General features: G+C 35.8%; 54 protein-coding genes and 1 pseudogene (2 of these 55 cut by a window edge). 12 read left to right on the forward strand and 43 right to left on the reverse strand.

Translation table 11 applies throughout. The annotated features are described in order from the left end of the window. A protein-coding gene (locus BM012_RS10130) for a bifunctional cytochrome P450/NADPH--P450 reductase (protein ID WP_061804220.1) crosses the window boundary here: on the forward strand, positions 1 to 201 show its 3' portion. It extends 2,982 nt beyond the left edge of the window; the window shows 201 of its 3,183 coding nt (coding positions 2,983-3,183); its start codon lies beyond the left edge, outside the window; its stop codon occupies positions 199 to 201. A gap of 299 nt (positions 202 to 500) precedes the next feature. Here the strand turns inward: BM012_RS10130 and BM012_RS10135 are convergent, their stop codons facing one another. Beyond that, the gene (locus tag BM012_RS10135; protein ID WP_061804219.1) at positions 501 to 1,877 is read right to left on the reverse strand and encodes an aminotransferase-like domain-containing protein; all 1,377 of its coding nucleotides are present in this window, start codon (positions 1,875 to 1,877) and stop codon (positions 501 to 503) included. Positions 1,878 to 2,038: 161 nt separating this feature from the next. Here BM012_RS10135 and BM012_RS10140 point away from each other — a divergent pair, with 161 nt between their 5' ends. From BM012_RS10140 to BM012_RS10150, 3 genes are all read left to right on the forward strand, one after another. Further along, positions 2,039 to 2,941, forward strand: coding sequence for a DMT family transporter (locus tag BM012_RS10140; RefSeq protein WP_061804218.1), 903 nt, complete (start codon positions 2,039 to 2,041; stop codon positions 2,939 to 2,941). A gap of 397 nt (positions 2,942 to 3,338) precedes the next feature. Beyond that, positions 3,339 to 3,623 carry a hypothetical protein gene (locus BM012_RS10145; RefSeq protein WP_061804217.1) on the forward strand — a complete coding sequence of 95 codons (285 nt, stop codon included), beginning with the start codon at positions 3,339 to 3,341 and terminating at the stop codon, positions 3,621 to 3,623. 369 nt (positions 3,624 to 3,992) lie between these two features. Further along, on the forward strand, positions 3,993 to 4,862 hold the full coding sequence (locus BM012_RS10150; protein ID WP_061804216.1) for a protein-glutamine gamma-glutamyltransferase: 870 nt from the start codon (positions 3,993 to 3,995) through the stop codon (positions 4,860 to 4,862). 304 nt (positions 4,863 to 5,166) lie between these two features. Here the strand turns inward: BM012_RS10150 and BM012_RS10155 are convergent, their stop codons facing one another. The 3 genes from BM012_RS10155 to BM012_RS26800 form a co-directional block, all read right to left on the reverse strand. Next, positions 5,167 to 5,640 carry a hypothetical protein gene (locus tag BM012_RS10155; protein WP_172460147.1) on the reverse strand — a complete coding sequence of 158 codons (474 nt, stop codon included), beginning with the start codon at positions 5,638 to 5,640 and terminating at the stop codon, positions 5,167 to 5,169. Between the two features lie 65 nt (positions 5,641 to 5,705). Further along, positions 5,706 to 6,155, reverse strand: a complete 450-nt coding sequence (locus BM012_RS26795) for a DUF3231 family protein (protein WP_268801476.1) — start codon at positions 6,153 to 6,155, stop codon at positions 5,706 to 5,708. A gap of 15 nt (positions 6,156 to 6,170) precedes the next feature. Next, positions 6,171 to 6,761, reverse strand: a complete 591-nt coding sequence (locus BM012_RS26800; protein ID WP_235606151.1) for a DUF3231 family protein — start codon at positions 6,759 to 6,761, stop codon at positions 6,171 to 6,173. A gap of 214 nt (positions 6,762 to 6,975) precedes the next feature. Between BM012_RS26800 and BM012_RS10165 the strand changes: the two genes are divergently transcribed. After that, positions 6,976 to 7,620 carry a cupin domain-containing protein gene (locus BM012_RS10165; RefSeq protein WP_061804215.1) on the forward strand — a complete coding sequence of 215 codons (645 nt, stop codon included), beginning with the start codon at positions 6,976 to 6,978 and terminating at the stop codon, positions 7,618 to 7,620. 59 nt (positions 7,621 to 7,679) lie between these two features. Here the strand turns inward: BM012_RS10165 and BM012_RS27180 are convergent, their stop codons facing one another. The 3 genes from BM012_RS27180 to BM012_RS10180 form a co-directional block, all read right to left on the reverse strand. Continuing rightward, positions 7,680 to 7,805 carry a DUF3658 domain-containing protein gene (locus BM012_RS27180; protein ID WP_082802579.1) on the reverse strand — a complete coding sequence of 42 codons (126 nt, stop codon included), beginning with the start codon at positions 7,803 to 7,805 and terminating at the stop codon, positions 7,680 to 7,682. Beyond that, positions 7,751 to 7,930, reverse strand: a complete 180-nt coding sequence (locus tag BM012_RS10175) for a hypothetical protein (RefSeq protein WP_061804214.1) — start codon at positions 7,928 to 7,930, stop codon at positions 7,751 to 7,753. The genes BM012_RS27180 and BM012_RS10175 overlap by 55 nt, the downstream gene beginning before the upstream one ends. Before the next feature lie 239 nt (positions 7,931 to 8,169). Continuing rightward, positions 8,170 to 9,045, reverse strand: a complete 876-nt coding sequence (locus BM012_RS10180; protein ID WP_061804213.1) for a LysR family transcriptional regulator — start codon at positions 9,043 to 9,045, stop codon at positions 8,170 to 8,172. A gap of 107 nt (positions 9,046 to 9,152) precedes the next feature. On the opposite strand from BM012_RS10180, the gene BM012_RS10185 reads away from it, so the two are divergent. Together BM012_RS10185 and BM012_RS10190 are read left to right on the forward strand one after the other, a co-directional pair. Beyond that, entirely contained in the window at positions 9,153 to 9,563 is a 411-nt protein-coding gene (locus BM012_RS10185; RefSeq protein WP_061804212.1) for a tautomerase family protein, read from the forward strand. A gap of 2 nt (positions 9,564 to 9,565) precedes the next feature. Beyond that, positions 9,566 to 9,877, forward strand: coding sequence for a carboxymuconolactone decarboxylase family protein (locus BM012_RS10190; protein WP_061804211.1), 312 nt, complete (start codon positions 9,566 to 9,568; stop codon positions 9,875 to 9,877). 219 nt (positions 9,878 to 10,096) lie between these two features. Here BM012_RS10190 and BM012_RS27185 read toward each other — a convergent pair whose 3' ends face one another. The 9 genes from BM012_RS27185 to acnA all read right to left on the reverse strand — a co-directional run bounded on the left by BM012_RS27185 (position 10,097) and on the right by acnA (position 20,965). Then, positions 10,097 to 10,963: a M23 family metallopeptidase gene (locus tag BM012_RS27185; RefSeq protein WP_321170001.1), complete on the reverse strand. Its 867-nt coding sequence runs from the start codon at positions 10,961 to 10,963 to the stop codon at positions 10,097 to 10,099. A 29-nt stretch (positions 10,964 to 10,992) separates the two neighbouring features. Further along, the gene (gene hxlB / locus BM012_RS10200; RefSeq protein WP_061804210.1) at positions 10,993 to 11,541 is read right to left on the reverse strand and encodes a 6-phospho-3-hexuloisomerase; all 549 of its coding nucleotides are present in this window, start codon (positions 11,539 to 11,541) and stop codon (positions 10,993 to 10,995) included. After that, positions 11,538 to 12,179 carry a 3-hexulose-6-phosphate synthase gene (gene hxlA, locus BM012_RS10205; protein ID WP_061804209.1) on the reverse strand — a complete coding sequence of 214 codons (642 nt, stop codon included), beginning with the start codon at positions 12,177 to 12,179 and terminating at the stop codon, positions 11,538 to 11,540. Before hxlA ends, hxlB begins: the two co-directional genes overlap by 4 nt. Before the next feature lie 116 nt (positions 12,180 to 12,295). Beyond that, positions 12,296 to 13,309 (reverse strand): LacI family DNA-binding transcriptional regulator, encoded by a 1,014-nt coding sequence (locus BM012_RS10210; RefSeq protein ID WP_061804208.1) that lies wholly within the window; start codon positions 13,307 to 13,309, stop codon positions 12,296 to 12,298. Positions 13,310 to 13,477: 168 nt separating this feature from the next. Next, entirely contained in the window at positions 13,478 to 14,758 is a 1,281-nt protein-coding gene (locus BM012_RS10215; protein WP_061804207.1) for an MFS transporter, read from the reverse strand. Between the two features lie 2 nt (positions 14,759 to 14,760). Continuing rightward, positions 14,761 to 15,720 carry a sugar kinase gene (locus BM012_RS10220; RefSeq protein ID WP_061804206.1) on the reverse strand — a complete coding sequence of 320 codons (960 nt, stop codon included), beginning with the start codon at positions 15,718 to 15,720 and terminating at the stop codon, positions 14,761 to 14,763. Further along, a complete protein-coding gene (locus BM012_RS10225) occupies positions 15,717 to 16,484 on the reverse strand; it encodes a sugar phosphate isomerase/epimerase family protein (RefSeq protein ID WP_061804205.1) in 768 nt (255 codons plus the stop codon). Before BM012_RS10225 ends, BM012_RS10220 begins: the two co-directional genes overlap by 4 nt. Before the next feature lie 254 nt (positions 16,485 to 16,738). After that, positions 16,739 to 18,037: a CitMHS family transporter gene (locus BM012_RS10230; RefSeq protein ID WP_061804204.1), complete on the reverse strand. Its 1,299-nt coding sequence runs from the start codon at positions 18,035 to 18,037 to the stop codon at positions 16,739 to 16,741. A 186-nt stretch (positions 18,038 to 18,223) separates the two neighbouring features. Further along, positions 18,224 to 20,965: an aconitate hydratase AcnA gene (gene acnA / locus BM012_RS10235; protein WP_061804203.1), complete on the reverse strand. Its 2,742-nt coding sequence runs from the start codon at positions 20,963 to 20,965 to the stop codon at positions 18,224 to 18,226. A 220-nt stretch (positions 20,966 to 21,185) separates the two neighbouring features. Here acnA and BM012_RS10240 point away from each other — a divergent pair, with 220 nt between their 5' ends. Further along, on the forward strand, positions 21,186 to 22,055 hold the full coding sequence (locus tag BM012_RS10240) for a LysR family transcriptional regulator (RefSeq protein WP_061804202.1): 870 nt from the start codon (positions 21,186 to 21,188) through the stop codon (positions 22,053 to 22,055). Between the two features lie 122 nt (positions 22,056 to 22,177). Here the strand turns inward: BM012_RS10240 and BM012_RS10245 are convergent, their stop codons facing one another. Further along, positions 22,178 to 22,792: an RraA family protein gene (locus BM012_RS10245; RefSeq protein WP_061804201.1), complete on the reverse strand. Its 615-nt coding sequence runs from the start codon at positions 22,790 to 22,792 to the stop codon at positions 22,178 to 22,180. Between the two features lie 602 nt (positions 22,793 to 23,394). On the opposite strand from BM012_RS10245, the gene cdaS reads away from it, so the two are divergent. The 3 genes from cdaS to BM012_RS10260 all read left to right on the forward strand — a co-directional run bounded on the left by cdaS (position 23,395) and on the right by BM012_RS10260 (position 27,098). Then, entirely contained in the window at positions 23,395 to 24,015 is a 621-nt protein-coding gene (cdaS, locus tag BM012_RS10250) for a sporulation-specific diadenylate cyclase CdaS (RefSeq protein ID WP_074842811.1), read from the forward strand. Positions 24,016 to 24,463: 448 nt separating this feature from the next. Beyond that, the gene (locus BM012_RS10255) at positions 24,464 to 25,840 is read left to right on the forward strand and encodes an aspartate aminotransferase family protein (RefSeq protein WP_061804200.1); all 1,377 of its coding nucleotides are present in this window, start codon (positions 24,464 to 24,466) and stop codon (positions 25,838 to 25,840) included. Between the two features lie 406 nt (positions 25,841 to 26,246). Beyond that, positions 26,247 to 27,098: a MurR/RpiR family transcriptional regulator gene (locus tag BM012_RS10260; RefSeq protein ID WP_061804199.1), complete on the forward strand. Its 852-nt coding sequence runs from the start codon at positions 26,247 to 26,249 to the stop codon at positions 27,096 to 27,098. Between the two features lie 278 nt (positions 27,099 to 27,376). Here BM012_RS10260 and BM012_RS26815 read toward each other — a convergent pair whose 3' ends face one another. From BM012_RS26815 to hutP, 11 genes are all read right to left on the reverse strand, one after another. Continuing rightward, the gene (locus BM012_RS26815) at positions 27,377 to 27,541 is read right to left on the reverse strand and encodes an aldehyde dehydrogenase family protein (RefSeq protein ID WP_235606150.1); all 165 of its coding nucleotides are present in this window, start codon (positions 27,539 to 27,541) and stop codon (positions 27,377 to 27,379) included. Further along, positions 27,538 to 27,681, reverse strand: a complete 144-nt coding sequence (locus BM012_RS26820) for a hypothetical protein (protein ID WP_235606149.1) — start codon at positions 27,679 to 27,681, stop codon at positions 27,538 to 27,540. The genes BM012_RS26815 and BM012_RS26820 overlap by 4 nt, the downstream gene beginning before the upstream one ends. Before the next feature lie 531 nt (positions 27,682 to 28,212). Continuing rightward, positions 28,213 to 28,917, reverse strand: a complete 705-nt coding sequence (locus BM012_RS10270) for a DUF421 domain-containing protein (RefSeq protein ID WP_061804198.1) — start codon at positions 28,915 to 28,917, stop codon at positions 28,213 to 28,215. Between the two features lie 441 nt (positions 28,918 to 29,358). Next, the gene (locus tag BM012_RS10275) at positions 29,359 to 30,690 is read right to left on the reverse strand and encodes an MFS transporter (RefSeq protein WP_061804197.1); all 1,332 of its coding nucleotides are present in this window, start codon (positions 30,688 to 30,690) and stop codon (positions 29,359 to 29,361) included. A 458-nt stretch (positions 30,691 to 31,148) separates the two neighbouring features. Further along, positions 31,149 to 32,120 (reverse strand): agmatinase family protein, encoded by a 972-nt coding sequence (locus BM012_RS10280; RefSeq protein WP_061804196.1) that lies wholly within the window; start codon positions 32,118 to 32,120, stop codon positions 31,149 to 31,151. A 1-nt stretch (position 32,121) separates the two neighbouring features. Continuing rightward, entirely contained in the window at positions 32,122 to 33,381 is a 1,260-nt protein-coding gene (gene hutI, locus BM012_RS10285) for an imidazolonepropionase (RefSeq protein ID WP_061804195.1), read from the reverse strand. Then, positions 33,381 to 35,057 (reverse strand): urocanate hydratase, encoded by a 1,677-nt coding sequence (gene hutU / locus BM012_RS10290; RefSeq protein ID WP_061804194.1) that lies wholly within the window; start codon positions 35,055 to 35,057, stop codon positions 33,381 to 33,383. The genes hutI and hutU overlap by 1 nt, the downstream gene beginning before the upstream one ends. A 190-nt stretch (positions 35,058 to 35,247) precedes the next feature. Then, complete coding sequence (locus tag BM012_RS10295) at positions 35,248 to 36,717, reverse strand: response regulator transcription factor (protein ID WP_061804193.1); 1,470 nt, start codon at positions 36,715 to 36,717, stop codon at positions 35,248 to 35,250. A gap of 560 nt (positions 36,718 to 37,277) precedes the next feature. Beyond that, positions 37,278 to 38,588: a Na+/H+ antiporter family protein gene (locus BM012_RS10300; protein WP_061804192.1), complete on the reverse strand. Its 1,311-nt coding sequence runs from the start codon at positions 38,586 to 38,588 to the stop codon at positions 37,278 to 37,280. A 229-nt stretch (positions 38,589 to 38,817) separates the two neighbouring features. Continuing rightward, entirely contained in the window at positions 38,818 to 40,353 is a 1,536-nt protein-coding gene (gene hutH / locus BM012_RS10305) for a histidine ammonia-lyase (RefSeq protein ID WP_061804191.1), read from the reverse strand. A 136-nt stretch (positions 40,354 to 40,489) separates the two neighbouring features. Further along, positions 40,490 to 40,933 carry a histidine utilization transcription antiterminator HutP gene (hutP, locus tag BM012_RS10310; RefSeq protein WP_061804190.1) on the reverse strand — a complete coding sequence of 148 codons (444 nt, stop codon included), beginning with the start codon at positions 40,931 to 40,933 and terminating at the stop codon, positions 40,490 to 40,492. A 594-nt stretch (positions 40,934 to 41,527) separates the two neighbouring features. Between hutP and BM012_RS10315 the strand changes: the two genes are divergently transcribed. Beyond that, on the forward strand, positions 41,528 to 41,914 hold the full coding sequence (locus BM012_RS10315; protein ID WP_061804189.1) for a hypothetical protein: 387 nt from the start codon (positions 41,528 to 41,530) through the stop codon (positions 41,912 to 41,914). A gap of 501 nt (positions 41,915 to 42,415) precedes the next feature. Here BM012_RS10315 and BM012_RS10320 read toward each other — a convergent pair. The 15 genes and pseudogenes from BM012_RS10320 to tnpA all read right to left on the reverse strand — a co-directional run. Next, positions 42,416 to 42,997, reverse strand: coding sequence for a DUF4256 domain-containing protein (locus tag BM012_RS10320; RefSeq protein WP_061804188.1), 582 nt, complete (start codon positions 42,995 to 42,997; stop codon positions 42,416 to 42,418). A gap of 365 nt (positions 42,998 to 43,362) precedes the next feature. After that, positions 43,363 to 44,472 (reverse strand): o-succinylbenzoate synthase, encoded by a 1,110-nt coding sequence (gene menC, locus BM012_RS10325; RefSeq protein ID WP_061804187.1) that lies wholly within the window; start codon positions 44,470 to 44,472, stop codon positions 43,363 to 43,365. Between the two features lie 34 nt (positions 44,473 to 44,506). Continuing rightward, positions 44,507 to 45,337 (reverse strand): GNAT family N-acetyltransferase, encoded by an 831-nt coding sequence (locus tag BM012_RS10330; RefSeq protein WP_235606148.1) that lies wholly within the window; start codon positions 45,335 to 45,337, stop codon positions 44,507 to 44,509. 20 nt (positions 45,338 to 45,357) lie between these two features. Beyond that, complete coding sequence (locus BM012_RS10335; protein ID WP_061804186.1) at positions 45,358 to 46,839, reverse strand: amino acid permease; 1,482 nt, start codon at positions 46,837 to 46,839, stop codon at positions 45,358 to 45,360. 31 nt (positions 46,840 to 46,870) lie between these two features. Next, entirely contained in the window at positions 46,871 to 48,010 is a 1,140-nt protein-coding gene (locus BM012_RS10340) for an amidohydrolase (protein WP_082802565.1), read from the reverse strand. A gap of 12 nt (positions 48,011 to 48,022) precedes the next feature. Beyond that, positions 48,023 to 48,877: a MurR/RpiR family transcriptional regulator gene (locus BM012_RS10345; protein ID WP_061804185.1), complete on the reverse strand. Its 855-nt coding sequence runs from the start codon at positions 48,875 to 48,877 to the stop codon at positions 48,023 to 48,025. A 333-nt stretch (positions 48,878 to 49,210) separates the two neighbouring features. Continuing rightward, a pseudogene (locus BM012_RS27225) lies at positions 49,211 to 49,315 on the reverse strand (YfzA family protein); the annotation flags it as partial. Positions 49,316 to 49,558: 243 nt separating this feature from the next. Next, complete coding sequence (locus BM012_RS10355; RefSeq protein ID WP_074842813.1) at positions 49,559 to 50,857, reverse strand: valine--pyruvate transaminase; 1,299 nt, start codon at positions 50,855 to 50,857, stop codon at positions 49,559 to 49,561. A gap of 15 nt (positions 50,858 to 50,872) precedes the next feature. Continuing rightward, complete coding sequence (locus BM012_RS10360) at positions 50,873 to 52,108, reverse strand: DUF6421 family protein (RefSeq protein ID WP_061804184.1); 1,236 nt, start codon at positions 52,106 to 52,108, stop codon at positions 50,873 to 50,875. 139 nt (positions 52,109 to 52,247) lie between these two features. Next, the gene (locus BM012_RS10365; protein ID WP_061804183.1) at positions 52,248 to 53,186 is read right to left on the reverse strand and encodes a DMT family transporter; all 939 of its coding nucleotides are present in this window, start codon (positions 53,184 to 53,186) and stop codon (positions 52,248 to 52,250) included. A 55-nt stretch (positions 53,187 to 53,241) separates the two neighbouring features. Continuing rightward, positions 53,242 to 53,796, reverse strand: a complete 555-nt coding sequence (locus BM012_RS10370) for a hypothetical protein (protein WP_061804182.1) — start codon at positions 53,794 to 53,796, stop codon at positions 53,242 to 53,244. Between the two features lie 12 nt (positions 53,797 to 53,808). Then, positions 53,809 to 55,074 (reverse strand): ATP-grasp domain-containing protein, encoded by a 1,266-nt coding sequence (locus tag BM012_RS10375; RefSeq protein WP_061804181.1) that lies wholly within the window; start codon positions 55,072 to 55,074, stop codon positions 53,809 to 53,811. Between the two features lie 626 nt (positions 55,075 to 55,700). Next, positions 55,701 to 56,186: a DinB family protein gene (locus BM012_RS10380; RefSeq protein WP_061804180.1), complete on the reverse strand. Its 486-nt coding sequence runs from the start codon at positions 56,184 to 56,186 to the stop codon at positions 55,701 to 55,703. Between the two features lie 208 nt (positions 56,187 to 56,394). Then, on the reverse strand, positions 56,395 to 57,510 hold the full coding sequence (locus BM012_RS10385) for an RNA-guided endonuclease TnpB family protein (protein WP_061804179.1): 1,116 nt from the start codon (positions 57,508 to 57,510) through the stop codon (positions 56,395 to 56,397). An 11-nt stretch (positions 57,511 to 57,521) separates the two neighbouring features. Next, positions 57,522 to 57,671: the final stretch of an IS200/IS605 family transposase gene (gene tnpA, locus BM012_RS10390; protein ID WP_061804178.1), read on the reverse strand. The gene runs 249 nt beyond the window's last position; 150 of the gene's 399 nt are visible here — the last part of the coding sequence; the start codon falls outside the window, past its right edge; the stop codon is at positions 57,522 to 57,524.

A 57,671-nucleotide genomic window follows, 5' to 3' on the forward strand; every position in this document is an offset into this window, starting at 1 on the left:
GAAGAAATCATTCGTATCCTTGAGGAAGGTGCAAGACTTTATATATGTGGAGACGGAAGTAAAATGGCTCCTGAAGTTGAAAACACCTTACAAGATGCTTATAGCTCTCTCTATAATGTTGATGAACAGGAAGCACAAAAATGGCTAGATAACCTTCTAGCAAAAGGAATTTATGCGAAAGATGTTTGGTCAGGAATTTGATATATGATAAAAGGCATAAGGTGCTTTTCCTTATGCTTTTTATCATATAAATGTCTTTTACCCAGAGAACAGGGGAAAATGCAGCTCAATTCATTGAAAACCACAAGGAAAAAGCTGGAGAACTAAAAGGAGAATAAATATAAAAATAATTTTCTATAATCTATGACTAATCAGCAGCATCCTTAATTTTAAAATGAGCTATCTCTTTTAAATATTTCTTCAAAATAAAAAGGACCAAACGGCCCTTTCTACTTTATCTTTTATGAGTTTTATTTAAAATTGTACTAACCTTATCCATCCTACAAGTGTAAAAAGTTATTTGGAGTAATGTGTTTTTTCCTACTGTCAATTAAAGTAATACAGTGAGCCAATCGCTCTACTCCTAGTTTAATTTTACTCTTGTTCACTTGAGAGATACTTAATCGGATAAGATTTTCCTTTTTATATTCTGGTAAAAAAAATCTAGAGGCGTCATCAACATATACATGCTGTTCATTTAGCATATGAACGATCTGTTTTGCTGTCACCTTCTCAGGCAAACTGATGGAGAGATAGAATCCTGAAGAGGGTTTAGAAAAATGGGTATTAGCCGGTAGCAATGATTCACATGCTTCCTGAAGAAGTTGCATCTTCGTACGATATATCTCTTTTACTTTTTTTAGATGACTATTAAACATCCCACTCTTCAAATAAATTTCAAGAGCTCCTTGAGAAAGGGCTGGACTATTAAAATCTGAACTAAATTTATATCGTAAAAAATGGTTATTCATTAATGGGGGCAGAACGACAGTAGCAATCCTTAATCCTGGGAGAAAAATTTTCGAAAAACTTTTAATATAAATCACTCTCCCAGAAGGATTAAACGAAAATAAAGGATCTGATTTTGCATTTGGATCAAGGTCTCCTAAAAAATCATCTTCCACTATATATACATCGTATTTTTCAGCTAACTCAACGATTTTTTTCTTTTCACTATTCGTGTAACAATGTCCAAGAGGATTGTGGAATCTCGGGATAATATAAAAAAATTTTATACCATTATTTCGAAAAATATATTCCAGACGCTCAAGATCGATCCCTTCCATCGATAACTCAATTCCAAAGGTAGTCGCTTGGTGCAGAGTGATAGACTCAATAAATCCAAAATAAGTAGGCTGTTCAATAAGAATATTGTTTTTACCATTTGGAAATGACATAGAAACTAGTAAATTAAGGGCTTGCTGCGAGCCGGATACAACTACCAATCTTTCAGGTTGAGTGAACACCTGTAAATCCTGCAAATACTTCACGATCTGTACTCGTAATGAGTAAGACCCTTGCTGATCAGAGTATGTAAAAAGCTCTTCTTTATATTGTTCAATTGCTTGATTCATACAGTGTTGAAATTCAAGATAAGGCATAACGTTTTTATCTGGACCTGCAGACAAGAAATCAATGGTCTCATGTTCATTCGTCGCATTTTGAAATTCATTCACAACATAGTAACCGCTTTTAGGAACAGAATAAATTAAATGCTCTTTTTCTAGCTCATCATATGCTTTAATGACCGTATTTTTGCTACATGAAAAATCCTCGGATAGCTGACGAACAGAAGGCAGCTTACTACCTGCAATAAGCGATCCCTCCTCTAGACGAAGCTTAATTTCTTTCATTATCTTGATATATTTTGAGCTCATATATTCATTCCCCTTTAATTGTACCAGTACAGATAGGTAAAAAAACGATTTATCTTACGGTATGTACCCCATTATTATTTTAATTATATCAGAACTGTTTTTTAGAAAAGTAGAAAATGAGACAGATATGATACAAATTTAAAAGATAGGGGTAAAATAAGATGCAGAAAGAAACCGGAGAGAAATTTGGATTATTGTTAGGGTTAGCAGGTGTCATTTGTTTTAGCTTAACGCTCCCTTCTACAAGTATTGCAGTAGAGTATTTTGGGACTACAGTCGTCGGTTTAGGGAGAACAGTTGTCGCCGCGATTTTAGTAGCTGTAGTATTGATTATTCGAAAGGAAAAACTACCTTCTCTTCAACAATTCAAAAGTCTATTTATTGTTGCTTTTGGTGTAGTTTTAGGATTTCCTCTCCTCACTTCTTGGGCAATGGAATCTTTGCCTGTTTCTCATGGTGCTGTGGAATTAGCCCTGTTACCGTTAGCAACAGCCGGATTTGCTATGTTTAGAGGAGGTGAAATCCCTTCACTCAAATTTTGGATTTCAAGTGTAATCGGCTCTTTAGCTGTTATTATATATGCCCTTCATCTTGGATTTGGGGGATTACAATTTGCCGATTTAGCTTTACTAGCATCCGTGCTTATACTTGGACTTAGTTACGCAGAAGGTGGGAGATTAGCCAAAGAATTAGGTAGCTGGCAAGTTATTGCTTGGGCAATTATGATCGGTGCTCCATTTTTTATTATTCCAGTTGGGCTAAACGTGACAACTGAAATGTTCTATGCACCAATACATGCGTGGGTTAGTTTTATTTACCTCGCAGTGGTTAGTCAATTTCTAGCATATGTTGCTTGGTATAGCGGAATGGCTATGGGCGGAATAGCAAGAGTTAGTCAGATTCAATATTTACAACCATTTTTAATGATCCTATTTGCAACCGTATTTCTAGATGAATCCATCACATTTTTCACTTTTGTAATAGCACTGATTGTTGTCTTTTCTGTGATATTAGGCAAAAATGCTCCCGTATCCAAAAAAAGATCCCTATTAGAGAAAAACTAACTGTATGTTCAAAAATTGTGAAAAAATACACTTAAACTAAGGGGTATATTTATTTTAAAAAAAGATTACATATTAGTCGCATATAATATGTAATGTCCCTTGATTTATATATTTGTTTTGAATTTAAGTAATAATAAAAGTTCAATGTTAGATAGATCATAAGTATAAAAAGAGGTTGGGCTCCCTTGGGATACCTAACCTCTTTTAAATATAACAAGATAACTCTTTGTTTTTTCAGTACCATCTATTACAAAAACTTTGCTTATTTATATTCTTTTTAGAGAATTTATTTATATCTCTAGGCTAAAACAGGTTTTTGACGCATAGTACTCATCTAATCTTCGCTCTAACAATTTCATATGATATTACATATAGAGCTGAGGAGGTGAAGATATCCATGTATGAATACGAGTATGATAGAAAAGACTATTATGATGATAAACATGACAAACATGATAAAGATAAAAAAATGAAATGTTACTATGAAGAGTTAGAGGAACACCCTGAGTATGATGAGTATTATGGTAAATATGATCGTAAACTTGACAAGCATTACAAACATGATAGATATACAAGGCTAAAATGTTACTGGGAAAAGCCAGATAATGACCATGAGTATGATGATAAATATGATGACAAAAAAGATTATGATGATTGTGACTGTGAAAAAGGATATTACTAAATTGTTTCTACTCTAAAGCGTCTTCAAGGATAAAAAAGGCTAATCTAAGAGTTTAGTTTCAGTAATCTCTTGGACTAGCCTCTTTCACTTTATTTTCTTTGTAAAAACCTCTAAATTACATAAGTTAACAAAAAATGAGGTTAGACTTGCTAACAATAACCCTCCTTCCCCTTCATCACCCTTTACGTTTACGTTCCCTTAATGGGTAATTTAAAATCCTTACTCCAGCGTCTATAATCGAATTAATTGTAACAAGCCTCCCTTTAAAAAGGACAGATTGTTTTATTCGTTTAAATACACATTAAAACAAAGTTCGAATACGCTAGGTACTAATTACAAATAATACTTAAGCTTAGAATGAGGGATAATATGATACAAATATTTGGGATGCCTTTTCAACAAACTGACATGTGGCCGTCTGGTAGTATTGAACGTGTAATCGTTCAACGAATGGATGAAGACCAAGTCGTTTATTCGTATCAATCCATTGGGGAATTATCATTTGAACTCAAGTTACGAAAAAACATTATAGCAAGTGCAAGAGCCATGAATGAAGGTCATGCAGATTTTGAAGTCTTTGAAAAGTCTCGTTGTAATCCTCAGTACTGGAATTTAACGAGTTCTGGTGGATTCCAACTGAAGCGTGATGTAATGCCATCTGATGCAATTCAAGATATTTACAAAAACAGTTCACTATATGCTTTTGAGTGTGCTACGGCAAAAGTGATTATCTATTACCATGCCGTTCTAAACAGTATTGGTGAACGTTTATTTAATCGATTATTCCGCCCTCTCTATTTGTACAGCTGGCATTTTGATCCTGATCTTGGAATCCACGCTATTAAGACGAAGCATTTCTTACCTGGAGATATTGTCTATTTTAATAATCCGGATTTTAATCCAGAAGCCTCCTGGTGGAGAGGTGAAAATGCCGTTGTTCTCGAAGATGAAACTTATTTTGGACATGGAATAGGAATTGGAACCGCTGAACAAATCATTGACGCTCTGAATCAAAAGAGAAAGCAAGGAGGGAATGAATCAGCCTATCTGACAAATTCAGTCGCCAGACCATCTTTTAAACATTTAGCGAACATTTCGATGCTGCCTCGAGGTTATAGAGATTATAAAATTCAATATATTAAAGTACATCATAACGAAATTTCGATTTCATGTGATCGACATCTATTCTATTTAAATGAGGTATACAATAGGATAACTTATTCCAACCCATTCTCATAATGAAAATGGGTTTGGTAATTTTAGAAATCAAATCATTTATGAAAACTCGTAAACTGAGGGCTTACAAAAGGTATTTTCAGGTAAGTAAAAGAGACGTTGAACCTTTAACTCTTATAGAACAATCCATTACAGATCATAATTCAAAGTGGATAGCAAATTATTTTAAATAGAAAATCCAAGAGAACAGATTACCTGCCCTTATTCAGCTAACATGACAGTCCAGCAGAATGACCTTTTTGTTAAGAGCATAAGAAAAGAACACTATAATTCCTTTCGCACTTAAAAAATGTAAGTGTGAAAAAAATCAGCATTCTCTCTTTATAAACAATGTTAAGATTTTCTTTACAAGTAATCCTGTAAACACACCTGGGATTACAAATAACATCGGTAAAAAAATAGGACCTAACAGTAACCCAAAAATTTTAATTTTAGTAGAAAACATCAAACCTACAGTAACAAAATAGGCACAAAAAACAAATGGCAAAAATAAAAGGGTAGAATTTTCTCTCTCTTCATATGCATCTTTTACAGCATCCCACATCGAAAAAAAATATAAACATGGGTAAAACATAAGCCACTGGAAATCAATTACTTCAATAGAATGATGAATATTTCCAACAAAGCTTGAAATGATTGCAGTGTTAAAGTTGGATTGAATATTAACAAAAAGCTCTAAGAAGATAAACAAAATCCCTTTAACATATTGACAATTTAAAAGTTGTCCAAAACCGGGGAAAGCAATAGACCATAATAATCTTTCAAACATAGCCTTATTCACATTTTTAGCATCCTACTTTCTTTTTATCAAAGTAATAAATAAAGAAGTTATTTCAACTAAATATTTTAGCTTTGATTCCCTTCTGAAGATTTTGAAAGTGCTTTTCTGTCAGGAGCTGTATACGGTTCCTCAAACCAACCATGTTCAATCATCATATTTAAGCCGTCATTGTTATATTTTCCAATTAGTGAGATTAATTTTATAAACTCAGCTGCTAAGTCATGCCTTAACATTTGAGAGAGTGCAGCACCAAAGTTTTGTACAGCTATATCTCCTGCTAACGACCCATGATACATCATAAGTTTATCTGAAAAAGGAGAAGTAGTGGAATCCGTTATGTGGGCATCCATTAACTTAGGAGCAGGGAGATCTTGATTCATTAGATGGTCAGAAAAGTTCTTTATTTGATTTCCTGATAATTCAGCTCCTTTTTGAAAATATTTTCTAATTTTACTTGAGGATGCAACCTGACTAAAACCTAACATTAATGATTTACCTAGAATATTAGTATTAATATTATATTGTAAATGCTAGATTTCATTAGCTGTGAGTGGTCGATCTCTACCTGTAATAATGGAGATGAAGCTTTTCTTTTCTACAAAATCAACTTTTTTAGCATAAGGGATCGTTGGAAAACTAGGATCCATCCCTTTTGAGAGTAATAAATGTACTCCCCTTTCATAGGTTTCGGCTGAATCATTAGTACAATTTTGAAAATATTTCATAATATCTTGTCGTGTTGTACATGAGTAGGCATTTCCATAAATTACTATAGAAGCACTTGCCATCTGAACAATGTAAAAAGCCATGAACATATCACTGAAAAGACGAGGAGCCTCTTTTCTAATATCTTGTTCTCCGAATCCAACAGGGATAGGAATATTTTCTGTTTCAAAAATGCCCTGAATTTCCTTCACATGCCTACGAGAGACTTCTAATGCAAATTTAACAAAGTCTTTAATTTCCTCATCTTGTACGACTTGAAGAAAGTGCTCAAACATACAACTAAATAAAGAATCGCCCATATAATTACTAAACAAATCAGCCAATTCAGCTGAAGTTAACTGTTTATTTTGTTGATGTTCTTCTATTTCCTTTTCAGTCAATAAATCCTTATCCATCTTATCCCTCCATTCGTTTATATTATCTGTATAATAAAGGGAAAATATTTAAAGAAATGAAAGAAGGTAGAAAAAGCGGTTATCAAAATTTATTACGATTATCATTAATTTTGCTAGGGAGAATCACTCTTTTCATTGGGTATTTGTCACAAAATGAAATGTCTCTCATACTATACGTTAGATTAAATATTAGGCGAAGTGGAGATGAGAGCACATGTCAACATCCTATATGAATTATACAAATGCTAATGTTCAATATTTCTCTGATGTAAACAAGAATAGATTAAATACTCGCGATTCTAAAAATTTTATTAATCGATTAGGTCGGGATGTTTTAAATACGCTTGGAAACGTTTCTTTACTTGATATTTATTTAAGTGAAGATCGAGTTGTAGAGCCCCATTATCACCAAAATGCAGCTGAACTCGTTTATTGTATTTCAGGGGCTGCCGTTGTTTCTTTAATCAATCCGTTTAACAATAAAGTAATTAACATTCCAATCCACCCTGGGCAAGTTGCCAATATTCCTCAAGGGTGGTGGCATTGGGAAGTTGCTGCCGAAAACAATACTCACTTACTAGCTATTTTTGATGCTCCGTATCCAGAGTATATTTTTGGATCAGATATTCTTACAAAAACTCCGATAGAAGTTCTTGCTCATACGTATTGTTTGGATGCTGAAAAATTAAAAGAAACTTTGGCTCCTTTGAAAAATGAAACAGTTGTCATCGGACCAACTAATGAGTGCACCTCAAAGAAATCCAAAAAGAAAAGCAAGCAAGCTCGCTTTACCTATCCCTCTATCCCAAGTTACCATCAGCCGATGCAAGTACCTCATTGGTATCCTTATTACTATTAGTAAAGAGCAAACCTTTGTTGCTCCAGTTTCGATGTGCAAATCTTTTCTTATTCCAAACCTTATGGAAGCCTTATACTATAAAACCGCATTGCTTTTGGCACTCCTTTTATCTCTAAAATTTTACTTGTAATTAAATGACGCAGTCGATATTCATAATAATTATCACCGTATGGACTTTTTCCCAGTCGTTATGAGCCAATTCTTTTTTCTCATTTAAAGCGAGAATCGTATGGAACGTTCTAAAGCGATGTGCCTCAATCTCTTCTTCCAAAGGAATTTCAATTTTTTTCTTTAGTTTCTCCATTAACATAGATTCCCTCTCCCTTTGAAAGTAGTAGTGTTTCTGAATTTTACATACAAAATTAAAATATGATAAACTCATTTCACTAAATACTTTTATATCATTAAGGGTTAAACAATTGTCCTGTCCCATTGATTATGTACTATACAAGAGGCCTAAAGAAGTATTGCTTCTTTAGGCCTCTTATAAGTTTAGGGTAGTTCAATTCCTTTACCCCTTTTTTCTATCATAAGCTTTTTTCCAAAAAGCTAAATAAATGCTGATTCAATCAACTTTATAATTTCTTGTTTTGTCTTGCTCAAATATTTATTTCTCTTAGTAGAGATAAGAGTCCCTATAGGCATATTTGGCTGAAATCCATTGACATTAAAAACTATATGGTCTTGTTTTAAAGCCGTTCCTTTAGGAATAATTCCTATTACATCTTCGAACAACATGTCAGGAATGAGATGCAAGGCACTGCAATTATAGACTCGTTTGAATACTAGATTGTTCTCTGCCAAGAAAGCACGAACAGATTGAGTATAATAACAGCTGTTTTCTCCCATGAGGACAGGATAATCGACAATATCTGAAATTCTAACATCCTCCCTTTTTAAAATCGGATGTTCAGAAGTGTTAACAATGAACTGAACTTCTTCTTTCCACAGAGGATTAAATGTTACGTTAGGCATGGTTTGATTATATCCACAGACAGCAAAATCGATTTTGTTTTGATTTAATAGCTGTGATAAAAGAGCTGTGTTTCCTACTATAAAATCACAGTGAATATATGGTTTCTCTTTGTTTAAATAGGTTAATATCAACGATACTAGCTTTGTAGAGAGAGATTCTACAATGCCAATTTTTATTGTGCCTTTCTCTTCATTGCTGATCCGCTGTGCTTGAGAAATAGAATAGTCCCAATGAGCTAACAAGCTTTCTACTTCTTCTGCAAATAAAACTCCTTCATTCGTTAACCGTGCATCCCATCCTCGTTCAAATAATAAAAAACCAAGTTCATTTTCCAGTTTTTTAATATGCGTTGTTACAGTAGATTGTGCATAGTTCAATTTTTGAGCGGCACGGGAAAATGTTCCTTCTTCTACAATCTTTTTAAACGTATGTAACTCTTTTATTTCCATTTGCTCTCCTCTCCATCGGTTTTTTTGATAATTATTTAATATATTTTCAATTATACAAATAGAAAAGAGCGCAGTAAAATAAATTCATACCGAAAGGAAGTGTTTATATGCCATTCGTTCATGTTTATTATCCAAAGTCACAGGGAGAAGAAAAAGAGTTGAAGAAAGTGAGTGAAGAAATCCATAAATCTTTAATCACCTATTTTAACATTCCAGCAGAAGATTATTTTCAGTTCTTTTCTCCTTATGATTTAGGTCAATTTTATTATCATTCTAATTATCTTTTAGAACATAAGGCAAAGAGAACAGATAAAATGATCCTTATTTCAATTACTTGTGCTCCAGGAAGAATTGTCCAGCAGAAAATAGGCTTATACCAAGCTATTGCTGATGCTTTTAATGAGCATTTCAATATTCCTATTGAAAACATTTTTATCACACTAAATGAAACACATCGTGAAAATTGGTCGTTTGGTCAAGGAAAAGCACAGATGATTTCTATTAAGGAGGAAAGATAGCAATGAATCGCCCTATTGAATCTAAAGTGTCAAAAGAGATGAAAGAACTAGCCCCTATTTTTGTAGATTACGGAGAAAAAATATTATTCGAAGAGGTGTGGAGAGATTCTACATTAACATCAAAAGAAAGAAGCTTAGTGACACTTGCGGCTCTTATTAGCATGGGCAATACAGAACAGCTACCATTTCATCTTCAATTAGCTGAAAAACATGGAATAAATGAAACAGAAATTATTGCTTTAGTTACCCATATGGCTTTTTATTCAGGATGGCCTAAGGCAGCTGGGGCTTTAAATGTTCTATTAAATAAATAATAGGCTCTGTTTAACTTGATTGTTGTTATTTATCAGATTAAAAAGCGTTTTCGAATTAAAATGGCGAAAACGCTTCCGTTTTATGGAACGAATAGTTTGCCATCGCCCCTTTATTTAAAGAATTGTTTTATTGTTTTTGGAATTAAGAGAAGCAGTTCACTAATCGTCAAAAGTATTCTCCACTTTATCGAACTTTTCATCAAATGTATCTTTATATTCCTAGACATTTGAAACCGTATCCCCTTGAATTGGTTCAATTCCATCTTTAAATCTAATACGAAGTGATTTTCCACTTTCAAGATCTAAAGAATCCATTACTTGAAAATGCAAATGTGGTTCTGAAGAATTTCCAGAATTACCACACTTTCCAATGTATTGTCCTTCCTTTACCAGTTCACCTATTTTAACTTGTATAGAGTTCTTTTTTAAATGAGCTAACAGACTATATTCTTTGCTTGTATGTTCAATTATGACATAGTTTCCAACTGAGATTTCGGCATCCATTTCACCGGGAATATTATCTTTAATTCCATTCATAATTTTAATAACTTTTCCATCTGCTGGAGCTACGATTCCTTCATCAAAAGCATAAAAGTGTTCATTTTGAATTTGTGTATTTTGATAAGATGAACCATCTTGTATTTTCACTAAGTCATAAGCATAACGTTGACTTTCGTATGCGTAATGATAATTAATTAATTCATTTGTTCCACCCCAAAAGACAAACCATTCCTCTTTTATTGGCATACTATAAGTATTTTGAGTGAAGCGATTATCACTTTCTGGATATGTTATAAATGGCTTTAAATATAGACTTTGTATCTGTTGGCGTTTATCGAAAGAAACGGCGATTGCTTTTTCTTTTCGGTCATCTAACCCAATATAGTGATTTAAATTTTGCAAAGATGTTTTAAACTCTATTTGATAATATGTAACGCCTATATTAAAAGATACTGCCAATTCAATAAATTGTTCTAACGATATTAGCTGTTGAAAATTTTTAGAGGCACAACGATAAAGTTTTTCAAAATCTTCACTTTGAAATATTCTACCCAACTCTTCAGGGGTAATAGCACTAACAGTCAATAATAAAACTTCCTATTCGTTGTATTCTTCTATTCCAAATTACTATGTTGCTGAAATGCATCGCTATGCCTAACTTGATTCAACTGTCCATACTCTAAACAAATTGTATCAAACACAACATGTGCACATTGATCAAATAGTGAGCCTAATGGTTGAATGGATGGTGCTTCATTTTCATTTCGGTATTTAGTTGCCGCAAGAATATGAATAACCTCTGTTGCATGTTCACTTAAAGGTGAAGTAGGATTTGTTGTAACTGCAATAACAGAGCAGCCTAATTGTTTTGATTTTTGTGCGACAGTGACAACTTGCTGTGTTTTGCCTGAACCAGACACTGCTACTAATAAATCATTTTTAGTAATAGACGGTGTAATCGTCTCTCCTACGACAAAAACGGTTGCTCCTAAGTGCATAAGTCTCATTGCAAAGGATTTTGCCATTAGCCCTGAACGTCCTTCACCAATGACGAAAATACGTTTTGCCCTATGAAGGGAAAAAGCAACATCATCAAGGTGTTGTTGGTCAATTTTATTGATAACTTCTTCTATCTCTTTTAGAACATTGTTTAATTTTCTCATTTCACTGCCCCTTTATCTTCTATTTTATTTTTAAATGCTGCGGCTGCTTTTTCAATATCTTTTGCTTTTGTAATAGAGGATCCAATAATGACAACATCTGGCGTTAATAAGGAGAGAGAGGACATTGTTTCCAGATTCACTCCTCCTGCAACGGCGACTTTTGCCCCTTCAAAAAAAGGCGCTCGTAAGTTTGTATAGGAGCGAGATGACTTCCCTCCTATTTCTTGTTCATCTTTACTTAAATGATGACAAAAAACGGCTTTGTTATAGATTGCTAGTTTTTGCTGCGTTTCCTGTGTTGTATTCAATAAATCAATCATCATCATTTTGTCCCACTTTTGGGTAATGTCATAGCACATATGGAGCGTTGCTTGAGGTGAAACGCCCATTACGGTCGCAATATCCGCTCCTGCTTGATAACATATCCCAAATTCATATTTTGCATTATCAATCGTTTTAATATCAGCGACAACGTACTTGTGTGGAAAAGCGTTTTTGACTTCATAAATACTTTCCATCCCAAATTCTTTAATAAGAGAAGTTCCTACTTCAATCCAATCAATGGATGCTTCTGCTTTTTTAGCAATGTTTATTGCTTCTTGAATTGTTAAGCGATCTAAAGCTAGCTGTATTTTCATATTAAACTCCCCTTACCCTTTGTTTGATAAACCGGTTTAGTAATAGTATAAAACAAATGTAAGCGCTTCTCAATCCTTAAAATAAAAAAGTGAGCCTTTATAACTCACTTTTTTGTTTAATACAGCTTTGGACCCGTTGTTTCGCGGATTATTAGCGTGCATTGATACTCATTTTGTTCAATTGGTGTTGACTCTTTTTGAATTTGACGAATGAGTAAACTTGCTGCTTTTTCTCCCATTTCAAAGGCTGGATGTGAAACAGTTGTAACAGAAGGTGTAGATATCTCTGCATGCGGAATATTATCATACACAATTAATGATAAATCGTTTGGAATCGATAACTTCTTACGTTTAATATATTTTTGCACTTCAATAAAAACTAGGTCATTTCCAGCAAGCAAAGCTGTTGGAGGTTCAGGATAAGAAAAAAGCTCGTCTAACTTCTCCTGCATGAACATTTTTTCACAGTTGATAATAAATTTTTCATCTATAGCAACATCTCGTTCTCGTAAAGCTTGTTTATACCCTTCTACACGTTCAATGCGCGGAGAAATTGTGAGAGGTTCTGTTATAATCGCTATTTTCTCATGACCAAGATCTAATAAATGGGAAATAGCTTCGCACGTTGCTTCACGGTTATTAACAAAAATAGATGGAACTTTCCCAGTGAGCTCTTCTACTTTTCGGTCCATCACAACAATGGGGTATTCTTCTCTTACCATTTGTTCATAGAGCTCAGTGTTTTCTCCTGTTGGAAATAAAACAAGTCCATCCACTTGTTTAGCTTTTAACATTTCAATATATTTCTTCTCTTTTTCTGGGTTATCGTCTGCATTGCAAATAATGGCGTGAATATCGTACTTATGACAGTAGTCTTCAATCGCACGAATCACTTCAGTTGAAAGGTGATGCATAATATTTGCAATAATAATGCCAATCATCGAGGTGCGTTTTTGCTTTAAACTCCGTGCTAAATAGTTTGGCTGATAGCCTAATGTCTCTATTGCTTGTTGAATTCTTTTTTTCGTCTCTTCTCCCATATATTGATATCTTTTATTAATATATTGAGATACTGTACTTTTGGATACATTTGCTGCTTTTGCAACGTCAAGCATCGTTACTTTCTGCATATCATCCGTCCTTTTTCTATTTCTATACTATGGTTGGTGTTGTCTATTAATAGTTTAAACAAAACGAACAGAAAAAGAAAAGCTTTCAGCACCGGAAATTCACGAGGCTTTCCAACTTTTCTTTCTCCTTAAAAGAACAATCAGAGGGATTCCCCTCTGATTGATGATTTACGCCATTTCTTCCACTTGTTTTACCACTTCTCTCTTGCCTGGCTTTTTTGTTGCAACAATCGTAAGGATGGCTGCAACCAATAAGGAACCAGCCATAAACACATAAGAAGCGCCAAATCCACCTGTTAATCCATTCAAATATCCAACAATGTAAGAGCCAAGAAAAGAACCGAGTGCTCCCATACTATTAATTAATGCCATTGCCCCTCCTGCTACATTTCGAGGTAGAATTTCAGGAATAATTGCAAAGAATGGTCCGTATGGTGCATACATTGTTCCGCCTGCAATAACTAGCAATGTAAACGAAAGCCAAAAGTTACTTGTACCAATAAGGTATGATCCAGCAAAAGCAAGCGCTCCAACTAATAAGAATGGCCATACAAAAGCACTTCTATTTAGAAACTTATCAGAAAGGTACGAAACTGCTAACATTAATATAACAGCTAAAACGTATGGAACAGAAGAAAGCCAGCCTGTTTTCACTATGTCCATGTTTGGCGCTGCTTTAATAATGGACGGTAACCACATTACAAATCCGTATACTCCAATGCTCCATAGGGCATATTGAATACTTAATAAAATAACAGTTCGATTTTTAAAAGCTTCCTTATAGCCTTTAACAGGTTTGATTCCTTTCTGTTCTTTTTCTAACTCTTCTTGTAGATCTCTCTTTTCTTCAGTTGATAACCACTTTGCATCTTTTGGTTCATCATTTACTAGCTTCCACCATAGAAATGCCCAAATAACAGCAGGAAATCCTTCTAAAATAAACATCCATCTCCAACCAAATGATTCTAATAGATAGCCAGATACAATTGACATCCACAAAACAGTAGCAGGGTTACCTAAAATCAGAAACGTGTTTGCACGGGAACGTTCAGCTTTTGTAAACCAGTGGCTTAAGAAAACAAGCATCGCTGGCATAACAGCGCTTTCAACAACGCCTAGTGCGAAACGAATAACAAATAAGAAGCCAACATGACTAACTAAACCTGTTGCAGTCGCAAGTCCTCCCCATAAAATCAGTGACCAGAAAATGAGTTTTTTCGCACTTTTCTTTTCAGCATAGTGTGCGCCAGGAATTTGGAAGAAGAAGTAGCCTAAGAAAAACAAGGAACCGAGCAAAGATGAAATAGCTGGTGTAATATGCAAATCTTTTGCTAATCCAGCAGCGGCTCCAAATCCATAATTCGCTCTGTCTAAGTACGCTAAACTGTACGTAATAAATACCACGGGAATTAATCGTAGCCATCTTTGTTTTGCAAGCTGTTTTTTCATCTTTACTTCACTCCTTGTGCATGAGATTGTAAATAAGATTGTAGCTCTTTCTCTGTTGGGTATCCATCGTTATCTCCTTTTGTACCAACAGCAAGTGCCCCAATTGCATTTCCTCTTCGGATGGAATCCGAAATTGATTTTCCTTTTACTAACCCACTAAGCAAGCCGCATGCAAAGCCATCTCCTGCTCCAACCGTATCAACAATGTGTGGAACTTCAAATCCTGCAACAGTTCCTTCTTCGTAAGAAGTTTTAAAATAAGCCCCTTGTTCACCTAGTTTAATCACAACAACTTCAACCCCGCTATCTAAATAATACGATGCAATGTCTTCGGGCTGTTTGTATCCTGTAAGCAGCTCTCCTTCGTGAATGCCAGGTAAAACATAGTTTGCTTGTTTAGCTGTTTCATTTGTCACTTTAATCATTTCCTCCTGAGATGACCAAAGCGATGGGCGTAAGTTAGGATCAAAAGAAACCGTTTTTTGTGCTTTTTTCATAAATGTTAAAGCATATTGAGCAAATTCACTCATTTCTTGAGAAAGTGCAAGCGGAATTCCTGTCATATGCAAATGAGCTGCTGAGTTAAAATACGTGTGATGAAAATCGCCTATATTTAAATGGCTCGCAGCCGAGTTCTTTCGGAAATAAAAAACATCTGGGTCTCCTTCTGTTACTTTTGATTTCATTTGGAAGCCTGTTGAATGATGTTCATCATACAATACTCCATCAATATTAACATTCTCTTCTTGAAGTCTATTCATAATAAATGTTCCAAACGGATCACGTCCGACTTTGCTTACCCACGCTGATTGGACACCTAAGCGAGCTAATCCAATTGCAACATTTGTTTCTGCTCCTGCTAACTCTTTTGTAAATCCGTTAATCTCATGCAACGGTCCTTGTTCATTTGCCATAAACATGGCCATTGCTTCTCCGAACGTAATCACATCTAACTTTTTCATATGAGTTCCTCACTTTCGGTTACTGAGTTAATATGGTTTGCTAGTGAATCAATGTGGTGAATGGACTCAATAGGAAATTCCAGAGCTTTTACTGTTGCCCGTGGAAGCGCTAACAAAATATCTTTCCACTTTTCGTATAAATCATCTAAAATTGACACAGTGACTAACTTCCCGTTTAAGGAGTACACGTGCTTTAAATGAAGGTACTGAACATAAGAGCCTAATTTTTTAATAGCTTCTAAGAGAGATTGATTGGTATAGAGCCAGTTCCCGCTATCAAATGTCATAGCTACTTTCACACTAGATTTAGAAGCCTCTTCAAAGAATTTTTGCAATCGCTTAATATTACCTCCATAAGAAGTTTGATCATTTTCAACAAACAGTTGAAGAGCGGGATAATTATTTAAAAAGTGCCGCAACTCCTCTAAGCTTGATTTCCCTTCTTGATAAAAACCTAGCGAAACTTTAATCCACTGTGCGTGAAGCTCTTCCCCTTCTTCAAAAATCATTCTTAGTTCGTGTTGATTTAAAGAACCATCTTCTAACCACAATTGGATTGGTGCAGAGTAAACGATAAATAATGAAGTTTCTTCAAGCCTTTTTTTAGTTTGAATCCTATCATTCTCTTTGTCTCTAAATAATTCTCGTCTAATTTCAACCCCGTACACACCCTTTTCGTGTAACGGTTTAATAAATGAATGTTGACCGTTTTCTTCAAGTTCATTTTGTGGAAATGCGTTTAAAGGAATAATTAATTTCTCCATAGACATGCTCCTTACATTATACAACCCTCTTTAGAAAACCGGTTTAGTAAAACGGTTTAGTTAGATTATAAAACTTTTGTAAGCGCTTTTCAATAGTTTTTTAAGAAAAGTCTGATATCGATAAATTCGTCTATTTTCTATCCTCTTTTTTAAACTCACCGCACTATTTTATTTCAAACAAGAGACTTATAAAATGCTAGATACTAAAAAGAGCGCGAATTCCTTCAGAAAAGGTTTTTGCGCTCAATGAGTACTTATAAAGAAATAGCACCTGTTAGCAAGGCGACAATGATCATAACCGTACACGTGCCTAAAGCCCACTTTATGATAAATTTTTGATGGTCTCCAAAATCAACCTTTGCCATTCCGACTAGTAAATGAGTCGAGGCAATCAAAGGACTCATGGCATGTATTGGTTGCCCGAGTATCGAAGCTCGCGCAATTTCAACTGAATCTATCCCGTAAGCTTCCGCGGTTTGCGCAATAATCGGGACTACGCCAAAATAATATGGATCATTTGCCATCACATAAGTGAGTGGAAGGCTCGTAATTGCTGTAATAAGAGCAAAATAGCCTCCTAACTCTTCCGGAATAACGGCAATCAGACTGTTGGCCATCTCATCTACCATATGTGTTCCTGAAAGAATTCCAGTGAACACGCCAGAAGCAAAGATTAAAGCAACAACGATTACAACGCTGTCTGCATGAGAACCGAGTACTTTCTTTTGAATATCTAGATTAGGGTAATTAATTAATAAAGCTAAAGAAAAAGCGATTACAAACAACACTGGTAAAGGAAGTATCCCTAAAACCAATGCTACAATTAGCCCACTCGTTAATAATGCATTGAACCATGTAAGATGAGGTCGTCTTAAGTTCGACTCTAGCGCTGCCGCTTGTTGATGCTGAGATAAATCTTTAGATAAATCTATATTCATGACGCCTAATCGTTTTCGTTCTTTTTTCCCAAGAATATAGGCTGTGAATAATACCCATACAATGCCTCCTAGCATAACCGGAACGAGAGGAAGAAACACGTCGTTTACATCAAGCTTTAATGCACTTGCAGCCCTAGCCGTTGGCCCTCCCCATGGAAGCATATTCATGACGCCAAACGACATCATAGATACACAGGTTAGAATAAGAGGATTCATTCCTAAACGATGATATAGTGGTAACAATGCAGAAACTGTGATAATGTAGGTTGTTGTTCCGTCACCGTCTAAGGCAACAAGACCTGCAAGAATCGCTGTTCCAAACACAACTTTTAAAGGATCTCCTTTAACAATAGATAGAATTTTAGAAATGAGTGGATCAAACAAACCGGCTTCAATCATAATCCCAAAATACAGAACGGCAAACATTAGCATAATCCCTGTAGGGGCAACGCTGCTTAACCCTTCTAATATCATTGGTCCTAAATCTTTGGCAAACCCTCCAATAAACGCAAAAACTAATGGAACAACAATTAGTGCAAGTAAAGCTGACATTTTCCTTGTTACAATTAAAAAGATGAAACAGGCCATCATTGTAAATCCCAATAAAGAAATCATCTTATCCCCCCTATTTGAATGCGCTTACAAAACAAATCACTATAAATCTCCAAAGTCTTTTCATCACAATAGTGAGAATAAGAATTCAAGACGCACCTTTATTCTTGAATTCTTATTTCTCCCTTCGTTCTTTTAGGTAAGATGCTACTCTAACAATTATCTCTTAACCTATTATTGAATCATTTTTTAGTGAGATGTCTGCGTTGATTTTCCCTTTTGATTTATCATTTGACGTAAGACGGTTTGCATAATCCCACCGTTATGATAATAATCAACGTCTACAGCATTATCCAAACGTACGATCACATCAAATTCAAAAGAAGTATGATCTTGACGAATAGCTTTAATTTTTATTTTTTGCTTTGGTTGAATCTCGTTGCATAGCCCTATTGTTTCAAATGTCTCATCACCGACAATCCCAAGTGTTGAAGCATCCTCTCCTTCTATAAACTGAAGAGGAAGCACTCCCATTCCAACTAAGTTGCTGCGATGAATTCTTTCAAAGCTTTGTGCTATTACAGCTTTTATCCCTAGTAGATACGTTCCTTTTGCTGCCCAGTCACGAGAGCTTCCTGTCCCATATTCTTTACCAGCAATAACAACAAGAGGCGTTTTATCTTTTCTGTATGTCATAGCGGCATCGTAAATAGACATAATTTCCCCTGTTGGTAAATACCTGGTTATCCCTCCTTCATAACCTGGCACCATTCTATTGCGTATTCGAATGTTGGCCAAAGCACCTCGAATCATAACTTCATGATTCCCCCGTCGCGAAGGATAAGAGTTAAAATCTTTTGGACTGACTCCTTGCTGTTGGAGATACATTCCTGCAGGGCTATCAGACTTTATAGCTCCTGATGGAGAAAGATGGTCAGTTGTAACAGAATTACCAAGTAAAACGAGAGAACGGGCTCCTTTAATATCTTCAATATTTCTAAGTTGTTCAGGTACATCTTTTAAAAACGGCGGTTCTTGAATATAGGTAGAAGATGACTCCCATTCGTATAAATCTCCTTCTGGTATATGGATTGAATTCCAGCTTTCGTTCGCTGTATATATATTTTGATAACGCTTACGAAAAAGCTCGGGCCGAACTGCATTTCCGATCCATTCTTGAACTTCTTCAGACGATGGCCAAATATCTTTTAAGTAAACAGGCTCTTTATTTTGATCATAGCCAATTGGATCAATAGTCATATTAATATCTACTGTCCCTGCTAGAGCATAAGCAACAACAAGTGGAGGGGACGCTAAGTAATTAGCTTGAATTTGAGGATGTACACGGCCTTCAAAATTTCGATTTCCTGATAAAACGCCTGCCACAGCTAAATTGTGGTCACTAATAGCTTTACTTACTTCTTCAGAAAGCGGACCTGAGTTTCCAATACAGGTTGCACACCCGTATCCCGCAACATGAAAACCTAGTTCCTCCAAATAGCTTAGCAATCTAGACTCTCTTAAATAATCCGTCACTACACGTGAACCAGGTGTTAACGAACTTTTTACATAAGGAGCTTTACGAAGACCTTTTTCGATTGCTTTTTTGGCAACTAATCCCGCTGTAATAAGAACATTTGGATTTGATGTATTTGTACAACTTGTAATCGCAGCAAGAACAACAGAGCCATTTTTAATAATGGACTCTTCTCCATTCTCATGCTTTACGACCACTTCTTTTGCTAAATCGCTCTCACTAAAACCATATCCTCCCTTTTCAACCTTTTCACGCATTACATTACGGTATTCTTTTTTCATCTGAGTTAGTTCAACTCGATCTTGCGGACGTTTAGGACCAGCAAGACATGAAACAACAGTAGATAGATCAAGCTCAACTACATCTGAATAAATCGCTTCAGGACTATTTTCATCTAAAAACATTCCTTGAGCTTTGTAATACGCTTCCACAAGCTCTATTTGTTCCTCACTACGCCCAATGAGTTTTAAGTAGTTTAGTGTTTCTTGATCTACAGGAAAGAAACCCATTGTTGCCCCATACTCAGGTGCCATATTGGCTATTGTTGCTCGGTCTGCAGTGCTCATCTTCCCTACACCAGGGCCGAAAAATTCAATAAACTTACCAACAACACCCTTTCTTCGCAGCAAATTTGTTACTGTTAATGCTAGATCTGTTGCTGTTGCTCCTTCAGGAAGAGACCCTGTTAGTTTAAACCCAACAACTTCAGGAATACCAAAGTATAAAGGCTGCCCTAGCATTGCTGCTTCTGCTTCAATTCCTCCTACTCCCCAAGCTACTACTCCTAGTCCATTAACCATTGTTGTATGAGAATCTGTTCCAACAAGAGAATCAGTATAAATTTCAATTTCGCCGTCCCTTTCTTTCGTAACCGCAACTGATGATAAATATTCCATATTAATTTGATGCATAATCCCTGTTGCAGGTGGGACGACGAGAAGATTGTTAAAAGAGTTTTGAGCCCATTTGAAAAAGCGAAACCGCTCTTTGTTACGTTCAAAATTAATCTTTTCATTTAATTCCATCGCATCAGGTCTCCCGAAGTAGTCCACTGTTACGGAATGGTCGACTACAAGGTCAACAGGAATTAATGGATTGACTTTTGAAACATCTTCCCCAATCCGTTTTACCGTCTCTCTCATTGCAGCCAAATCAACAATGGCAGGAAGACCTGTTGTGTCGTGCAGAAGGATACGTGAAGGTTTAAAAGGAACTTCTTGGTTGGAATCACGTTCAACAGCCCAATTGGCTAACCTTTCCACATGCTCTTTTGTAATATTAATTCCGTCGTATTCCCTTATGACAGATTCGAGCAGTGCTTTTATCGAATAAGGCAACCGAGAGATGTTTCCTATCCTCTTTTCCTCTAATGAATTTATTTTGTAATAGCTATAAACTTTTTCCCCCACTTTAAAAGTGGCACGTGTCTTAAAAACATCTCTTTTCCCATCCATACTTTTCAACCCCTTAGGTCTTTCTCTATTTTCCATAGGTTTATTGTATTGTAAATAAGGAAGTCGTAAAAATATCAATATTTCATAGTTGTGTATGAAACTTTTTCATGACAAAGGTTTATCCTTCTCCTTTTTTAACGGTGCTTTGTATGCTATTGTTCTAGTAAGCTATCCATAAAATAGCCGCCATAAGGACTATTAAGCAAAGGGGGAACATCGCGTGGATAATCGTGATTGGCTTATTTTACATACGTTATTTCATGAGAAAAACATCACAAAGACAGGAAAAATTCTGTATATTGCTCAACCAACGTTAACAAAGCGTTTAAAACAAATTGAAACAGAGTTAGGGGTAAAAATCGTTGACAGAGGGATAAAAGGAGTTCAGTTTACGCCTCAAGGAGAATACATTGCAAGACGCGCTGAAGAAGTGCTTCATATCTTTCGTGAGATAAAGGAAGATATTGATAACTTTAATCATAGTGTCTCAGGGACGTTAAGATTAGGTGTATCAAACTTTATTAGCAAATACAAACTTCCCATTCTATTAAAGCTGTTTAAGAAGCAATACCCTGATGTCGAGTTTCAAGTAGACACAGGTTACAGCAAGGATATTTTTAATTTAGTTTACACTCAATCTTCACATATTGGGTTTATTCGCGGAGAATACAGCTGGCCAGATCAAAAGCACTTATTATTTGAAGAAGAGTTATGTATAGCATCTAAACATCCCATTCAACTTGACGAGCTTCCCCATTTACCGAGGATTGACTACCGAACAGATCAGCTATACAAACAGTTAGTGGAAAATTGGTGGACAGAACACTATTCCGAGCCACCGTACATTGCGATGTCTGTTGACCAAGGAGATACATGCAAGGAGATGGTGTTAAACGGATTAGGTTATGCGATTATGCCCTCCCTCTTCCTCCGTGACATAGAGGATATTCATAAAATTCATCTAAAAGATAAAGAAGGAAAAAAGATAACTCAAAAGACGTGGATGTTTTATTATAACGAATCAACAGAGTTAAACGTCGTCAGAGCCTTTGTGGATTTTATAAAGGAATTAGATGTCTATCACCTTTAATCCCATGAAAAAATAATAAAAGGGACAAGCTAAAGATCAGTCATTCAGGCGTTGTTGAATACAACTCTCTTTCTGTACTAGTCCGTCCCTTTTTTTAATATCTTTCATTTTCACCCTTTCTTTTACTTTGAAAGAAAGTGATCTAGATATTTTATAACTTCTTCCCTATCCCCAGAAACCTTCTCTTCTCTTTTTATATCTAATGCTAATTTATCTAAAGATTTATCAAGAACTTCTTGTTCCATTGCTTGGGGAACTACTACGACCCCATCCCCATCACCAATAATAAAATCCCCAGGAGAAATGGTAGCCCCTCCACAAGAAATAGGCACATTTAATTCACCATTCCCTGCTTTTCCACTCGCCGCTACTGTTGTTCCTTTACAAAAAACCGGAAAGTCTAGTGCTTTAATTCCTTCAAGATCACGGATAACTCCATCGACAACAATTCCTTTAATTCCTAATGTTTTGGCCATGCCTACTATAAAGTCACCGGCAATCGCTCGATATGTATCCCCTTTTGCATCAACAACTAATACATCTCCTGGTTTAGCTTCTCTAATCGCTCGCAAAAAAATAAGGTTGTCCCCTACAGGCATTTTAACGGTAAAAGCTCTTCCCGCAACTTTATACTTATCTTGTAATGGCTTGATTGATGAATCTAAATTATTAAGACCTTCCATAGCATCAGAAACACAGGTAGTTGGAACCTCTTGGAATTTATTCTCTATATCCATCCGTTATCTCTCCTCTTTTCTCAATAAATGCGTTATCTTTGTGAAAACCAAATGTTCTATCACATATCTTTTTTCTAGCTACATATCTTTATCTTCAGGTTAAGAGATGTTGGATTTATTTTAACGTAGAATTAGATAGTATAAAAATTGAAACAATTCATACCTAGATATGAATTTTAGGAATACTAGTTTTTACTTTTAATGTGGTACATGAACGCCATAATGACACCTGTCAAACGTGAAAATATCGTTAACTAAATCATCGAGTAGAATACAGTAGTTGAAGTTTGAATTGTGAACAAGTATCCTCACAACGATTATAAGTCTGTTCTTGTTAGATCACCGGATTGTAAACAACATTTAAATTGATATTTTGATTCTAAGTAAGGAAGGTCAGCTTTATTTAAAGCGTACAAATTGGAAAAAGGACGTTCAAAAGATTTGCATGTAAGAATTGAAAATAAATATAAGGGCAACATAATGGTTATTAATTAATCACAGGATTAGATAAAAAATATCGATGAGTATTCCAAATAAATAAAGAGTCGAAAATTCTCTTGTTCTAATCTGTGATTTTCTAGAAGGAATTGAGGTGTTGAGATGTGGACACTCCTAATTGCGATTTCTCCCCAATGAAACAGCAATTGGCAGAAAGAATACAGCAAATTACGAATGAACTTCAACATAGTTTAGATGTACTAGACAACGAAAGCTATTGTCTTTTAGGGAATTTAGAGGGTATTAAAGAAAAGTTTATTAACATTGAATCTGTCGCTGCTTCCTTTTATTTAAACTGCTATTTAGCAGCTTTTACAGACAAATATGCGGAGCTATCTATTTGTGTTCAGCGACTGTCCGACCGGCGTCATGGTGCATTAATCGTCGTAGAACGTCGCGATGCCCTTGACTCTGTCATCCAAAAAGGAACTGATGTAGGAGCCACTTTAACTCCTGCATTGTTAGAAGCTATCTTTTACCCTGGAAATCCTCTCCATGATGGTGCTGTACTGATCCGCTCTAACCAAATCGTTTCGGCAGCGAATGTTCTTCCTCTTACAGCTACCGTTATAAGGGGAAAAAAACTAGGTACCCGCCATCGTGCCGCACTAGGCTTAACAGAACAAAGTGACGCGCTTGTCCTTGTTGTATCTGAAGAGACAGGGAGAGTTTCTTTTGCGCTTAACGGAAAACTCTATCCTATTATTACGACTGCCTCCTTATAATGGCTAGTATTACAAATGAATGCTAATCATTTTTGAAGTCTTTGATGAAAGGAATACAAGTCTCAACATTCTAAAATTTATTGGTTATATCCCAAATAACTCGTTATAAAAAAGAAGGATTATCGTAACCTAACGATATAACTCTCCCCCTTTAACATCATATACCTCACAAAAGTCAAAAAGGTACAGATCATTTGAGCAATAAGAGATTTGTGCCTTCTATTTTTATGTCCATTATTAATATATAAGGAATTGAATTTCTCTATGTTTTCTTCGTCTTAAAAACCATACTTTTTGATTACCAAAAAATCTGCTCCTTCTCCTTTTCTTTTTCAAATTTATATTAAGGTTATTAAGAAAAATGTTCTTCCTTCTTTAATGAAATATATATTTCATGTTATTATTATAAAAGAAATATTTATTTAAATAAAAGGTGGAGATTATTTTGATGACAGGTCAAGAAAATGGATTGGTATCCGAAAGCACTCAAACATCAGCAGCTTTATTTAAAAAAGCATGTAAAGTAATTCCTGGAGGAGTGACAGCAAATATTAAATATTTTAATCCTCATCCACTAATGATGGAAAAAGGAAAAGGAAGTAAACTATTTGATGTAGATGGAAATGAATATATTGATTACTTATTATGCTATGGTGCTCTTATTTTAGGCCATGGTCATCATAAAGTATTTGAAGCTGTAACAAAGCAAATGATGGAATCTGGTACAACTATCTTCGGTACACCACACAAAATGGAAACAACAATGGCCGAAAAATTAATTGAATTATATCCTGGTATTGAAATGGTTCGCTATACAAACTCAGGCTTAGAAGCAACACTTTTAGCTATTCGTACGGCTGTTGCCTACACAGGTAAACAGAAAATCGCAAAATTTGAAGGGCACTACCATGGTGGATATGATCAAGTGCTTGTAAGTGTTAATCCCGATATGGATAGAGCTGGAGAAGCAGCAGCTCCTAAAGCAGTAGGAGAATCAAGAGGATTACCAGATTACTATCTTCAAAATACAGTTATTCTCCCCTTTAATGATTTAGAAGCAACAGAGAAGATTCTAAGAGATCATGCACATGAATTAGCGGGTGTTATTCTAGAACCAATTCAAGGGGGGATTATCCCTGCTAATCAAGATTTTATGACAGGTCTTCGCAAAATTACAGAAGAGCTAAACATCGTATTAATCTTCGACGAAGTAAAAACTGGGTTTAGATTATCACTTGGTGGTGCACAAAAAATTTATGGAATCAAACCAGATATTACAGCTTTAGGAAAAGTTCTTGGTGGTGGTTTCCCTATAGGAGCTATTGGTGGGAAGAAAGAGATGATGATGATTAGTTCTGCTAGAGGTAGTCGTGACATTTTAACAGCAGGTGCAGAAAATACCGATAAACAAGACCCTCTATATCATAGTGGAACATATAATGGTCATCCAACTATACTTGCAGCAGGATTAGCGACGATTAACGTACTAGAACAAGAAGGTACAATGGACAAATTATTTGCAAGAACTCAATTATTAAGAAAACAGTTAGAGGAAGTCTATAAATCTTATGGATTAACGATGCAAACACTTGGCATGGGGAGTATTTTTAATATTATCCTTGGTGAAGGAAATATAAAAAATTATCGTGATATGAGTCAATCTAATACAAAATTACGAAAACAAATTGATTATGAATTGTTGAAGTTAGGTGTTTATACAAAACCACTTAATCGCTATTCCATGTCGGTGGTGCACACTGAAGAAGATATACATCGTACAGTAGCAGCACATGATGAAGCTATCAAACGTGTTTTAAATAAATAAACGTTCTCCATTAAAGAAAAAGTAGAGCTATAACAGGTGTTTATCCTTACACCTCTTTATAGCTCTATTTTCTATTCAATGAGTACAATAGTCTCTTTTTTTATTAATAACTATTGAATTAAGTAAATAAATTGTTACCAACATGGTTTAGAAAAACTTAAAGGATATATACTATAAGATAATCCTAAAATATGACTTCCCTTTAAAATAAGGGAAGAATTAGCTCCTGAAGATAACATTTTAAAATCTCTAATTCAACTTATTCCTTATACAGGTTTGCTACGCATTTAGAATGATATACAATCTATATAAGATGATTATTTTTAGTTTATAATCATAACTATATCCTTCAAACTAAAGTAATATATTTAATAAAGTTAATAACATAAGGAGATTGTCTAAGTATATGGAAAATATATACATACATATTGCAGAGCAGATGCCTAGTATGAGTAAGGCAAATATGAAAATAGCTAAATATATTCTAGAAAACCCTAATACAGTTCCTTTTTTAACCGCGGATAAATTAGCAAAAATCACAAAAGTTAGCCATGCCACCGTTGTACGGTTTGCTACTTTTTTAGGTTGTTCTGGTTATCCAGAGTTACAGCAATATATGCAAAATTCTGCGCAACAACAGTTAACAACAACGGATAGATTAAAAATTTCTAAAGAGGTTTATAACAATGAAGACCAAGGAATATATGATATCTTTTTAGATGATATCTCAAACATAAAATCAACTTTTGAGAAATTGGACGTCAAGATGTTTAAACAAGCAGTAGACAAGCTTATACAGTCTAAAAGAGTGTATATTGTCGCAAATCGAAGTGCTACAGCCTTAGGCGTATTTTTACAATACTACTTTCAATTTCTTTTAGATAAAGTTGAGCTAATACACTCACTAGAAAACGTGTCAGAACGTTTGTATGATTTAAATAAGGACGATGTAGTTATTGGTATTAGCTTTGCAAGATATACGAAAAGCACCATACAAGTTCTAGAATACGCAAAGGAAAGAGAAGCTTCTACTATAGCAATAACTGATAATCTTTTATCACCTCTTATCCCATATGCAGACATGCCATTAACAGCATCCAGTCAGATGCCTACTTTTATCGATTCATTTGTGGCACCTCTTAGTTTGATAAATGCTCTTATTATATCAGTAGGAAGAGAAAGAGAAGAAAAGTTCCAACATAAATTAGAATCTCTTGAAGAAATATGGGAGAAATTCGATATTTTCTATAAGAAATAATCTTTAAATGTCTTACAACTACATAGTGAATAAGACAAAGCAGATCCATGAAGTATGAAAGCATGCTTTGTCTTATTATATTTTAATCAACACTATTCCTTGAACTCCCCGCCACTTAGCCCTTTCCCCGATTTATTACTCCTAAAGTGTTTTACATATAAAAAAGATCAAACATATATTTATTTCTTGTCCCCTTCCCCTTCTACAACACACATGTATCCTTCTGGAAAGTTGTCGTTAATCATCTTAGCAAGAATGCTTGATGTATGAGGTTTTAATTATGAAGGTTTTAACACAACACAGTTCCCTGTAGCAATGGCTCCTACTAAGGGTGATAGGGCAAGTTGGAATGGATAGTTGCAAGGTGGTATTACACGTACTAAACCATAAGGCTCTTGATAAATATAGCTTTTAGCTCCAGCATGTGTAGATAGGGTTTTCACTTCTTTTGGAGCAGTCCATGAAATAAGATTTTTAAGTGAAAAGTAAATTCACCCCATAATATAAGGTCAATTTCTGCACGTTTCACTTCAAACTTTGGCTTATTAAGATCCTCTTTTACAATATCTTTTTTATGTAGCACGATGAGTTCCCTTAATTTTTTTTAGCGTTTCAATAAGGAATTGAACATCTTTTATTTTGCCGCTTCGAAAGAATGAAAGTTATTTGTTTGTAAGCTCTTAAATAGCTGTTCATAAAAAATCTCCTTTTAGTTAAATCTTTTCCTACTTCATTTATGTTTTATAAAACGACTTCTCATTGGTTACTTAAATTAACAACGGATTTGTGCTTTTTCCTTTCCCGTAAGTATACCTGTACGTCCTGGTCTTAATCTCCTGATATTCTTCGTTTTTCATAACCTGTAAATTATGGTAAGTTCACATAACACGCATTATCGGAAATCATAAAAGGTAGATATTAAGCATAATCGATAACATAAAGAACTCTATCACAAAAAAGACACTGATAGAAAACTTATCAATGTCTTTTTTGTCTATATAATTTTTATCGATAATCATAACAGATATAACAAATGTTATACATTAAGACAATTACATTTATTTGATAATTTTTTACTAAAAAGTAATTTGCACATCCACATTTTACTTCATGCTTACTTATATAAAAAGATATTTATTTTGTCATTGTTATCAATTGTCGCTAGTAAAATGTTTTTTATTTCTACATTATGTACCATTCTAATTTTATCTTTTAACCAATCTTTATCTTTACCCGTTTGTTTTAATTCTTCAAAATCAATTTTTCCATCTTTGATAATTGTTATAGGAAAAGAGAATGGCTTTGTCATTAGCTTCATATCTTTAGGAGTTAATGCTTGATACTTTGGATCTAAAACAAAAGAAATCGTACCATCTGATTCCCACAATGCTAGAGCAACTTTTTGAATATCCTGTATTTGTTCTTTTCTTAATTCTGATAGTAAGATTTCAAGAGGTATTCTCGCTTTGGTTAAACCCTTATAAATTATTTCCCCATTTTTTATAAGAGGAAAAGGAGAAGGATCAACAAATTTTGTGAATTTCGACCACTTAAGGCTTGAAAATATGAAAATAAGATACAAAATAACTAATACCCCTATCGTTATCATGGATCCTTTCATTCCTAAGTGTTGATCAGACAAAGGATGGGCAATAATATTTCCAATTGATAAAGCCATTATAAAATCAAGTAACCTTAACTGAGATATTGATCGTTGCCCCATTATCTTAGCAACAAAGAGTAAAAAGAAAAAAGAAATAATTGCTCTGAGAGTCCATTGAATTTCAGTAAGTGATTCTTGACTTTGAAAAAAATCCATATCCATTCACACCCTACGTTTTAGATGAAAAGTCAATAATTAGTATCACCTACTAACAATTAATTATAAATGAAGAATGTCCAATGTTTTGAGCAAACTACTCATGATGCAAAAGCATCCACTTTTCTTATTTAAATTCCGCACAGAAAAACTCCATACTGCACAAGGGAGTTTTTCTGTTTTTAGGCTGTATACGATATACAAAGTTAGTTGACATAATGTAGATTATCGGTATTAAAAAAGGACTTTATATCAAAGTCCTTTTCACATTTTATGAACTTAATTAGAGGAGCACTACATGAATTATTTCATATGAAAATCGAGTTTGGAAAATAAATGAGAAGCATTTTAACTTACCTTCCTATAAGGTAACTATACTTTCTAAAAGAAAAGGAGAAATTATTTAGTATATTCATCTCTTTTTATTCTAAGAATTACTTATTATAAGGTAGTATCTTTTGTGGTTGGAGTTACTGACATATGGCCCTGTTGTCCCGGCTTTACAAATATCATAGATACCATTCCAACTATTACAGCAAAAGCAGCTGCAGTAAACATAGCATTATATCCATAAGATGCAACAAGACTGCCTGTTAACGTCGGGGCAATAATAGTAGCTAAGTTGGCAATAAAGTGTGTTACCCCACCGAAAGTTCCGGCTTTATTTGGCTCTGTATCAAGAATAACTGTCCAATATATAGAGTTTGGTAGGTAATTAAATGCGTTACCTATACACATTAATGAAAGTACTGTCGTAGCACTTTCAGCTGTTGGAATTAACATAAAACAAATGGCTGTACAAAACAAACAAACTACCGTAAACCAAGATCTAGCTATACGTAAATTTCCAGTTTTTTCACGTAATTTATCTGAAATTTTCCCGCCTAACAGTCCCGTAATAATAGCTCCTACCCATGGAATCATACCTATATATGAAAGAGATGCTAAGGAATAATTAAATTCATCCTGCAAATATTTCGGAGTCCAAGTAAGTAATAAGATATTCACATATAAAAAGGCAAAATATCCGATAGCATTCATTGTTAAAGTAGAATTTTTAAAGAAATAATACCATGGTACATTTTTTGATATTGTTTCTTCTAATTTTATTTCACCTTCTATTAAATCATTTGAACTCCGAATTTTCCGTAGTTCAATTTCCGAGACCTTTGGATGATCTTCAGGTAAATTTGTAAATACTTTTCTCCATACTAATACCCAAATAAAACCTAGTAAGCCAAGAATAACAAATGTTACTTTCCAATTAGTAAATGTTAAAAGACCTACTACAACTGGAGCGGTAATTAGCGCTCCAATGGGAGTACCTACTAAACCAAGTGCTACTGAGAAACCTTTTTCGTTTGGGGACACCCAGTTTGCCATTGTTCGGTTCATTGTAGATAGGGTAGGACCTTCAGCTAACCCAAATAAAACGCGAAATACTGCAAAACCTGCTAACGCAGAACCACCAAAAAATGTTGCACCTAAGTGACCAGCGAATATCGTTCCTATTTCAAAAATAGACCATGTGGTTCCTGCAAGAATCCACATAAATTTAGGTCCTTTCTTATCTGCTAAAGCACCACCAAATAGTGCTCCAAAAATATATCCGTATCCAAAATACCCCAGAATCGCTCCCCAGCTTATTGGATCTAAATTGAATTCTTGAATAATTTCAGCTTGTGCATAGGATAATGCACCTCTATCTATGTAATTTATAATGGTTATAATAACAATCATAAAAATAATAAAATAACGATAATTATTTTTCATTAATAATTTCTCTCCTCGCTCTCATCATCTAATTTTCTCTGCTGAGATAGAAATTTCATAATAAACTACTAAGTGTTTCTTACTTTCAAAAAGATAGGAAAAAGCAAATGATTACCATTTTATTTTCTTCATGCAAAGCTAATCGAAAACTTCGAGAATATATGAATTTCTCATTTAACAGTGATGCTAGATTTATTACGCAAAGAATCTAAACATACCCTATCTATTGCCTATACTAGTGACTATGAAAGTTGTTTAAATTGATTGCTCTGAATCGTTATTTTTATAAAAAAGGCAATTGCTTTAACAATTGCTGTAATTTCTTATTATCAATCTATTATTTTGGCTAGGGCAAGAAGAGGATGAGATATTTCTTCTTGCCTAACCTATACTTTCAGATTAATCTTGATTGATATTCATCTTAGTCTTTTTTTCTCTTTACTGAATTATCTATCGTTTTATCTAGATCGTAAGACATGACCAGTTATAAACTGTAGCCATGCGTACACCCCAACCTTGACTGTTTCAGCAACTGGTGAATCTTTGCTGGGGTCTAGACAAACAAAATCAATATGCCGAACAATTGGATGCTTACCGATTTCTAACAATGAATCAAACAGCTCAGTTGATGTCATACCGCCAGGGGTGGATGCTGGTACCCCTGGTGCAACGGAAATATCGAGTACATCCATGTCGACTGTAACATAAACAAGGTCAACTTTTGCTGACAACCGTTCAAGCGCTTCTTGAATGGTATTGATAAGACCCTGTTTGCGTGCTTGTTTTAATGTTACCACCTGAATGTGGTGTTTCTCGGCATAATCAATAAGTGGCTTCGCATTAAAATAACCATGCAAACCGATATTGATGACATCCTCTCCTTTAACAACATTGCTATCAATTAATTGGCGGATTGGAGTTCCATTTGCAGGACCTAATTCCTCCGGATCCCGCACATCGAGATGCGTGTCAAGTTGCAAAATTCCAATCGTTTTTTGCTTACAAACTTCTTTGATTCCTCGCACAGCACAAGCCGTTGTAGAATGATCACCGCCAATCATGCATGTGATGGTATGAGGATAGCGTGCCACAAGATATGCTGATGTCTCTTGAATACGTTGATGTGATAAAGGGATATCTGTCGTATGCATTACAATATCCCCTGCATCCGCTACTTGTAGTGCTGTTAAATCGATATTTTCATCTAGGTTGTAGGTGGCAAAGCTTTTCCACATTCTCCGAAATTCCGTCGGATACAAGGAAGCCCCAGACACACTAATTGATGATCTCGAAATTGGCGCTCCGTAAATAATCAGGTCAGGAAGACCTCTTAGTTCATGAAGTGGCTGAATCCACTGATGAACGTAAGCTGTTTCTTCTTTCGATGTGTTCCAAGACCATTCAGGTGTTTGAAGCCATTTCTCACTCATCCTATTCCACCACCTTTACACCTTTTTTCCATACAGCCTTGACATGATTAACTCCGAATAAATATTGTAATTCTTGATAGTTTTTAACATCCCATAAGACGATATCTGCTTGCTTCCCTACTTCCAGTGACCCAACTTTTTCCTGACGATTAATGGCACAAGCTGCATTATATGTTGCTGCCGTCAAGGCTTCTGCTGGAGTAAGTCTCATCAAAATACAAGCTAGGTTCATAACAAGGGGCATAGAAGTCGTCGGTGATGACCCAGGATTGCAGTCAGTGGAAATAGCTACAGGTACTCCTGCATCAATCATCTTTCTTCCCGCCGCAGCTTCTTCGCGTAGATATAATGCTGTAGCTGGTAATAAGCAAGCAATAGTCCCAGCTTTCGCCATAGCATGTATACCTTCATCTGATGCTTTTAATAAATGCTCAGCTGAAACAGCTCCTATCTTTGCAGCCAACTCAGCTCCCCCATAAGGTTCAATTTCATCAGCATGTATTTTAGGCACTAACCCATATTCTTTTCCAGCTTCTAATATCCGTTTTGACTGCTCGGGGGTAAAAACACCTTTCTCACAAAAAACATCGTTAAACTCAGCCAAGTTTTCCTCAGCTACTATTGGCAGCATTTTATCAATTAAATAATCAACAAATTCGTCTTCTTTTCCTTTAAATTCCGGAGGTACGGCATGAGCTCCCATAAAAGTAGGTACAAGATCAATTACATGTTTTTGTTGTAATTCTTTCATTACACGCAATTGTTTAAGCTCAGTTTCCAGGTTCATGCCATAGCCACTTTTACTTTCTACCATCGTAACTCCATGAGCGAGAAATGAATCGAGACGACTCATTGTTTGTTCTAGTAATTCTTCTTCTATTGCCTCTCGTGTCATACGGGTTGTTGCATGAATTCCTCCACCCGCGTTCATAATGTCCATATATGTCGCACCTTCAAGGCGCATTTCAAACTCACGTTCACGACTTCCCCCGTACACAACATGTGTATGAGGATCCACAAGCCCAGGCGTAACTAAATGATTAGAAGCCTCCACAACGTCCGCTGTATGCAATTTCTCTGCATACCGTTTTTCCAGATCATTTGTTGTACCGACAGCCTGAATGATTCCATTCTCTATCCACAAACTACCATCTTCGATTAGTCCAAGTTCTGACATAGCTTCTTTTGAGCGTGGACCTTTCCCTTTACCTTCAAGCGTAGCAAGCTGAGTCGCATGTTTAATCCAGATTGGTTTTGTCATTACTGATCAGTCCCTTTATCAAGCATTGGAATGTTAATCCCTTTTTCACGAGCTGTTTTCTTTGCCAATTCATATCCCGCATCAGCGTGACGTACTACCCCCATACCTGGATCAGTTGTCAGCACTCGCTCAATGCGTGCTTCCGCTTCCTTCGTACCATCTGCCACAATAACTACTCCTGCATGTAAAGAGTAGCCCATTCCGACGCCGCCTCCATGGTGTACGGAAACCCAAGTAGCACCGCCCACTGCGTTTATCATCGCATTTAAAATTGGCCAGTCTGAAACCACATCTGATCCGTCTTTCATAGCTTCTGTTTCACGGTTTGGTGAAGCAACAGAGCCAGAATCCAAGTGGTCACGTCCAATCACAACTGGTGCTTTTAACTCGCCACTAGCTACCATATCATTTAGGATTTTTCCAAAACGAGCACGCTCTCCATAGCCTAACCAGCAAATACGGGAAGGGAGACCCTGAAATTGAATTTTTTCCTGTGCCATACGAATCCAGTTACATAAATGTTCATTATCACTAAATTCACGTAAGATAGCCTGATCCGTTTTATAAATATCCTCAGGATCCCCTGACAATGCTACCCAGCGAAAAGGACCTTTTCCTTCACAGAATTGCGGACGAATATAGGCTGGAACGAATCCAGGGAAGTCAAAGGCATTATCTACGCCCTCATCTTTTGCAATCTGACGAATATTATTACCATAATCGAATGTTACGGCGCCTTTTTCCATCATCTCAAGCATTGCTTTCACATGTGTTGCCATCGAAGCTTTTGAACGTTTTACGTATTCTTCAGGGTTAGATTTTCGTAATTCTGCTGCTTCTTCGAGTGACATTTCTGAAGGAATATATCCATTCAATGGATCGTGCGCTGATGTTTGATCTGTTAATGCATCCGGGATAAAATTGCGTGCAATCATTTCCGGTAAAAGTTCAGAGGCATTGCCTAATAGACCGATTGATAAGGCTTTTCCTTCCTTTTTTGCTTCTTCGGCCAAACGGATTGCTTCATTCAGTGAATCCGTTTTTACATCTGTATAACGAGTCTCAATTCGTCGATCAATCCTTGTCTCATCAACATCAATACCAATGCAGACACCACCATTCATCGTGACAGCAAGAGGTTGAGCTCCACCCATACCGCCAAGACCCGCCGTTACAGTGATAGTACCTTTGAGTGTATTATTGAAATGTTGTTTCGCAAGCTCTGCAAATGTTTCATACGTTCCTTGCACAATTCCTTGAGAACCAATATAAATCCAGCTACCCGCTGTCATTTGTCCATACATCATTAACCCTTTTTTATCAAGCTCATGAAATGTATCCCAATTTGCGTAAGCTGGTACAATATTCGAATTTGCAATTAGTACGCGTGGTGCATCCTGATGGGTTTTAAAGATAACTACTGGCTTACCTGACTGAATAAGTAGCGTTTCATCCTCTTCTAACTTTTTCAAAGATTGAACAATTGCATCAAATGATTCCCAGTTTCGAGCTGCCTTCCCAATTCCTCCGTATACAACAAGTTCCTCTGGATGCTCAGCCACATCAGGGTCTAAATTGTTCATTAACATTCGAAGTACGGCCTCTTGTTGCCATCCTTTTGTATGTAATTCAGTACCTTCATAACGTACCACTCTGCCTTTTGTAAACGTATTCATTTCTTCTACCTCCTTATGTGTTTATATTAATTTTATAGCAAAAATTCTGATAATTTATTATAATTTAATGATTTTTTTATAAAATATTTCTAACTTATTCTCTTTATCTGTCATTTTTATAAATGGTTTCAAAATACATTTTATTTATAATCCAATTAAAAACGATTCAGTATATACTGAATCGCCTTTTTTATAATCCAGATCGGTAAGCTGATGGGATGCATGCCTCAATCTGTTTGAATTTAGTATTAAAATAAGTTTGGTGAGAATAGCCGGTTAATCGTGCAACTTCCTCCAATGATAAATCTGTTTCTCGCAATAGACGTTTAGCCTCTCGAATCCGTACCTGATGCAACGTCTTGCGAAAAGACTGGCCGGATTCAGCTGCAAAGCGACGGCTGAGGGTACTCTTATTGATACGAAGTGCATCAGCACACGCTGCTAAATTCCACTGCGCATCCCAATAGTTAGACTCAATCAACTCCTTTGCTTTCTCAACCAATGTTCGTGATCCTTCCTGCATTTGCTCAGGATTCTGCTGAAGCAAACGGGTTATAAACATAAGCAGTCCTTGGACAATTTGATAAATGACTGGCTTATGGACAATTTGTTGAAAAACTTCATGATAGAGTGTTTCCCAGTCTGCACTTTGAAGATTGTGTGACTTCATATATCGGCGAATCTGCGCGAGCACACTCGTAAGACGAACACGAACGTTTTCTGGATCGGGATATGGCTGCTGAAAGGTTAAAAATTCACGCTCCACCCAATCCCGAATGGCTTTTATATCTCTTTTTTCAAGCATTTCAATCCACTGTCGTTGTTCCAAAGGAGTAAGAAAGGGGTCCATTTCCTGAGGGAGCATTTGTTCATTTTCCACTAAAACAATATCATAGCCTTCGAAAAAAACTAGCCTTGTTAACTCACGTATTTGCTGATAGGCTTTTTTTAGCGAATCACCTGAGGAAGTTTCCTTAATTACAATAGTAAGGGGTTCATTCATAAGGTCTTTCCAATATGCAAGAAATGCGTGGTATTCCTCCTTGAACACTTCAATCCCTTGGGTTTCCCGTACGCATACAATAAAATCCGATAGAGCAAATATACGATGCTTTCCAGTAAAAGAATAACGTTGCAATGCATCGTATACTAATGGAAGTGTTTCTGGATAGGGAGTTAAAAGTGCGACCATTGTTATCGGACTAACGAGTTTTCGCTCTGTCAGGAAAAGGTCAGGATAATCGATGGGAAGTGAACCGGCTTCTTCTGTTGCCCTATTCTCAAAGTAACGACGATCATTTCGCAACTGATAGCGCAGTTGTTGAACATGTTTGATTAGATCTGACGGAGAAAACGGACGGAATAAAACATCTTCTGCACGAAAACGGAGCGCACGATAAGCAGTTTGGAAGATTCGCTCAGATGAAATCCCTAACCAGCGAATTCTATTTTGTTGCATCACCTTACCAAATCGTTCACTCTCATCCTTCCACCCGTCCATATCTAGAATAACAAGCTCAGGCTTCTGCTTTTTTATACCACTTTCAAATTCCTCTATTGTATTCCATGAAACCAATCGAACTCCAGTAAAATGGGACTCTACCAACCACCGAATTCCTTGAGCTTCTAATTCATCTTTTGCTATCAAATGCATTTCCATGCTGTTACACCTTCTTTTTTTGCCCTTTTCTTTCATCATAGCAAATGTAATCGTATATTGAACTCATTTTATATTTCTAGAGAATAATTAGTATATGTCCTTCCCGTTTTTATAAATAAGAAGACAGGAGATATGATATATTTACATGAATAAACACAAGGTTTGATACTGAACTGGTGATAACTAATAGGTGTATCTATGAAATACAAGATTATACTTTTTAATGTTGGTGACTCATTGTTTGACTTCAGTATCTCGAAAAAAGCCCTATATAAAATCTTTATGAAATTCAGGTTTTTCATGGGATTAGTGGATTATAAAGTCGGCTATCAAGAAATTAGGAAGGTTTTATGAGAAAAATCAAATGGTAGAATTATCACTTTATCAAAACTAGGGATAGAGAAGTTTAAAACGGACTCCCTTAAAAAATACATTTTTTAAGGGAGTCCATTTTCTATGAAACTCCTATTCAAAGTAAAAGAGATACTCATCCTTTTTTTATTGTGATAGCGTTGATAACCAAACAGACAGATCTGTTTTGAAATATGTGTTTGTTTTGATTAAAGCACCATTGCAGCAATAATACCGAAAATCATCAAAGGGATGCCAAAATGTAAAAAGGTTGGCACACATGTGTCCCAGATATGATGGTGCTTTCCATCTGCGTTCAGTCCTATTGTTGGGCCAAGAGTACTGTCTGACACTGGTGAGCCTGCATCCCCAAGTGAACTAGCAGTACCGATTAATGCGGCAGTCGCCAATGGAGAAAAACCTACTGTTGTGCAGATTGGAACAAATAAGGCAGCGATAAGGGGAATTGTTCCAAACGAAGAACCAATGCCCATTGTAATTAACAGACCAACCGTAATCATTGCGATGGCAACGATTATTTTATTATCTCCTAGTATTCCTATTGTGGACTGCACCAGGTCCTCAACAGCGCCGGTCTCTTTTAAAATCGTCGCATACCCTGAAGCAATTAACAATACGAATGAAATCATCCCCATCATCATAATCCCTTCATTTACAATTTTTTCTCCTTCTTTAAACGGGACAATAGTAAACAAAAACATAAGAATAATTCCTGTCAGTGCTCCTAGAACAAGTGAGCCTGTCACAAGTTGCACGATAAAGGCACCTATAATCGCAATAATAGTAAGGAAATGACACAATGTAAATGACAATTTCGTCTCTTCTGTTGCCGCCACCTCGTTAATAGCATCCTGTTTGTCATCAAATAGCTCACGATCTTTGCGATAAGAAATAAAAATTGCAATGAACAACCCTGCAATCATTCCAAGACTTGGTATGAACATTGCATATGTAACAGATGGAAGAGCAATGTCTACGCCGCTCGCTTTCATTTCATCCGTAATAATCCCATGGTAGATCAAACCGAATCCAGCTGGAATCATCATATACGGTGCCTTTAATCCAAATGTTAATGCCACAGCGATGCCTCTACGATCGACCTTCATTTTATCAAATAAGTGAAGCAAAGGTGGAATTAAAATCGGGATAAACGCAATGTGTATCGGAACAGCATTTTGGGATAAACAAGCGATTCCGGCAATCGTCAGCAACATAATTGAACGTTTTCTTTTTAAAACGCTTACAATTTTTTTCACAAGAAATCCTGTAATTCCCGAATAACTAACCATAACGGCAAATATTCCGAGCAGAACATAACTTAATGCCGTGTTTGCTTGTCCTCCCATTCCGGATATAAGCATATTCATCGTTTCAGTTAGAGTCAAACCTTCCATCAAACCAGCAACACCAGCAGCTATTAGAAGGGCCAGCATCACATTGATACGAAGAAGACTTAATATCGTCATAACAATAACTGAAATTACTACCGCATTGAACATCAGATCACCCTTTCAGTTTTGGAGGTGTTTATTATTTTAAGTTAAAAGTATGAAAATTGAATTTTCTAATTATTTTTAAAATATCAAAAAATAGGAACTGCACGCCTTCGGTGTATCAAACATAAACACCGAGCGACGCTGTTCCCTTGATATCTTACTTTCCTGACGTGTTAGCTCTTATTTATAATCACTTTGTTTAACTTGATGTTTAGATGCTTACTTTTTTATGTTAAACCCTTTCCTCAACGATTGCTCCCTTTTCAAACTTTTTAATCTCGTCAATTGAAAAGGCATTTCTCATCCAGTTTTCAGCCTCTACGATATCGTTTGAAAATACTCGGTCCTTCTCGATGAACGGAATTCGCTTACGACCTTCCTCTAGCACGCTTTTCGTCGCTGGTGCCATACCATCTGCACCTCTAATTTCGACTGCCTGCATCGCACAAATAGATTCTATTGCAAGTACCCGTCTCGTATTAGAGACAATTTGATAGGCATGTCTTGAACCAATGGTTCCCATGCTGACATGGTCTTCCTGGTTTGCTGAAGACGGGATCGAATCGACGCTTGCCGGATGGGCGAGCGTTTTATTTTCTGACACGAGTGAAGCAGCGCAATATTGCATAATCATCGCTCCGGACTGAAGCCCCGGCTCAGGGCTTAAAAATGGCGGCAAATCATTCAGTTGCGGGTTTACAAGTCGCTCAATTCGACGCTCAGAAATGTTGGCCAATTCAGCAATTGCGATACCGAGAAAGTCCATCGCCAAGGCAATTGGCTGGCCGTGGAAGTTCCCGCCAGAGATTACCTTTTTCCCTCCGTCAAAAATCAACGGATTATCTGTTGCTGCATTCATTTCGATTTCTAGTTTTTCTTTGACATAGTTTAATGTTTGCCACGTTGCTCCGTGAACTTGGGGAATACAACGAAGCGAATAGGCATCTTGCACGCGTATTTCCCCTTGCCTTGTTGTTAATTTACTTCCTTCCAAAAGCCCCCGCATCCGTTTGGCGACTATAATTTGTTCTGGATAACCACGTGCAATATGAACATCCTCATCAAATGCATCAATAATACCTTTTAATCCTTCAATTGTCATCGCTGCAATCGCTTCCGATTGGTAAGCGAGCTTTTCTGCTTCCAAATACGTCAACACACCCATTGCCGTCATCGCTTGTGTTCCATTGATTAACGCCAATCCTTCTTTTGCAGTAAGGGTAATCGGAAAAATACCTTCTGTCGTCATTGCTTCAAGGGCATTCGTCCGATTACCTTTATAAAATACTTCTCCTTCACCAAGAAGAGGGAGAACAAGATGGGATAGTGGTGCTAAATCACCGCTTGCCCCAAGAGAACCTTGTTGTGGAATAACAGGATGAATATCTGCATTCACAAAATTAAGCAACTGTTCTATTACAACTTTTCTCACTCCCGAAAACCCTTTTAACAAGGCATTTGCTCTTAGTACTAACATTGCTCTTGAAACAAGTTCTGGAAATGGATCTCCAACCCCGCAAGCGTGTGAGTGAATCAAATTCAATTGCAATGATTCAACATCATTTGGGTCAATCAATACATCGCTGAATTTCCCAAACCCAGTCGTTATTCCATAAACAACCCTGTTTTCTTTAACGATTTGTTCCACCGCTCTACGGCTTTCTTCAACACGCTTCCAACTATCGTCCGAAGCCGTTACCTTCTCACGGTTAAAAAGAATGTTGTTCATTTCTTCTAATTTAAGAGAATTTCCTGTTAATACTACCATAACGCCACCTTCTTTCTTTGTACTTTACTTTAATGAAGCAAAAAGAAAATAGGAGACCATACTAAAGAAATCATGCGACTTCTTCAGTACAGCCCCCTATTCACTAAATGCTCTGGGCTAAAAACTAATAAGCTATTTAAATGTGATTAATACCAAGACCTAACGTCTCATGTTCTAATCCTTTAATTGGTGCCCCAATCGTTCCGTAGATTGCGACAGCCAACCACTCTCCCTCTGTTTCATCCTCATAAGGATTACCACGTACAACGGCAAAGCGTAATCCCACGGTCCGCATAACCGAACCTAATTGCATTTGTCCTCGAGTAATCCCGTAAAGCGCTTCCATAATTGCGTGATATAGAGAATGGGTTTCTCGGTAAACATTATCTTTAATAATCCCTTGCTGCTTGGCAGCAGTTTCTATAGCTGCGACAACTTTTTGCGATTCCATTGAACCTACTTTCCCACTACAGCTTTTCCAGTTCAATTGATTCGTAATCTTTTCCTGTTCGTTCCGATCGTCCGTCAGTACAAGCAAAGTAGCATGACGTCCAATACGATGTTCTTTTTTTAATGCCATAAGCTACAACTCACTATTCCTATTTATCTACTTTACTAATGACTAATCTCTATTTGCATCATAGAGCAAATTCTTGGGGGTGTCAATAAATAGTTTTTTTAAATTATCTATTTGTTCCGTTAATTAATAACGAAGGACACTTATTATAACATGGGTTGTCCTCAGTAAGAAGTTGTCCTACAACATACAAGAGAGAAGCACTGCTGCACTTTTCTTTTTACGAAAACACCATTTCCTAAATTCCATTCTAATACTTAGAGATTCTATAATGTTCAGATGTTATGAAAAATTCCTTTTAACATATGCTTTAATTTCAAGATTGCTATGCTCTTTTTCCATTGTTACAGTTGCAACAGTGTTATGCAGTACATTTTTGCAAAATATAGGCGTATATAATTATGCATTCCTATTTTAAATAATATTGGAAATAAACAACCGAAAAGTCCTCATAATTAATAGAATCTGAGGACTTTTTAACACGACGTAACAGTATATTTATATAAACTAACATGTCTAATTACAATGTATTGCAGAAAGTATACAAGGCCTCAACATTTTTTGATTATAAATAATATTCAGTGGAGGTGTATGGATATGGACTGGCAAAGTATTGCATTGACGATGGCTGGAGTCATCGGCGGTGGCACGGCGGTGGTTCATGGAATGCTAATGCAACGGCTGATAATAAGGCCGCTTGAGGCGGTTTTTGTGGCGGATGGGCGGATATCTGCGCCATTGCAAAGGCTCGTGCTGTTGCTTCTGCATTTCACCACACTCAACTGGTTACTCAGTGGGCTCGCCTTAATTGTCGCCGCAATCTGGTTCGAACAGAATGTAAGGCTCGCGACAGGCCTACTTGCTGGCAGCTCTTTTCTGTATGCTGCCAGCATTTCTCTTTGGGTTATGCGCCGCCCCCATCCTAGCTGGATCTTGATGACCGTTGCGTTTATACTGATCGTCTTGGGACTAACGCCGGTTTAGAGATCATTTTTTTCTTCGTCCTTACTGTTAATAGTTAACCCCAAAAATGGAGCGCTAAACTGGCGCTCCGTTTAGGTTTCGTTTACAGCATTCATGGATAATCTTAATCCCGATTATGCAAAGGAATTAAGACTTAGGGAAGAGAACGCTGTTTTAACGGAGAGAACAGAGGAAAAAAGAAAAGCATTAGTAAATATCTTTATTTTAAATTTGTATACCCTATTCATTCCTAGTTAACATAACATACAGTATCAGAAACCTTTACTTAGGATATGGTAGCAGGGAAAGTAATCCTACAAACAAGCCATGGTTGGTATGAATATCATACCAATCTCTAATTATCATAATGAGTGTTATAGGTAGAAAAAAGGATCTCTAATTAGAGATCCTTTTTTCTACTTCTGGTGCTCCATAATCGCTTTTGATAGTTAAGAAATGGAATTAAAACTCTTCTCTAGTTGATCTGTTTCTCAAATCCAAATTTAGCTATCTGGAAAAAATTCAGACCATTAGTGAACCACGAAAACCCCTTGTAGCATAGTAGGATTCTGCTCCATTGTGATACACGAAGACGTGACCATAGCGACGATCGCAAAAAAGTGCACCGCCAAGTTCTCTAATATCAGTGGGGGTTTGCACCCAACTCGACGTTTTTATATCGAAATTTTCAAGTTCCTGCAACGCTCGATATTGTTCTTCAGTCAAAAGTTCTATGCCCATAGAAGCTGCCATATCAATCGCGTTATTTTCAGGCTTATTTTTTTTTCTTGACTCTAGCGCTTTATGGTCGTAACAAACACTTCTACGGCCTTTAGGACTTTCCACTGAACAGTCACAAAAAGTGTATTCGTCCTTCTTTTTATCATAGCCAACAACATCTGGTTCACCGCCAGTTCTTTCCATTTCGTTGAGTGACCAAAGTTTTTCAGTATTTGCATCCAGCTTTGCTTGGACTTTAGCCCATTCGATGTCTTTATGGCGGTTCATATTTTTCTCAAAACGGTCTTTCAATACTGTGAGTAATTCTGCACTTTGTTCTTGTGACAACTCCTTTTTATCAATGATTTCATTTCTCTTTGTCATGTTAGTTCCCCCTTATTGTTTTTACTCCTAATGGCTTAAATATAATTTTCTTTTAATAATATACAAGAACACGATCTAATTTCCTCTATTTGGCGACATAATAAGGACTATAATTATCAATAAGTTCGTGTGTCTCAGGATTAATATTGCTCTGAATCTTAAAAATGGATGTGGCAGAAAATAATCAAAAAGCTATGTAAGGGCACACTTAGATCATCGAGCACCATATCAGGATACATCCAGAACCTTGTTTGGGATTCTAACAATCAATCTCATAACCTATTAATAAGAATTTGAAATAGTGGTAAGTAAAGAAGCTCCCAATGCTTGAAGCACTAGGAAGATAACCTTTAGATATGAATATATCATCGGTATGTTTGAGTGTGTAACGTATACTTATTGATTTTCTCCTTGTTTGGTTTATAGCCAATTCCCGGTGAAGTTGGGACCGAAATTATTCCATTTTCAACAGTGACTTCAGGCTCAATGATGTCTTCGGCCCAATAGAGCGATGATGCAGCAGTATCACCAGGCAAAACAAAATTTGGCAGTGAAGTAATAGCAATATTGTGCGCCCTACCAATACCAGTCTCTAGCATTCCTCCACACCAAAGTGGAATCCCATGTTCTTGGCACAAATCATGGATTTTCTTGGATTGCGTTAGACCTCCTACACGACCAATTTTAATATTAATTATCTTACAGCTCCCTAATTTAATAGCCTTCCTGGCATCCTCTAGTGAATGAATACTTTCATCCAAACAAATAGGGGTTTTTAAAATCGCCTGCAGATTCGCATGGTCAATGATATCATTATAGGACAGTGGCTGTTCAATCATCATTAAATCGTAGTCATCCAAAGCAGCTAACCTTTTCATGTCCTGAATTGTATATGCTGAATTTGCATCTGCCATTAGAGGAATATTAGGGTACACTTTACGCACACTATCAATTAGTTCAACATCCCAGCCTGGTTTAATCTTTAATTTGAATCGTTTATATCCTTCTTCAAGACGTGATTCGATTATATTAAGTGTCTGATCAATTGAGTTCTGGATTCCGATACTCACGCCCACTTCTATTTCAATTTTATTTCCCCCTAAAGCCTTTGAAAGAGAAACATTTTGCTTTTTCGCGTACAAATCCCAAACTGCCCCTTCTAAAGCTGCTTTAGCCATATAATTACCTCGAATATGATTAAAATATTTCTCCGAGAGTTCATCAGGGTGCCTTATTTCATTCTTCAATAAAATAGGAATTAAATAGTCTTCAAGAATATGCCAGTTTGTTTTTAAGGTTTCCTCATTATACAGGGGATCTAGCATAGCAACCGATTCCGCCCATCCAGAAATACCATCATCACTTATAACCTCAATAAGAATAAGTTCTCTATCATATTCTGTTCCAAAGCTGGTTGTAAAAGCGTGCAACAAGTCCAGCTTCAAATGGCGCAAAATTACTTCTTTTATTTTCATTTAACCCACTCCCCTTTTCTCATATAACTATCCATTACTTCTTGGAACACACATAAAACTGAACAGGCATTTCTTCCTCAGAATTTCTGATAAAGTCCGTCACCTGCCAACCTTGCTTTATCAGCTTGCTAAAAATCCCCCTTGTTACTAATCGCCATTTTCTTGCCGCTTCCATGTTGCCCTCTTTTAAAGCCCTAAAGTCCTTCGGAATGGCTACAAAGGCTTTGGTATATTCCTGTTCAGGTAGAGGAAGGCTGAAAGAAGGAATAGGTAATCCTTTTTCATTAACTTTCCACTGGATTAGTGATTTCTCTTGTACAAACTCTATATCGGTTTCTTTCCATTGATAGCTCTTTTCTTTCTTTTGAAGAACAGACCACTCAACGAGAAAACGATCCGAAGGAATTCCATTATTTAAAAGGTCATCCATCTCTCCGTAACAGTTTTCCATATAAGTGGTACAGATGCCTCCAAGCTTGGTGATATTTAAATAAGCATTAATACTTTCTAATGGATCATATGTCCAAGTAATATGGGAATAGCCGAGCTTGATTGCTTCTTTACGCTGCGCTTGCTTTAGCTTTTCGCCAATTCCATTGTTGCGAAACGTTTTATCAATGCCTAGCATATGAGAACAAAGATACACGGATTGCCCATTGAATCCTGGAAAACTATATTGAAATCCAACCAGCTTCCCATTACAGTATGCGCCTAACATTACCCCCCCATTTTTTACGACTGTTACTGTCTGATGCGTAGGAGTGGAGTCATGCTCTCCCCAAATATTTGATTCCAACTTTCTTACATCTTCGAGCTCTTGAACTGTATGAAGAGAGCGAATTTCAATTTCTTGTATGTTCATCATGATCAACCTCCATAAAATATTTATTCCCGATTGAAATTAGCTTCCTGCAATGGGACCATTTTGGTTTTTTTTATAATCTTGTAACCAAGATATAATAGTAAAAATAGTGGCAATCCGATATATGAAACTAGCACTCCGTACCAGTCAATTTCGGGTCCGGTAAAAGCTGAATAGTTTTGACCTAGTATAGTAACAAGACATAACACAGTGGATAAAATAGGACCAAGCGGAAAAAACTTTGAAACATACGGTAACTTATTTAAATCTCTACCTTGTGCTATATATGCTTTTCGGAAACGGTAATGTGTAATCGAGATTCCTAACCAGGATAAAAATCCTGATAAACCGGCTGCATTTAGTAACCAAGTGTAAACTGCCCCTTCTCCAAAAAAAGAGGTTAGAAAAGCGGCCATTCCAATAATGGTAGATATATAAATCGCATTCACCGGAATACCACCTGTATTAAGTTTTTTTAGAAAAGCAGGAGCTTTACCCTCTTCGGCTAATACCCAAAGGACACGTGAAGCGCCATACATAGCAGAGTTTCCTGCGGATAAAACTGATGTAAGAATAACTGCATTCATGACTGAAGCAGCAACAGCAATTCCTGCATTTTGAAACACAAGTGTAAAAGGACTCATTGCAACATTTTCAATATCTGAATTTAATAAGCGAGGGTCATTGTAGTTAATCAAGAATCCGATTACAATAATCGCCAATATATAGAACAATAATATTCTCCAGAAGATTTGCTTAATCGCTCTGGGAATATTTTTTTCGGGATTCTCACTCTCACCTGCTGTAATACCTACTAATTCTGTACCTGTAAACGAAAACCCAACAATCATAAAAACGCTTAATATTGATAAGAAACCTCCTTTAAAGGGGGCTTCTCCTTTTGTGAAATTTTCAAATCTTCCTGCACTTCCACTCATAATACCAAATATCATCAAAATCCCTACTATAATAAAAATAACAATCGTTATAACCTTAATGATTGCAAACCAATATTCAGATTCTCCATATCCTTTGACAGATAGTATATTTAATCCGAATATAAGTGCGAGAAATAAAACACTCCATATAATACCTGGTACATCAGGCAGCCAATACTTCATAATAAGGGATGAAGCAGCTAATTCAAGGGCTACAACAATAGCATTGTTATACCAATAGTTCCATCCAATCGCAAATCCTAAAGCTGGATCAACAAATCTTGATGTGTAGGTACTAAAAGATCCTGTGACTGGAATAAAAGCGGCCATTTCACCTAAACTTGTCATTAAAAAATACACCATAATTCCAGCAATGAGATAAGCAACTACTGCACCACCGGGTCCAGCTGTATTAATGATGGAGCCACTAGCTAAAAATAAGCCTGTTCCAATGGTTCCACCGATTGCAATCATAGAGAGGTGTCTTGTTTTTAGCTTTCTCTCCAAATGTGTTTCATTCGAACTGGTTTGTATGTTGCTTTTATTATTAGACAAGGGATTTTGCATATAACACCTCTTTCTTTACTTTTTATAAGCTTTATTCTTCCGAGGCTAATAGTATTGTTTGGGTCAATATTTTTGTGCCATAATGAAGGGCTTCTAAATTAAACTCCATCTGCGGATGATGAAGTCCAGGTTTTAGCCCACACCCTAGTCCAATCATGGTCGCTGAAACTCCTTGGTTCTTGGCGGTATAAAAGTGGAAATCCTCACCTCCATGGGAAATGCAGACTGGAATGATGTTTTCCTTGCCGAGAACACGAGCTATAGCACTTTTGGTTATTTTGATAGCGTTCTCATTAGTGACTGCCGCAGGAACAAATTCTTTCATATAACTAGATATAGCTACACCTGTTTGTTGCTTTGTTTGCTCAAAAATCTCATTTGCATAATCATTGAGTTTATTCATAACCTCATTTGTTTGTGCTCGTACATCAATAGAGAACGACGCCGTTTCTGGAATAATGTTTGATGCTTTATTTTCCGTTTGAAGTTGAGTCATTTTAATGGAGTAGGGAGTTTCATTTGGTAAATATAAATAAATCTGTTGCAACTTTTGAACAAGTAAAGCTGCTGCTTCAATCACATTGATCCCCTCTTCTGGGCGTGAAGCGTGGGCCTGCACCCCTTTAATCGTTCCTCTTATCGTTTCGGCAGCCCCGTGGACAATGACTGGGGAAGCTTTTCCATAAGGTACTTCCTTATCGGGGCGTAAGTGCAACCCAAATAAGTATGTAACTTCTTCTAAGGCACCGTCTTCTATCATTTTAAGGGCACCTTCGCCCTTTTCCTCTGCAGGCTGGAATATGAAACGGAGAGTATATTTAGGCTGAATGCCACTTTGAGAAATGGCTAAGGCTGTATATAAAACCATTGCGCTGTGAGCATCATGCCCACATGAATGATTAGGTTTCAACTCCCCATCTACTTCTTGAACAAGCGCATCCATATCGGCCCTTAATGCAACAACTCTATTCAGCCGGCCAGGTATTTCAGCAACAATCCCATAATGTTCTTGAAATGTTTTCACTTTTAATCCAGCCTCTTTCAAAGACTTCAATAGGTAATCTGATGTTTTTTTCTCTTGCCAGCTAGGCTCTGCCAAAGAATGAAGATCACGGTACGTCTTTATTATGAAATCTCTATGGTTATCAATATATTTAATTGGATTTATCATAAATACTCCTTTCTATTCGACGAATACTTCATAATTCGAATACAGTTTTTCTAATTTTTGTTGATGTATCTGGATTCGTTTTTTGTCTTTCTCATAAATACCGGCAATCACTAAATCTAGTAAACTAATCACGGATGCAATGGAGTTCATGCCAGTTTCAACATTTTCTTCTGTTGTTAAAGTAATAGTAGAAATACGCCCAACAGGGGAGAGAAGACGATCTGTAACGGAAATTAGGCTAATTCCCTGTTTTCTCGTGCACTCTGCAATTTTTAACGTTTCTTTTGCGTATCTTGGAAAAGAGAAAACAACAACAACAGACTTCTCCGTAAGGTTGGAAAACTTTTCGAAAAAGTCCCCTGTTAGCGAGCATAAACTTACATTCCCTCTTATAGAACCTAGAGCATGGGAAAACCAATGGGCAGCCACATGAGAAATTCCATGACCCGCAATTAAAATTTGATCAGCCTCTATTAAGGTGTCGACTGTTCTCCAGATATTCTTGACACTCATTGGATTTAAAAGATGCCCTAAAATATGAATTTCTTTTTCAATTACTTTCGTAAATGTATCCTTCTCTTCCTTAGAGTGATTGATTACTTCTCTAGTAGTTGTACTCATTTTATTTTGTTGAATCTGTTGTTTTTGAATTCTGGACTGTAGTTTACTAAAACCTTCAAACCCTAACGCATAAGAAAAACGAATTACTGTTGTCTCGCTAACCTCCGCCTCCCTTCCAATTTGATAGGCGGTTTGATAAGTGGCTTTATCAAGATTTCCAATCAAATAGGTAGCTACTTTCTTTTGTCCTGCAGATAATTGTGTAAACTTTTCTTTCACTAAATTCTCGAATAAAATCTGTTCCACTTACACTGACCCTTTCACTTATGAAGTTTATACTTCATTTTTTATAAAAGGTGCATCTTATGCACCAGTTAGATATAACTTACCACAATTAAATTGAATTGAGAATGAAAATTCTGATTCTTCTAATTTAAAATAAAAATATTTATATTAGATTTTAAATCAGACAGGGATTTCTATTTCTCATATATTGCTACTAAGGGTTAAGAATTAAATGATTAACCTCCGTCCCATTAATTATATAAATCAGAACCCTTAGCGCAACTAAGGGTTCTAATCTGTTACTACATTTTATAGTATTCTTTTCATCTGTTTTTAGCCTTTGACCTATTTATGTTATACAGAGTGAAATTCTGATTTGTTATAGAGAGTGAACCATTCCGTAAAGAATCTAGAATTAGCAAGCCTAGCCAAAAATGTTCCTCCATTATTATCTTTAAAATTTAATGACCATCTTTATATTGAATTGAAGTAAGTTTCCCCTCTTTCAACCCCTGTTGCCCTTTGGGAAAACAAAAAAATTTGTTTCTCTTTTTTCGAATAAAATCAAAAAACTTTGCCTTCTCAAAAACAAAATAAAAGGACGTCTTGAAGACGTCCTTTTAGGGATAGAGGGAGCTAACGTCCCATTTGCGGCAAAGCAAGTAACACTTAATGATTATTATTTGTAAATAAAGGGAAATTTCAAGAAGTACTGATAGATATACTTTCCTTATAACACTCTTTAGTTACATTAGAGAGAATTTCTATGCCTCTCATGATATCATCATCTGTGGCTGTAAGGCTTATTCTAATACACTCCCTAGCATGCATGGAAACAGCATAACTATCGTGAAAAAAAGAATTACCAGGTACAACAATTAAGTTCTGTTCCTTTAATTTATTATAGAATTCCTTATCCTCCAATGGAAGATTTTCTAACCATAGCCAACTGAAAAGTGAACCCTCTGCACAATGTAGAAACCAAGGTATATCATCAGGCATAAATATAGTTAAAGCTTTTTTCAGAGTTAAATACTTTTGTTTATAGTGTTCCCGTATATACTTAACAGAGATAAAAGGGAGTTGACCATTTTGAAGTGAATCAGCAACCATTCTTTGTCCTAATCTGGATGAATGGATTGATATATTTGATTGAAATGCTTCCATCACCTTTATATATTGGGGTTTTCCTATAGCAATTCCAATTCTTTCCCCTGGTAAACCTGCTTTTGAAACACTCATACAATGGACAATATTGTCCGTTAATATAGGGTTCATATCAACAAAATTAATCGCTGGAAAAGGAGGTGCATATGCAGAATCAATCAATAACGGAATATTTAATTCACTGCATACATTTGAAATAAATAAAATATCTTTCTCTGATAGAACATTTCCACATGGATTGTTAGGGCGCGATAATACCATAGCTCCAATGTCTCTATTCTCCATGACCCTTTCTAGGAAACTTTCTTTATCTAACTCGTAACGAAATGTATGATTATCTATTTTTGTAATAAGAGGAGGAATCCCTTCAATAATGTTTTTTTCTAATGCAACACCACTATAGCCAGCATAGTCGGGTAACATAGGTATTAGAGCACGTGTTAAATCATTCTTATCATTAGTACCACAAAATGAGTTTAGAGCTAGGAAGAATAAATTTTGACTACCAGATGTTATGAGAATATTTTCACGTTCCAATTTAACGTCATAGTTATTATAAAAATATTCTCTAATACAATCTATTAGTTCATAAGTTCCATAACTAGAACCATACTTACTAACAATATTCCCCAATTCACCGTTGTTGAGAATATTGCTTAAAGAATCTTCCCACATCTTATAAACTTCAGGTAAAAGTGTTGGATTTCCAGCACTTAAATTGATATATTTACTAGGATCTGAGTTAAGAACTTCTTGAATATCATGCATAATTGCCCTAACCCCTACTTTATTCATCATCTTCTGTCCAATTTTACTAAGTTTTAAATCTGACAAGATTATACCAACTTTCTATATTGTTCCTGCATTAAATTTTAAATAAGGCACATTAACATTTTGATTTTCTTGATAAATAAAGTAGTTTTCAGGAATAATGAATTTATCATTATTATTGCTAGGAAGTAGATGTTTTCTAACGTATTGTTCAGCTTGCTCCTTGTACTCTACATCATTTTGAATCGTTTCGAGCTCTTCAATTTCTGAAACTAATATTTTTAAATCCTCAATACATTTTGGCAAATTTAAATGAGTATGTTCATGATCTCTATAAATTGATTGACCGTTTTCCATTAGCCAACTGAATAGGAAAAAGCCTGTTCCCGAATCAAAGTTTCTAGGAGCATTATGTTGACTTGGATACCTCAAGAGACGTTCAAATAAGACAAATTCAGTAATCTCCTCCCAATAAGGATATTTACGTTCATTAAGAGTAATGATTGTTTGGCAGTCAACTTTAATCTCCTCAAGAATTCCAGCAAAAAAGTTCATTTTAGCTTGGATATTTTGATCAAATGGTTTATTTCCACAATGATGGTAGTAATCATGTAGATAACCCCATATAACTCTTGCCTCATAAGTTATCTCTCTATCCATATCTTTGGATTTAAATGTGAACTTTGGAAATATACTATTCGCTCTCTTTAATGTATCATCATTATAAATGTCGTGGAATTTATTAAAGAAAAATATAGCAAAGTTCTGGCTAGTTACTTTTTCTTTAGTTTTTACGTTTTCAGGAAAGAAAACGATACACTTTTCTTCCATAAATCCTTGTGTACCTGCTAAAATCTTTAGAGATTCACACCCATTTTTAGGATGAGGTAGTTCCTTTTCAATAGGTTTCATTATTTCTGGTTCATCACGAAGGGCTAGAAATGCCTCAAAATAAAAACCTCTCTTATTTGGCCCATTTGGTGTAACAATAGGGCCTAAAAAAAATGTAACCTCTCCATTAACAGGTGGACGATATGCAATAAGCGTGTTATCAAAATATGGGGCTTCATCTAGCCCTCTCTTTATCCAATTTAATACGTCTTCTTTAAATGCAACTCCAACTTCTTTTAAATTGAGGGAATTATAAATCATCTCGGTACTTTTAATTAAATCCATTAAAATTTCTTTTGCTCTTTGTTTATTCTCTACAATTTGCCCCTGTGTACCTTGATATTTTCTTAGTTCATCTATCTCAGGTAAAATTTTATCTCGTAAAATAGTTAATAGCTGATCGGTATGAGTTTTAGTTAACATAAAGGAAATCCTCCTAAATTTATTTATAAGGGAACATATAACATTCTCTTAAACTTTTCAGATTAAACATCATTATCATCATAAAAGTGTCACTCTTACACAAGGACTTTGCTCTTTTTTGAAAATAAAAGGAATATGCTTATTTTGGTGAAGAACTGCTAGATGTCTCTTTAATTTCTTTGGTGGAGTGATCCCCCTCTTTTCTTTTTAAATTAATGAATATAACACCTATAAGAACAAAAATGGTCCCTAGGTAAATTTGGTTGTTTAAAGTTTCGTCTAGAAAAATAAAACCTACGTATAAAGCAATAATTGGAGAAATAAATAAATGTGCAGTTGCCTTTGATATATGCCATTGCTTTAGTAAATAGATATTAATCCAAAAGCCTAATACCGAGCCAACAATTGCCAGGTATAGTAAGGAAAAAAGACTGGAACCAGAAAAAGTTCGATTACCATCCTCTAGAATTAAACTCAATATTAGTAAGATTGTGCCCCCACTAAACATAGATAAAGAATTAAATGTCATAATGGGTAAGGATTTAATTCTCAATTGTACTTGAATAGTAATTAAGGCAGAACCGAGCATTGCTATTAGGATGACTGCCATGGCAATGAGTTCAATTAAATCTCCTTTAATCAGTAATTGATTTCCAAATACAAAAATAATTCCAAATAAAGATAGTATTACACCCATTTTTTGTCCTTTAGAGGCGGGAGTACCTTTAAATAAACGATTAATTAAAAGAGCGAAAACAGAAATGCTAGCAGCTAACACAGAAACCAGTCCACTTGGTAAATAAAGCGAAGCCCAATAAACTGAGCCGAATGGTATAGCAAAATACATAAGGCCATTAAGAATTGAAATAATTAGAACCTCTTTTGAAACAGAAAGCTTTCTATTTAAAAATAAATAACCTGCAATTAATATACTCGCAATCAAAAACCTCATACCGGCCGACCAGAAGGGAAGGCTACCTTCTAGACCTGTTTTTTGGAAAGCCCATGTGGTCCCTCCTATCAAGCATAAAAGCCCAAATAGGAGAGGAACATGGATACGAAATAATTTGGAACTCATAATACGTCACCTTGTTTCCTTTGTGTCTATTAGCGAAACAATTCCACTTAAAGTCTTATTTTCTAGCATGCACGGTAAAACACATAGGTACCTCACCGAAGTCTTTAACAATAAATAAATTGTTCTGTTCGGCAGCTTTAATTGTAGTAATACAAGAATCCACTATCCCCAATGAACAGTCCAGTGCTGCTTGAGCATTACTGTCCACTAGCCTTATATTACTGCTAAATGCTTGAGCAAGATTAGCTGGGGCTGGGTGAGAAGCGATTGTGGTACCCTTAGAGAGATTAAACTCTTGTCTTGCTGCAAGAACCATATTGTATGTTGGCATGATAAAGCTATCTATAAGCTCTAAATTAGATAAATTCTTAAATACTATGTCATGAAGATAAGGATAAACAGCGCAACCTATAAGTATAGAATTTTCAGTCTCTTTAACATGAGGTAATGCTTCTTCTAGCGTTTTATGTAGAACAACTTCCCCTTTTATTTTTTGTTTCTCAAGCCATAATAAACCAGCCTTCTCACAATTTGTTCCTGCTGGACCTAATGTGTGAACAACTTTCATCTTTTGATTTAATTCCTGAACGTTTTGCGTAATAGTTACCATAATTTGAGCCCCCTAAATGGTTATATTATTTTTATAAGTGATTTTAATCTTTTCATCTAAATTCTTGTAATAGTTTTCACAATCGTCATAAGACTGATGACTTGTCAAAATAAAACCAGGGTACCCAGAGAAATACGGGTAAGGTAATATTTCAGTCCCTTTATCAATAAATTGGAGAATTCTTTTTACTCGTGAATCTTTTTGTAAGGATTCAATTCCTTGAATTTCTTCAACAACACCAGATCCTTGAACTGGAATAATATAGTTACCTACTACATTTTTAGCAACAATATTATGTGAAATACGATTGGAATCTAAAACTCCAAATGCATTTTGAATAGCTAACTGCATATAGTTAATACCTGTACTTTCTTTTACAATATAATGGGAGACACCTGAACCTCCAATCCGAGCTCCCACTTCAATCACATAAGGTACTCCATCCTGGTTTAACCGTAATTCAGTATGAGCAGGGCCACTTTCAATTCCTAATGCTTTTACAGCACGGGATGCTTCATTAGCTATGGTACTTTTTAATTTTTCATCTAACTGAGCTGGGGCTATATAAACTCCTTCCTCAAAGAATGGGCCTTTACAATCTCCCTTATATCCAATTGATAAAACATAAACTTCCCCTTTTATCGAGAAGGTTTCAATAGCGAATTCCGGTCCATCTATAAACTGTTCAATAACAATTCCACTTTTGTTTTGCGTAAATTTACCGAGTTCGTCTTTGTTAATCTTTTTTACCTTATTTATACTTTCCACTAGCTCTTCTCTATTATTTACTCGAGAGACACCTTGACTCGAAAATCCATTAGTAGGTTTTACAACCAAAGGAAATTCAAATGATAATTCATCTAGAATTTCGTCTGACGCTAATTCGCAGAAAGTAGGTGTATTAAGGTTGTTTTCTTTTAAAATTTTCCTCATTTCATTTTTATTTCGGCAATTTTCTATTACAGAAATAGGGAGGTATGGGAGCTTTAACTTTTCTGCTACTTTTGCTACAAAATCTAATGCTGGTTCAAATAGTGTCATTACTCCATCAAAAGGAGTTTCTTGGTATGCCTGTTTGATAATGTTAAATGCCTCTTCCTGCTGGTCAAATAAACGGATAGGAATATATCTGTTAATACCAGAAAGGTTCTTAGGTCTAGTATCATTGGCATTATAAAAGAAAGTTACTTTTACACCTAAATCTTGTGCCTCCTCAAAAACAAAAGGTAAATATTTATTTTGGCAAATAATTGCTAAGTGTTTGTTTGATATCTTCAATAGTCTCACTTCCTTCATTTTTAAAATAAGGGTCCAGAGCAAAAAACACGAACTTTGTATGCTAAATAATCGCCGAGAACACCTATTATCAGAAATAGTAGTACTTTGTTAGCAATAAGTTTTGGGATCAAATTAGATGAATTTTAGATGTTGTTGCATCTTAGCATACATTTTTCGTGTTTTAAGCTTGCTACCCCTTTATAAAGTTATTTGAATAAACTTAGTAATATACTAATCTGTCACTACTAAGTGTTAGTAAAATTCAATTAATTTTGTTACTACTAAATTTTATTAAAATTCAAATAATTACATCACTACTAAATTTTAGTAAAGTTCAACTAGTTATGTCAATGTAATTATTCATAAATGTTTGTAAAATATTTGTAAAACACATTCTCGGAAATGCTTTAAATCTGTATTTTGTCCGGATCTCCTTATTATCAGCAATTAAAAAAATGTATACTCTATCCAAACCTAGTTAACATAAAACATGTTCGAGGAAGTAAAAAAGCAAACCCGTTCAGTAACAACGGGTTTATGCTTTGTTCTTTATGTATACTTTTACGGACAGGTTTTACAAACAGTTATTCATACTAAGTGTTTATATTAACTAATACAATTTCCTTTTAAGGTAATCCTAAGATGTCTGTATTGTTAGGAGTGTACCCCAGTAGACGTAGCATTGCTACAATTTGACCTTTATGGTGAAACTCATGTGTAATGGAATGTAGTAGCAATTGATGAGGCGTTTTCTTGACACTACCACTGCCTGGCTTCCAGGAAAGTTCTCTCTCAATAACATCATCGAATTTATGACTAAATTGTTTAAATACAGCATCTACATACACATCTGCTTGTTCAAAATAGCCTTGAATATCGTTTATCTGCATATTACTAATCACTTCTTTTGTTAATAAAGGTTCTTTAGTTTGTAATAATATAAAAGAACCAAGCCAAGCATGATAGCAACCTGCAACATGAATTAAAGAATCCCTGACACTTTGAAAACCGAATCCAAGCTCTTTTGTAAAATCTCCTTCGTTTAATTGTTTGCATTGATCTAATAAAATTTGTCTTGTTTGTTTTACCCACTCATATTCTTGTTTTTTCATAACTATTTCTCCTCTGGTTGAATATTCTGATTTTTACAACTCGTAATATTGATTATACATTAAATTGTGAAAAACAACCGTGAACTACCCACCACTTGCCACCCTTATGGGTTGCTTGAAGTGGGGGCTTCTTGGGTAATCGCCACTTTTACTAGTTGACGAAATCGACCAAGCTAACCCTCTTGTTCCAAAAGTTTATATTTTTTTATTAGGCAGTTGCTAGTAAGCGAATGCCTTCTTTTTTGATGTTGAGTGCCGAGTTGTAATCTCTATCGAGATTTAGTCCGCAAGTACATTGATAAGTACGTTCTAACAGTTTTACTTCTCTAACCGCCCCACAATTCGAACAAGTCTTTGTAGAAGGGAACCATTTATCTACTTTAATAAGTTGTTTCCCTTGTTCTTTTAGTTTGTACTCTAAGAAAGAGGTGAACATTCCCCATCCGTTGTCAGCTACACTTTTTCCAAATTTGAGTGCCCTTGACATTCCTTTCATATCCAAATCTTCAATGATAACGGCATCATAATGTGTGACGAATTCTTTAGATTTATGGTGAAGGAAATTTTTACGTTGGTTTGCCACTTTTTCTTGAATTTTAGCAACTTGAATACGTTGTTTATTCCAATTGGAAGACCCCTTCTTTTTGCGAGAAAGTTTGCGTTGTGCTTGGGCTAACTTCTCAAGCATTTGTCGATAGAAACGTGGGTAATTGGCTTTCTTACCTGTTTCGCTATCCACAAATAGTCCATTCATCGCAAAATCTAAGCCGACAACGTGTTGAATTTCTATTGATGTTATTTCTTTTTCATACTCAGTCAAAATTGAAATGTAATATTTTCCTGATGAAGTCATTGAAATCGTACAGGACTTGATCATATAGCCCGAAGGAATATGGCGATGTTGTTTGATTTTTACCGTTTTAAGTTTAGGTAATTTGATATGACCTTCCAACAGCTCGATATTGCTGTTTACGACATTGGTTGTATAGCTTTGTTTATGGCGTTTACTCTTAAATTTGGGGAATTTAGCATTACCTTTAAAGAAGGCTTTATATGCTTTATCTAAATTTAGTTGTGCGTTCGCTAACGCTAAAGAGTCTACTTCTTTTAACCATTCAAACTCCTTTTTGTATTTGGCAGGAGTAGGATGTTTTACTTTCTTCAAAGCCTCTTTATCTTCTTTGAATGTTTCGTAGGTTTCTTTTCGTTCTGCTAACATTTTATTATAAACAAAGCGAACACAACCGGAGGTTTTGCGTATGAGTAATGCTTGTTCTTCTGTTGGATAGATGCGAAATTTATACGCTTTGTTTTGTTTAGCCATATCAAATCACCTCATTTCATTCCTTGACTTTCAATATACTTTTTTACAACCTCAATGGGCGAACCACCCGTCGTCAATAAGCAAAAACTTCTTGACCAAAACATTTCCTTCCATAGTCTTTTACGAATAGGAGGAAAGTCTTTTTTAATAAGTCTTGAACT

The organism is Priestia endophytica DSM 13796 (genome assembly GCF_900115845.1).
GTDB lineage: Bacteria > Bacillota > Bacilli > Bacillales > Bacillaceae_H > Bacillus_I > Bacillus_I endophytica.

Coding starts and splice junctions, on each gene's coding strand:
- hutU (WP_061804194.1), bottom strand. CDS start 35,057: ATGAATACGTTTACAAAAGGCAGAGTGGTACGTTATGAAGGTACTGAA.
- BM012_RS10270 (WP_061804198.1), bottom strand. CDS start 28,917: ATGGATTTTTTTCAAAGTCAAGAATCACTTACTGAAATTCAATGGACT.
- BM012_RS10185 (WP_061804212.1), top strand. CDS start 9,153: ATGCCATTCGTTCATGTTTATTATCCAAAGTCACAGGGAGAAGAAAAA.
- BM012_RS10370 (WP_061804182.1), bottom strand. CDS start 53,796: ATGGTAACTATTACGCAAAACGTTCAGGAATTAAATCAAAAGATGAAA.
- BM012_RS10340 (WP_082802565.1), bottom strand. CDS start 48,010: ATGATAAATCCAATTAAATATATTGATAACCATAGAGATTTCATAATA.
- hutH (WP_061804191.1), bottom strand. CDS start 40,353: ATGGTAGTATTAACAGGAAATTCTCTTAAATTAGAAGAAATGAACAAC.
- BM012_RS10210 (WP_061804208.1), bottom strand. CDS start 13,309: ATGCAGAAAGTAACGATGCTTGACGTTGCAAAAGCAGCAAATGTATCC.
- BM012_RS10335 (WP_061804186.1), bottom strand. CDS start 46,839: ATGCAAAATCCCTTGTCTAATAATAAAAGCAACATACAAACCAGTTCG.
- BM012_RS10330 (WP_235606148.1), bottom strand. CDS start 45,337: ATGATGAACATACAAGAAATTGAAATTCGCTCTCTTCATACAGTTCAA.
- BM012_RS10175 (WP_061804214.1), bottom strand. CDS start 7,930: ATGTTAATGGAGAAACTAAAGAAAAAAATTGAAATTCCTTTGGAAGAA.
- BM012_RS10315 (WP_061804189.1), top strand. CDS start 41,528: ATGGACTGGCAAAGTATTGCATTGACGATGGCTGGAGTCATCGGCGGT.
- BM012_RS10280 (WP_061804196.1), bottom strand. CDS start 32,120: ATGAGTGAGAAATGGCTTCAAACACCTGAATGGTCTTGGAACACATCG.
- BM012_RS10230 (WP_061804204.1), bottom strand. CDS start 18,037: ATGATTTCTTTATTGGGATTTACAATGATGGCCTGTTTCATCTTTTTA.
- hutI (WP_061804195.1), bottom strand. CDS start 33,381: ATGACAAAACCAATCTGGATTAAACATGCGACTCAGCTTGCTACGCTT.
- BM012_RS10380 (WP_061804180.1), bottom strand. CDS start 56,186: ATGAAAAAACAAGAATATGAGTGGGTAAAACAAACAAGACAAATTTTA.
- BM012_RS10255 (WP_061804200.1), top strand. CDS start 24,464: ATGACAGGTCAAGAAAATGGATTGGTATCCGAAAGCACTCAAACATCA.
- BM012_RS10150 (WP_061804216.1), top strand. CDS start 3,993: ATGATACAAATATTTGGGATGCCTTTTCAACAAACTGACATGTGGCCG.
- BM012_RS10275 (WP_061804197.1), bottom strand. CDS start 30,690: ATGAAAAATAATTATCGTTATTTTATTATTTTTATGATTGTTATTATA.
- hutP (WP_061804190.1), bottom strand. CDS start 40,933: ATGGCATTAAAAAAAGAACATCGTATTGGACGTCATGCTACTTTGCTT.
- BM012_RS10245 (WP_061804201.1), bottom strand. CDS start 22,792: ATGGATATAGAGAATAAATTCCAAGAGGTTCCAACTACCTGTGTTTCT.
- hxlA (WP_061804209.1), bottom strand. CDS start 12,179: ATGAAAATACAGCTAGCTTTAGATCGCTTAACAATTCAAGAAGCAATA.
- BM012_RS10320 (WP_061804188.1), bottom strand. CDS start 42,997: ATGACAAAGAGAAATGAAATCATTGATAAAAAGGAGTTGTCACAAGAA.
- BM012_RS10385 (WP_061804179.1), bottom strand. CDS start 57,510: ATGGCTAAACAAAACAAAGCGTATAAATTTCGCATCTATCCAACAGAA.
- BM012_RS10300 (WP_061804192.1), bottom strand. CDS start 38,588: ATGTTCAATGCGGTAGTAATTTCAGTTATTGTTATGACGATATTAAGT.
- BM012_RS10140 (WP_061804218.1), top strand. CDS start 2,039: ATGCAGAAAGAAACCGGAGAGAAATTTGGATTATTGTTAGGGTTAGCA.
- BM012_RS10135 (WP_061804219.1), bottom strand. CDS start 1,877: ATGAGCTCAAAATATATCAAGATAATGAAAGAAATTAAGCTTCGTCTA.
- BM012_RS10295 (WP_061804193.1), bottom strand. CDS start 36,717: ATGGAAATGCATTTGATAGCAAAAGATGAATTAGAAGCTCAAGGAATT.
- BM012_RS10360 (WP_061804184.1), bottom strand. CDS start 52,108: ATGTTAACTAAAACTCATACCGATCAGCTATTAACTATTTTACGAGAT.
- BM012_RS10180 (WP_061804213.1), bottom strand. CDS start 9,045: ATGGAAATAAAAGAGTTACATACGTTTAAAAAGATTGTAGAAGAAGGA.
- BM012_RS10165 (WP_061804215.1), top strand. CDS start 6,976: ATGTCAACATCCTATATGAATTATACAAATGCTAATGTTCAATATTTC.
- hxlB (WP_061804210.1), bottom strand. CDS start 11,541: ATGAGAAAATTAAACAATGTTCTAAAAGAGATAGAAGAAGTTATCAAT.
- BM012_RS10260 (WP_061804199.1), top strand. CDS start 26,247: ATGGAAAATATATACATACATATTGCAGAGCAGATGCCTAGTATGAGT.
- BM012_RS10220 (WP_061804206.1), bottom strand. CDS start 15,720: ATGAAAAAGTTAGATGTGATTACGTTCGGAGAAGCAATGGCCATGTTT.
- BM012_RS10215 (WP_061804207.1), bottom strand. CDS start 14,758: ATGAAAAAACAGCTTGCAAAACAAAGATGGCTACGATTAATTCCCGTG.
- acnA (WP_061804203.1), bottom strand. CDS start 20,965: ATGGATGGGAAAAGAGATGTTTTTAAGACACGTGCCACTTTTAAAGTG.
- BM012_RS26800 (WP_235606151.1), bottom strand. CDS start 6,761: ATGGATAAGGATTTATTGACTGAAAAGGAAATAGAAGAACATCAACAA.
- BM012_RS10145 (WP_061804217.1), top strand. CDS start 3,339: ATGTATGAATACGAGTATGATAGAAAAGACTATTATGATGATAAACAT.
- BM012_RS10190 (WP_061804211.1), top strand. CDS start 9,566: ATGAATCGCCCTATTGAATCTAAAGTGTCAAAAGAGATGAAAGAACTA.
- menC (WP_061804187.1), bottom strand. CDS start 44,472: ATGAAAATAAAAGAAGTAATTTTGCGCCATTTGAAGCTGGACTTGTTG.
- BM012_RS10225 (WP_061804205.1), bottom strand. CDS start 16,484: ATGGAGAAATTAATTATTCCTTTAAACGCATTTCCACAAAATGAACTT.
- BM012_RS10365 (WP_061804183.1), bottom strand. CDS start 53,186: ATGAGTTCCAAATTATTTCGTATCCATGTTCCTCTCCTATTTGGGCTT.